This window comes from Holdemania massiliensis (genome assembly GCF_022440805.1).
Classification (GTDB): Bacteria; Bacillota_I; Bacilli_A; order Erysipelotrichales; family Erysipelotrichaceae; genus Holdemania; species Holdemania massiliensis_A.
Window position 1 is genome coordinate 3,340,910 of record NZ_JAKNTK010000001.1, and the last position, 57,671, is coordinate 3,398,580.

50 protein-coding genes (2 of these 50 running past the window's edge) are annotated in these 57,671 nt (G+C 48.0%); 14 read left to right on the plus strand and 36 right to left on the minus strand.

The window, feature by feature from the left end; translation table 11 throughout:
• Positions 1-394: the 5' portion of a helix-turn-helix domain-containing protein gene (locus MCG46_RS15580; protein ID WP_240280784.1), read on the minus strand. 95 nt of this gene lie to the left of the window's left edge; only the first 394 of its 489 coding nucleotides appear in the window; its start codon is at positions 392-394; the stop codon falls past the left edge of the window.
• 137 nt (positions 395-531) lie between these two features.
• On the opposite strand from MCG46_RS15580, the gene MCG46_RS15585 reads away from it, so the two are divergent.
• From MCG46_RS15585 to MCG46_RS15595, 3 genes are all read left to right on the plus strand, one after another.
• A complete protein-coding gene (locus MCG46_RS15585; RefSeq protein WP_240280785.1) occupies positions 532-723 on the plus strand; it encodes a hypothetical protein in 192 nt (63 codons plus the stop codon).
• A gap of 173 nt (positions 724-896) precedes the next feature.
• The gene (gene htpG, locus MCG46_RS15590) at positions 897-2,792 is read left to right on the plus strand and encodes a molecular chaperone HtpG (RefSeq protein WP_240280786.1); all 1,896 of its coding nucleotides are present in this window, start codon (positions 897-899) and stop codon (positions 2,790-2,792) included.
• 145 nt (positions 2,793-2,937) lie between these two features.
• A complete protein-coding gene (locus MCG46_RS15595; RefSeq protein ID WP_240280787.1) occupies positions 2,938-4,281 on the plus strand; it encodes an HD domain-containing phosphohydrolase in 1,344 nt (447 codons plus the stop codon).
• A 234-nt stretch (positions 4,282-4,515) separates the two neighbouring features.
• Here MCG46_RS15595 and MCG46_RS15600 read toward each other — a convergent pair whose 3' ends face one another.
• On the minus strand, positions 4,516-5,688 hold the full coding sequence (locus MCG46_RS15600; protein ID WP_240280788.1) for a cation diffusion facilitator family transporter: 1,173 nt from the start codon (positions 5,686-5,688) through the stop codon (positions 4,516-4,518).
• A 55-nt stretch (positions 5,689-5,743) separates the two neighbouring features.
• Positions 5,744-6,301, minus strand: coding sequence for a hypothetical protein (locus MCG46_RS15605; RefSeq protein ID WP_240280789.1), 558 nt, complete (start codon positions 6,299-6,301; stop codon positions 5,744-5,746).
• 113 nt (positions 6,302-6,414) lie between these two features.
• Here MCG46_RS15605 and MCG46_RS15610 point away from each other — a divergent pair, with 113 nt between their 5' ends.
• Both MCG46_RS15610 and MCG46_RS15615 read left to right on the plus strand, forming a co-directional pair.
• Complete coding sequence (locus MCG46_RS15610) at positions 6,415-7,389, plus strand: helix-turn-helix transcriptional regulator (protein ID WP_240280790.1); 975 nt, start codon at positions 6,415-6,417, stop codon at positions 7,387-7,389.
• A gap of 172 nt (positions 7,390-7,561) precedes the next feature.
• Positions 7,562-8,278, plus strand: coding sequence for a LytR/AlgR family response regulator transcription factor (locus MCG46_RS15615; RefSeq protein WP_240280791.1), 717 nt, complete (start codon positions 7,562-7,564; stop codon positions 8,276-8,278).
• Positions 8,279-8,773: 495 nt separating this feature from the next.
• On the opposite strand, the gene MCG46_RS15620 is transcribed toward MCG46_RS15615, so the two are convergent.
• The 5 genes from MCG46_RS15620 to MCG46_RS15640 form a co-directional block, all read right to left on the minus strand.
• On the minus strand, positions 8,774-9,934 hold the full coding sequence (locus MCG46_RS15620) for a winged helix-turn-helix domain-containing protein (RefSeq protein WP_240280792.1): 1,161 nt from the start codon (positions 9,932-9,934) through the stop codon (positions 8,774-8,776).
• 75 nt (positions 9,935-10,009) lie between these two features.
• Positions 10,010-10,270, minus strand: a complete 261-nt coding sequence (locus MCG46_RS15625; protein ID WP_154238352.1) for a DUF1294 domain-containing protein — start codon at positions 10,268-10,270, stop codon at positions 10,010-10,012.
• Positions 10,267-11,322, minus strand: coding sequence for a M24 family metallopeptidase (locus tag MCG46_RS15630; RefSeq protein WP_240280793.1), 1,056 nt, complete (start codon positions 11,320-11,322; stop codon positions 10,267-10,269). Before MCG46_RS15630 ends, MCG46_RS15625 begins: the two co-directional genes overlap by 4 nt.
• Positions 11,323-11,325: 3 nt before the next feature.
• A complete protein-coding gene (gene mutY, locus MCG46_RS15635; protein ID WP_240280794.1) occupies positions 11,326-12,447 on the minus strand; it encodes an A/G-specific adenine glycosylase in 1,122 nt (373 codons plus the stop codon).
• Between the two features lie 41 nt (positions 12,448-12,488).
• Complete coding sequence (locus MCG46_RS15640; RefSeq protein WP_240280795.1) at positions 12,489-13,262, minus strand: YwaF family protein; 774 nt, start codon at positions 13,260-13,262, stop codon at positions 12,489-12,491.
• Between the two features lie 119 nt (positions 13,263-13,381).
• Here MCG46_RS15640 and MCG46_RS15645 point away from each other — a divergent pair, with 119 nt between their 5' ends.
• The gene (locus MCG46_RS15645) at positions 13,382-14,107 is read left to right on the plus strand and encodes an NAD-dependent protein deacylase (protein WP_240280796.1); all 726 of its coding nucleotides are present in this window, start codon (positions 13,382-13,384) and stop codon (positions 14,105-14,107) included.
• A gap of 269 nt (positions 14,108-14,376) precedes the next feature.
• Here the strand turns inward: MCG46_RS15645 and MCG46_RS15650 are convergent, their stop codons facing one another.
• The gene (locus MCG46_RS15650) at positions 14,377-15,783 is read right to left on the minus strand and encodes a polysaccharide deacetylase family protein (protein ID WP_240280797.1); all 1,407 of its coding nucleotides are present in this window, start codon (positions 15,781-15,783) and stop codon (positions 14,377-14,379) included.
• Between the two features lie 334 nt (positions 15,784-16,117).
• The gene (locus tag MCG46_RS15655; RefSeq protein ID WP_240280798.1) at positions 16,118-16,795 is read right to left on the minus strand and encodes a copper homeostasis protein CutC; all 678 of its coding nucleotides are present in this window, start codon (positions 16,793-16,795) and stop codon (positions 16,118-16,120) included.
• Positions 16,796-17,080: 285 nt separating this feature from the next.
• Between MCG46_RS15655 and MCG46_RS15660 the strand changes: the two genes are divergently transcribed.
• From MCG46_RS15660 to MCG46_RS15670, 3 genes are read left to right on the plus strand one after another with little or no spacing between them, the layout of a single operon-like run.
• Positions 17,081-17,554, plus strand: coding sequence for a MarR family winged helix-turn-helix transcriptional regulator (locus tag MCG46_RS15660; protein ID WP_240280799.1), 474 nt, complete (start codon positions 17,081-17,083; stop codon positions 17,552-17,554).
• Between the two features lie 3 nt (positions 17,555-17,557).
• Positions 17,558-19,318: an ABC transporter ATP-binding protein gene (locus tag MCG46_RS15665; protein ID WP_240280800.1), complete on the plus strand. Its 1,761-nt coding sequence runs from the start codon at positions 17,558-17,560 to the stop codon at positions 19,316-19,318.
• A complete protein-coding gene (locus MCG46_RS15670; protein ID WP_240280801.1) occupies positions 19,305-20,960 on the plus strand; it encodes an ABC transporter ATP-binding protein in 1,656 nt (551 codons plus the stop codon). The genes MCG46_RS15665 and MCG46_RS15670 overlap by 14 nt, the downstream gene beginning before the upstream one ends.
• Positions 20,961-21,254: 294 nt before the next feature.
• On the opposite strand, the gene MCG46_RS15675 is transcribed toward MCG46_RS15670, so the two are convergent.
• From MCG46_RS15675 to MCG46_RS15700, 6 genes are all read right to left on the minus strand, one after another.
• Positions 21,255-21,599: a hypothetical protein gene (locus tag MCG46_RS15675; RefSeq protein WP_240280802.1), complete on the minus strand. Its 345-nt coding sequence runs from the start codon at positions 21,597-21,599 to the stop codon at positions 21,255-21,257.
• A 165-nt stretch (positions 21,600-21,764) separates the two neighbouring features.
• Entirely contained in the window at positions 21,765-22,541 is a 777-nt protein-coding gene (locus tag MCG46_RS15680) for an ABC transporter ATP-binding protein (protein ID WP_240280803.1), read from the minus strand.
• Positions 22,534-23,529 (minus strand): FecCD family ABC transporter permease, encoded by a 996-nt coding sequence (locus MCG46_RS15685; protein ID WP_240280804.1) that lies wholly within the window; start codon positions 23,527-23,529, stop codon positions 22,534-22,536. The genes MCG46_RS15680 and MCG46_RS15685 overlap by 8 nt, the downstream gene beginning before the upstream one ends.
• A complete protein-coding gene (locus MCG46_RS15690) occupies positions 23,526-24,539 on the minus strand; it encodes an ABC transporter substrate-binding protein (RefSeq protein WP_240280805.1) in 1,014 nt (337 codons plus the stop codon). The genes MCG46_RS15685 and MCG46_RS15690 overlap by 4 nt, the downstream gene beginning before the upstream one ends.
• Positions 24,540-24,787: 248 nt before the next feature.
• Positions 24,788-25,576, minus strand: coding sequence for a sirohydrochlorin cobaltochelatase (locus tag MCG46_RS15695; RefSeq protein ID WP_240280806.1), 789 nt, complete (start codon positions 25,574-25,576; stop codon positions 24,788-24,790).
• Positions 25,570-28,134, minus strand: a complete 2,565-nt coding sequence (locus MCG46_RS15700) for an FAD-dependent oxidoreductase (protein WP_240280807.1) — start codon at positions 28,132-28,134, stop codon at positions 25,570-25,572. Before MCG46_RS15700 ends, MCG46_RS15695 begins: the two co-directional genes overlap by 7 nt.
• A 131-nt stretch (positions 28,135-28,265) precedes the next feature.
• Between MCG46_RS15700 and MCG46_RS15705 the strand changes: the two genes are divergently transcribed.
• From MCG46_RS15705 to MCG46_RS15715, 3 genes are all read left to right on the plus strand, one after another.
• Positions 28,266-29,129 carry a LysR family transcriptional regulator gene (locus MCG46_RS15705; protein WP_240280808.1) on the plus strand — a complete coding sequence of 288 codons (864 nt, stop codon included), beginning with the start codon at positions 28,266-28,268 and terminating at the stop codon, positions 29,127-29,129.
• The gene (locus tag MCG46_RS15710) at positions 29,120-29,413 is read left to right on the plus strand and encodes a GNAT family N-acetyltransferase (RefSeq protein WP_240280809.1); all 294 of its coding nucleotides are present in this window, start codon (positions 29,120-29,122) and stop codon (positions 29,411-29,413) included. The genes MCG46_RS15705 and MCG46_RS15710 overlap by 10 nt, the downstream gene beginning before the upstream one ends.
• Before the next feature lie 744 nt (positions 29,414-30,157).
• Complete coding sequence (locus MCG46_RS15715) at positions 30,158-31,291, plus strand: PD-(D/E)XK nuclease family transposase (RefSeq protein WP_240280810.1); 1,134 nt, start codon at positions 30,158-30,160, stop codon at positions 31,289-31,291.
• A 466-nt stretch (positions 31,292-31,757) separates the two neighbouring features.
• On the opposite strand, the gene MCG46_RS15720 is transcribed toward MCG46_RS15715, so the two are convergent.
• From MCG46_RS15720 to MCG46_RS15805, 18 genes are all read right to left on the minus strand, one after another.
• Positions 31,758-33,158: a M24 family metallopeptidase gene (locus MCG46_RS15720; RefSeq protein ID WP_240280811.1), complete on the minus strand. Its 1,401-nt coding sequence runs from the start codon at positions 33,156-33,158 to the stop codon at positions 31,758-31,760.
• A gap of 12 nt (positions 33,159-33,170) precedes the next feature.
• Entirely contained in the window at positions 33,171-34,628 is a 1,458-nt protein-coding gene (locus MCG46_RS15725; RefSeq protein WP_345893087.1) for a M81 family metallopeptidase, read from the minus strand.
• Positions 34,629-34,676: 48 nt separating this feature from the next.
• Positions 34,677-35,132 carry a PTS sugar transporter subunit IIA gene (locus MCG46_RS15730; protein ID WP_240280813.1) on the minus strand — a complete coding sequence of 152 codons (456 nt, stop codon included), beginning with the start codon at positions 35,130-35,132 and terminating at the stop codon, positions 34,677-34,679.
• Between the two features lie 259 nt (positions 35,133-35,391).
• A complete protein-coding gene (locus tag MCG46_RS15735; RefSeq protein ID WP_240280814.1) occupies positions 35,392-35,970 on the minus strand; it encodes a hypothetical protein in 579 nt (192 codons plus the stop codon).
• Positions 35,971-36,014: 44 nt separating this feature from the next.
• Complete coding sequence (locus MCG46_RS15740) at positions 36,015-37,457, minus strand: M81 family metallopeptidase (RefSeq protein WP_240281460.1); 1,443 nt, start codon at positions 37,455-37,457, stop codon at positions 36,015-36,017.
• Positions 37,458-37,499: 42 nt separating this feature from the next.
• On the minus strand, positions 37,500-38,426 hold the full coding sequence (locus MCG46_RS15745) for an AEC family transporter (RefSeq protein WP_240280815.1): 927 nt from the start codon (positions 38,424-38,426) through the stop codon (positions 37,500-37,502).
• A 75-nt stretch (positions 38,427-38,501) separates the two neighbouring features.
• A complete protein-coding gene (locus tag MCG46_RS15750) occupies positions 38,502-39,965 on the minus strand; it encodes a M81 family metallopeptidase (RefSeq protein ID WP_240280816.1) in 1,464 nt (487 codons plus the stop codon).
• A gap of 10 nt (positions 39,966-39,975) precedes the next feature.
• Positions 39,976-41,427 (minus strand): M81 family metallopeptidase, encoded by a 1,452-nt coding sequence (locus MCG46_RS15755; protein WP_240280817.1) that lies wholly within the window; start codon positions 41,425-41,427, stop codon positions 39,976-39,978.
• 118 nt (positions 41,428-41,545) lie between these two features.
• The gene (locus tag MCG46_RS15760) at positions 41,546-42,991 is read right to left on the minus strand and encodes a M81 family metallopeptidase (RefSeq protein ID WP_240280818.1); all 1,446 of its coding nucleotides are present in this window, start codon (positions 42,989-42,991) and stop codon (positions 41,546-41,548) included.
• Between the two features lie 157 nt (positions 42,992-43,148).
• A complete protein-coding gene (locus tag MCG46_RS15765) occupies positions 43,149-44,591 on the minus strand; it encodes a M81 family metallopeptidase (RefSeq protein WP_240280819.1) in 1,443 nt (480 codons plus the stop codon).
• Positions 44,592-44,610: 19 nt separating this feature from the next.
• A complete protein-coding gene (locus MCG46_RS15770; protein WP_240280820.1) occupies positions 44,611-46,002 on the minus strand; it encodes a PTS transporter subunit EIIC in 1,392 nt (463 codons plus the stop codon).
• Between the two features lie 78 nt (positions 46,003-46,080).
• Positions 46,081-46,902: a PRD domain-containing protein gene (locus tag MCG46_RS15775; RefSeq protein ID WP_020225688.1), complete on the minus strand. Its 822-nt coding sequence runs from the start codon at positions 46,900-46,902 to the stop codon at positions 46,081-46,083.
• A gap of 353 nt (positions 46,903-47,255) precedes the next feature.
• Positions 47,256-48,113, minus strand: a complete 858-nt coding sequence (locus tag MCG46_RS15780) for an HAD family hydrolase (RefSeq protein ID WP_240280821.1) — start codon at positions 48,111-48,113, stop codon at positions 47,256-47,258.
• Positions 48,114-48,394: 281 nt separating this feature from the next.
• Complete coding sequence (locus MCG46_RS15785; RefSeq protein WP_240280822.1) at positions 48,395-49,870, minus strand: sulfatase-like hydrolase/transferase; 1,476 nt, start codon at positions 49,868-49,870, stop codon at positions 48,395-48,397.
• A 30-nt stretch (positions 49,871-49,900) separates the two neighbouring features.
• Positions 49,901-51,343: a glycoside hydrolase family 1 protein gene (locus MCG46_RS15790; RefSeq protein ID WP_430622668.1), complete on the minus strand. Its 1,443-nt coding sequence runs from the start codon at positions 51,341-51,343 to the stop codon at positions 49,901-49,903.
• Between the two features lie 14 nt (positions 51,344-51,357).
• On the minus strand, positions 51,358-51,660 hold the full coding sequence (locus MCG46_RS15795; protein ID WP_240280823.1) for a PTS lactose/cellobiose transporter subunit IIA: 303 nt from the start codon (positions 51,658-51,660) through the stop codon (positions 51,358-51,360).
• A complete protein-coding gene (locus MCG46_RS15800; RefSeq protein WP_240280824.1) occupies positions 51,657-51,962 on the minus strand; it encodes a PTS sugar transporter subunit IIB in 306 nt (101 codons plus the stop codon). Before MCG46_RS15800 ends, MCG46_RS15795 begins: the two co-directional genes overlap by 4 nt.
• Positions 51,963-52,043: 81 nt before the next feature.
• Positions 52,044-53,333, minus strand: coding sequence for a PTS sugar transporter subunit IIC (locus MCG46_RS15805; protein WP_240280825.1), 1,290 nt, complete (start codon positions 53,331-53,333; stop codon positions 52,044-52,046).
• Between the two features lie 203 nt (positions 53,334-53,536).
• Between MCG46_RS15805 and MCG46_RS15810 the strand changes: the two genes are divergently transcribed.
• Together MCG46_RS15810 and MCG46_RS15815 are read left to right on the plus strand one after the other, a co-directional pair.
• Positions 53,537-54,331 carry a MurR/RpiR family transcriptional regulator gene (locus tag MCG46_RS15810; protein WP_240280826.1) on the plus strand — a complete coding sequence of 265 codons (795 nt, stop codon included), beginning with the start codon at positions 53,537-53,539 and terminating at the stop codon, positions 54,329-54,331.
• Entirely contained in the window at positions 54,328-55,134 is an 807-nt protein-coding gene (locus tag MCG46_RS15815; RefSeq protein ID WP_240280827.1) for a MurR/RpiR family transcriptional regulator, read from the plus strand. Before MCG46_RS15810 ends, MCG46_RS15815 begins: the two co-directional genes overlap by 4 nt.
• 46 nt (positions 55,135-55,180) lie before the next feature.
• On the opposite strand, the gene MCG46_RS15820 is transcribed toward MCG46_RS15815, so the two are convergent.
• Positions 55,181-56,635, minus strand: coding sequence for a glycoside hydrolase family 1 protein (locus MCG46_RS15820; RefSeq protein ID WP_240280828.1), 1,455 nt, complete (start codon positions 56,633-56,635; stop codon positions 55,181-55,183).
• Positions 56,636-56,824: 189 nt separating this feature from the next.
• On the minus strand, positions 56,825-57,671 hold the 3' portion of the coding sequence (locus MCG46_RS15825; RefSeq protein ID WP_240280829.1) for a hypothetical protein. It continues 341 nt past the right edge of the window; only the last 847 of its 1,188 coding nucleotides appear in the window; its start codon lies beyond the right edge, outside the window; its stop codon occupies positions 56,825-56,827.

A 57,671-nucleotide genomic window follows, 5' to 3' on the forward strand; every position in this document is an offset into this window, starting at 1 on the left:
GAATTAAATTCGCTGCCTCCAGTGAAGAAAAAGGAGTCCGCTGCGGCCACTGCTGATCCTGCCGGGCCAGCTCTTTCGCGATGATCCGGATCAAGCGTTGATGGGCCGGCGAACAGAGATGATAGTGATCAAGCAGCTCCACGTCCTTATTTTCCAATACAATATCCTGAGTTTTCCGAACATATCCATGATAATCGAGCAAATAGTTGAAATCCACGCCGAAGATTTCCGCCATCTTGCACAATGTGCGGATATCCGGCTCCGCGGTATTATTTTCATAACGGGAAATCGCACCGTCGCTTAAGCTTAAACTCTGACCTAACGCTTTCTGGCTGATGCCGCGTTCTTCCCGCAGCAGCCGCAGATTTTCACCCAGCGAACGTTTTGCTTTCATCCTGCGCCTCCCTTCCAGTTATTTTTGTATATGAATCATAACGCAAAACAACGTAAAAATTTGCCGTTTCTCGGTAATGGATAATCTTTATTTTTCTCTTTCATCGAGATATAATAAGGCCAAACAAGGAGGAACTTATGGAAAATCCATTTCAGATGCAGCTAAGTTCGCTGCTGAAAGCCGCAAATACCGATCTGCGCCGTCTGGACGCGCTGCTTTACATCTGCTGCACGCAGGCATCCCAACATTGTCCGTTTACACAAAAGGCCTGTGATCAACATTGCTTAGCCAACATTGAAATGGCTAAAAAGGCTTCCTCAGCGCAGTAAGACACACTTTTCACCCACAAATTCAGCTTCGATGAAAGGATGCCCGGCATCCTTTTCTTTTTTATATCCTTTAAATTTGTGGAAAAGTGCGCAGCGGTCTTGTCAGGATCCGGGAAAAGTGTTATATTATCTTAGCAGTCACTTATCAAGAGTGCTAAAAGGAGGAAATCATTATGGCTAAAAAACAGTTTAAAGCTGAATCCAAGCGTCTTTTGGATCTGATGATTCATTCTATCTATACCAACAAGGAAATCTTTCTGCGGGAGCTGATCTCCAATGCATCCGATGCCCTCGACAAACGGTATTACCTGTCGCTGACGGATGAGAATCAGCGCGTGGATAAGAGTGAATTAAAAATCCGCATCGATTTGGATAAGGATAACCGCACGATTACGTTAACCGATTCAGGTATCGGCATGACTCAGGAGGAACTGGAAAACAACCTCGGTACGATCGCCCACAGCGGATCGCTGGAATTCAAGCAGAAGCTGGAGGAAGGCACCAGTGATGTCGACATTATCGGTCAGTTCGGCGTCGGCTTCTATTCCGCGTTCATGGTCGCGCAGCGCATCATTGTTGAAACCCGCAGCGCCCAGAGCGAACAGGGCTATTCCTGGATCTCCAACGGCGAGGATGGCTACACCGTTTCCCCGATCATAAAGGAAACGGTCGGTACCAAGATCATTCTGGAATTGAAGGAAGAAAGTGAAGATGATAAAGTCGATCAGTATCTGGATGAATACACGATCAAAAATCTGATCCGGAAATATTCCGACTATGTCCGCTGGCCGATTGAGATGGAAGTCGAAACGACAAAAACCATCGAAGGCAAGGACGAACCGGAAACGGTCAAGGAAATCCAGACCTTGAACTCCATGGTTCCGTTATGGAAGCGCAATAAATCCGAAATCAAGGAAGACGAATACAACGATTTCTATAAAAATAAATTCATGGACTGGGAAAACCCAGCCAAGGTCATGCACTATTCCGTAGAAGGCACAACCTCCTATAACGCGCTGTTGTTTATTCCGGCAAAAACGCCGTACAATTTCTACAGCGCCGATTATGAACCAGGTCTGCAGCTGTACTGCAAAGGCGTGTTCATCATGGATAAAGCCAAGGATCTCGTTCCGGATTACTTCCGCTTTGTCCGCGGCTTAGTTGACAGCGACGATCTGAATCTGAACATTTCGCGTGAAATCCTCCAGCAGGACCGTCAGATGAAAACCTTGGCCAAGAGCATTGAAAAGAAGATCAAAAACACGCTGGAAGACATGTTGAAAAATGATCGGGAAAAATATGAAGAATTCTTCAAAAACTTCGGTCTGTCACTGAAATTCGGCGTCTATCAGGATTACGGCATGCATAAGGATCAGCTGCAGGATCTGCTTTTGTTCAAGTCTACGCACAATGATGAATACACGACTTTGGACGAATATGTCTCACGGATGAAGGAAGGTCAGGATCAGATCTACTTCGCCAGCGGAGAAAGCCTGGAGATGATTAAAAAGCTGCCGCAGATGGAAAAGCTTCAGGACAAAGGCTACGAAGTACTGTATTTCACAGATGATGTCGATGAATTCGCAGCCAACATCATGATGGAATACAAGGAAAAGAAATTCAAATCCATCAACCAGGGTGATCTGGATCTGGATGATGAAGAAGAAAAGAAGGCCAAGGAAGAAAAGACCCAGGAAAACAAGTCCATGCTGGATAAGATGAAAGAGGCTCTGGGCGAAAAGGTCAAGGAAGTCCGCCTGTCCTCCCGTCTGAAATCGCATCCGGTCTGCCTGGTTTCGGATGAAGGTCTGTCGATGGAAATGGAAAAGGTTCTGAATCAGATGCCGAATCAGAATGAAGTCAAGGCCGGCAAGATTCTGGAAATCAATCCGGATCATGAAATCTTCACCACCCTGCAGAAGATCTATGACAAGCATCCGGAGCTGATGGACGAATACACAGATCTGCTTTATACCCAGGCGATGCTGATTGAGGGCTACAAGATTGAAGATCCGATCGCGTATGCCAATCAGGTCTGCGATCTGATGATCCGCGCTAATCAGGAATAATTGAAATTCTGTCCAAGGAAGAATGGGAAACCGCTAAAAAAGGGGAATTACCGTTCTTTCTTTTCTTTTGGCCGCGCTTAATGTTATAATGAAATTCGATTTGGTTAGATCACAAAACATTCTACAACTTCAAGGAGGAAGACGCATGATCCCGATGACTGAAATCAGCGCGCAACAGATTTTAGGTTTGCTTGGCAATTGCTTTGATATGATCGATCCGCGTTTAGTCGGGCATGAACTGCGGACCGCTGGTTATGCCGATCAGCTGTTAGCGGCCGCAGGCGTCAGTGATGAACAGCGGCGGGATCTGGATTGTCTGGCCTTTCTTCATGATATCGGAGCTTATAAAACCGAAGAAATTGCCCGCATGATTCAATTTGAAACCGAAACCTGCTGGGATCATTCCATTTACGGCCTGCTTTTTCTGCATCATTATTCCCCGTTTTCCACCTGGGCTGAAGCTGTGCTGTATCATCACAGCCGTTGGGATCAGATGATGGCCGCTGGAATCAATAAACAAATCGCAGAGGCTGCCAATCTCATCAGCTTCTGCGATCGTCTGGATATCTTTACTACCTACGGTGCCGGATCCATCGAAGACTTTCTGAACCGTGCGCAGGCTCCCGAAAATCAGGGACGCTATGCGCCGGCAATCATCGAACTCGCCGTTAAAACCAGGCTGCAGCCGCTTTCCATGATGCCGAAGGATTTTCTGTTTCAGGCAGAACGGCGGTTTCCCTTTACACAAAAGCAGGTTGAAACCTTGTTGATGATGTTGATTGTCATCATTGATTTCCGTTCCCGGCATACAGTGACCCACACGATGATTACGGCGTCTACCGCTGTCCAACTCGGCCAGCGCTGCGGACTGCCGGACGCGGAGCTGATGACGCTCAAAATTGCCGGATTGTTTCATGATTTAGGCAAAATCGGCATTCCTCTTGAAATTCTGGAAAATCCCGGACGCTTAAGTGCTGAGGAGATGGCGATCATGAAAACGCATGTTGAAAAAACCGCGGTGATCCTGAACGGCTGGGTCAGTCAGAAGATTTGCGACATTGCCCTGCGGCATCATGAGAAATTAAATGGTACCGGATATCCGGCCCAGCTGAGCGCCGAGCAATTGACTTTGCCGCAGCGAATTCTGGCCGTCGCCGATATCTTCAGCGCCCTGACTGGAGAAAGAAGTTATAAACAGGCCTATACCTTAGAACGTTCCTGCCGAATTCTGGCCGAGATGCGCGATGCCGGTCAGCTGGACGCGCAGGTCGTCAGCGCCTTAACCAATGATCCGCAGGGAATCGCTGAGATCAATGAACAAAACTGCCGTGAAATAACCGACAGCTACCAGCGAATTCAAGTGGAAAATCAGATCCTGCATACCTGCCTGAAAGAAGAAGCCTCGGCAGAAAAATGTCTGAATCAACAATGGCACAGAATCAATACCTGGATTTCCGATAAGGCCGATCAATGTGAAACGAATTCATAATGCTTCCTTTAAAGCGTTATTCCTTTTTTGAGGGTCAGCTGCGGCTGACCTTTTTCTATTCGGGTAAGTTCCTGACCACGGTCCTTTCATTCTGTTTTCAAACAAAAAAACGGCTGGAAACAAACTGCCTCCAACCGATATCTTTCAATTTTTTTGAGGATTTCCCCTAAAGCCTCAATGGGACTGCCTTCTCTTCCGTTAAAAGATCAGTCTAAACTCCTCGAATCGCTTTTTCTACTCCGCGATATAATCACGGTCAAAGGTGATCACGGTGTACCACTTTTGCTTCTGCTGGCTCAGTCGGGTATTGATCTGTTCACGGATGTCGCTGAAACTCAATGGACATTCAAATGGAACGACAACATCAAAGATCAAATTGGTATGGGTCGGCCCGCTGACCATGCGGAAATCATGAAAGCTCAGCCGGCTGTCGATCTGTTCCAAAATGGCTTTGACCACTTTCCGGGCTTCCTCGATTTCCTGATTATCGGTTTGGATCGGATCCATGTGAATCGTAAACATGACATGCAGCTGCTCATAAATTTCTTTTTCCACTTCATCAATCGTATCATGAATCTGAAGCAGATCACCGTGAGCACTGACCTCGGCATGGGCACTGCCGATTAAATTTCCCGGTCCATAGCTGTGGATCATCATATCGTGCAGACCGAGAATTTCCTGCCGGCTCAGCATAATCTCAGAAATCTTTGCGACAAGTTCCTTATCCGCCGGCTGTCCCAGCAGCTCACTGATCGTATCCTTAATGATCCCATAACCGGAAAACAGCACAAAGATGGAAACCACGACGCCCATTATTCCATCGATCGGTCCGCTGACAAACGCGGAAAGCACCAGAGAAACGACGGTGGCCGACGTCGCGATCACATCGTTCAGACTATCCTGAGCGGTTGCCAGCATCACGGAAGAATCAATCCGCCGCCCCAGCTTACGATTAAAACCGCACATCCATAGTTTTACGCCGATCGATGCCGCCAGCGAAATCAAAACAATCCAGCTGAACTGAACGGCTTCCGGATGAATCACCTTCATCACCGATCCCCGCAGCAGCTCAAAACCGACGATCAAAATGACGGACGCCAAAATCAGCGACGTCAAATATTCAATGCGGCCATGCCCAAACGGATGATCTTTATCCGCCGGCTTCGCCGCCAGCTTATAGCCGAATAAGGTTACCAGACAGCTGGCACTGTCCGACAGGTTATTGAAAGCATCTGAAGTAATTGAGATGGAATGCGCGATGGTTCCCATCACTAACTTTACCGCAAACAACAATACGTTGCAGGCAATTCCCGTCAGGCTGCTCAGACGGCCATAATGCTCGCGAACTTTCGCGTCTTCGGTCAACGTATAGTTTTTAACAAATTTTTTAATCAGAAACTCAGTCATCAAATCCACTCCCTCAGATGATTAGTTTACCACAGAAAATAGCGGTTAGCCCAGTCTATTTTGTATTCAGCACCCCGATCGGAAGGCGGCGCGGCATCCGATGGCAGAATAAGCGCAGACGGATTGGAAAATACGGCAGAAAGATCAGCAGCGGGAACAAACCCAACGGCCAGGCTGAGGAGCTGGCAGCATAGTGCGGCTGCATCACATAGCCGCGCAAAGAGGCCGGCATCGCAAACAACAGCCCGCAGAACAACAAGGCCAATGCCATCAGCCAATCCAGCAGCCATCGGACTTCCTGCCGTTCATCTTTTGTCATGGAAGTCAGCCAGCGGCAGCCCAGCATCGCAATGACACTGTTGAGCACAACGCTGAGCTGCCATTGGGGATCCGCAGCCATCGGCTGCATCCGCAGAATCAATCCGCCGCCAATCATCGCCATGACCGCTGCCTTCCAGGGCCAGTGGCGATGCAGATCACTCTGGAATAAAACCAGCGCTACAACCGTCGTTCCCAGCAGAAACACTCCGGCATTACCATAACCGGAAATCAGATAGGCCATTCCAGCAAGCTGTCCGCCGGCTGCCAACATTCCTTTATATTTTACTTCCATCCTATGTTCCCTCCTCAATCTGTGCCTAATCATACCACAGCTGTGATTTTAGATTGTCCGATTAATCGGACAGTGATACAATATTTTTAAGAAAATGAAAAGAGGCGGCATTCATGGCCAATCAGCGGCAGCAAAAACAGAAGCTTTTGGAAATTCTGCGCCTGCTTCAGCGCGAAACCGACGCCGAGCATCCGATCAAATGCAGTGAGATCATCGCCCGGCTCAGTCAAAACAAAATCAGTGCTGAACGCAAATCCGTTTATTCCGATCTCGAGATTCTGCGCCAGGCCGGCTGGGATATCCGCTATCGTAAAAATGAAGGCTACTGGTTAAATCCGCGCTACTCCCTAGCGCAGCTCAAACTGCTCAGCGATGCTGTCAGTTCCCTGACCATGCTTTCCGCTGTCCAAGCTGAACAGCTGAATGGTGCGCTGATGGCGGAATGTCCGCGTTTTCAGCAGCCGCAGCTGACGCCGGTCCTGCCCGTAGACCACACATCCAGCGCGGATATCCTGGCGAATATCGATCAGATCTTAAGAGCGCTGCGGGAAAGTGTGGAGATTGAATTCCGCTACTTTGATATCACCGTGCATAAACAGAAACGCTACCGCCGCCAGTCACAGACCTATCAGCTGTTTCCGTATGCCTTGATTCGGGAAAATCAACGTTACTACTGTGTCGGCTATTCCTTTCATCATCAGGGCTTTTCGCATTATCGGCTGGATAAGATGGAACAGATCCGGCTGAAGAAGGAACCGCTGGCCCGCCTGCCCTTTGACTTAAAAGAATATACCGCCCGCAGCTTTGGCATGTACGCCAGCGAACCGGTCAACATGACGCTGCGCTTTGATTTATCCTTGGCCAATACCGTCTTTGACCGTTTTGGCCAGGACATTCTGATCACACGCATTACGGATCAGGATTTTGATGTCAATCTGACGTTAAGCGTCGCTCCGCCCTTTTTAGGCTGGCTGTTTCAGTTTGGCCGGCGTGTTCGCATCCTGCAGCCGCAGTCGCTGAAAGATCAGCTGCGCGAAGCGGCCGAAGCCACGCTCAGCACTTTAAACGACGAAGCGTCCGATTCCTAATGCGTTTTTCGCTTTCATCAACAGGATTCCCAGAATGGTTTTATTAAAACCGAAACCTGCCCTTTCCTTTCAAGCCAAGGAACAAATCAATCACACGGGAAAGGAATGCATATTCAATTCCATTTGAACGTCAGGAAATGCTATAATAAAAAAAGTTAAAGGGGAGAAGTGTATGAAGCTCTGTATCGGTTTATGCGACGAGAACCCGCTGCATTTGCGGATGATAGCGCAGGAAATCAGGCGCCTGGGCAGGATTCGGGAAATCGAAACTGAAATTTACACCTGGACCTGCGGCTCACAGCTGCTGCAAGAGGCTGAATCCTGCAGCATCCAGCTTTATCTTCTGGAGATCAAAATGCCGGACATGAGCGGCATTGAAGTCGCGAAGCAGCTGAATCAGCTCCAGCCTTCAGCGCAGATTATCTTCATTTCCGATTCTTTAGAGCCGGTCTGCGATATTTATGAAACCGAGCATCTTTATTTTATCCTGAAGTCTCAGCTGGCAAGGCGGCTGCCGGATGCCTTGGACCGTGCTTTAATGAAGCTGGGAAAAGCCCAGAAGGGTGTCAGCTTTATGCTTCACAGCCGCCGTCAGGTAACCCCGATTCCGCTTCATTCGATTGTGTGCATCGAAAAAGAACTGCGTAAGATCATCATCACGACCACACATGAGCGTTATGAAATGTATGCCAAGCTTCAGGATGCGTTAGCATCGCTGCCGCCGAATGACTTCGTTCAATGTCATCGTTCCTACATCGTCGCTTTCCGCCATATTGAACAAATTTGCGGCAATGAAATCCTGCTTTCCAACGGTCAGCGGCTGCCCATCGGCAGAACTTTTATGCAGCCGCTTAAAGAAGCCCTGACGCAACGGCAGTTTTCTTCCTGATTTTGTTTCTTTTGTTTGATTTATTCTTCAAATCGGCAATCATCCCATCGTAACGCAAGTCCTCTGGGTTTGTGTTTTTTTTTGCGGTTATGCTCAAATCCAGACAAGGACAAAGATCCGGACAAGTTCAGTCTTGATTTCCGGTTTTCCGCTCTGTCTGATAAACAATTTCTGACCTGGAATTTCTCTTGAACGATCCATCACAAATTCAAACTGTTCCCCCAGGCTGTCGTTGTTCCAAAACGATTCGATCTTTACGTTTCATTTTCGCTTGCCTGAAGCCGCCCTTTTGTGAATTTAATAATAAAAACGAATTTCAAGCTTGTCCACAAACCAAAAAGCAGTCTGTTTTTCTCCATCCGAATGGGAAAACAAACTGCTTTCTGTTCAATTGGTTAAAAATCGAAATTAAGCTTTCTGCATCAAGAGGTTTATGTTGTCCGTTTCCGGGTTACCCTCAGGCGGCAGCTTCTGACTGTGGAACAAATTTTTGCTTTAGTCTTTATCCGCTAGCGGCATGGGCTGAATTTCACAGACATTGTAATTCAGTTTTGTCTGATCTGCCGGATAGCGTTTATAAAACCGCGTACAGATCCGCTTCGCTGCGATATCACTGTCTTCACGCTGCCGCAGCGTCATCATGACCGCATACTGACTTTTTGAAATTCGGCAGAAAATATCACTGCTGCGCAGTTCGCTTTCCAGCACCCGGCTCAAATATTCCACCATATCTCCTTCTGGCATTGTCCCCTCGGCTGTCCGCAGGTCCAGCATGATCACATAGAAGCTCTCACGGGAACGCTGAATTTCCCGAATCCGTGCCTGATAAAGCTTCTGAAACACCGAACGGTCACAGAAGAAAGCCAGAGGTTCGCTGACATCCTCATTTAACGAAGAAATCAGTTCATCCAGACTTACGGCTTCTCCATTTTCCGCACTGATAAAATAAATCAGAGCCTGCGACTTTCCCTGGAACTCAATGCCGTATTCCTTCTGGAAGGCCGCCGCAATCTGTTCATATTTACGGATGGCTTCGCTGAACTTCCGCTGACGGATCATAATGCGCAGCATCAGATAATTGACTTGATCGTTGAACGGCTCAATCGCCAACAAGGCCTGATAAAGATTCAGCGCTTCCCCATAGCACTCTTCCTGTTCCAGATCCTCTGCCATTTTATTCGTAACGGTCAGAATTCGCTTCCATTGTCGCTCCCGTTCTTCTAAAATCCACGGATCATCCAGATCAGCGATAAACTCCCCGCGAATCAATCCGGTCAGCGCTTTCGCGTCTTCATAATCCGCACGCAGAACAATTTTATCCAGCTGCGCGATATCCAGTTCAAATTCTGCCCGTGGATTCAGGCGATATCCGCCGCGTACGGTCTGGATCCAATCCCGCCCGCTGCCACCCGGCAGCTGTTCCAGCGAATTCCGCAGACGAAATATCGCGAACTTCAGCGCATTCAGCGGGTTCCGGCTCTGCGGCCAGAAAATTTCAATTAACTGTTCCTTTGTGACTGTCCTGTCGCGATGAAGAATCAAATATGCAAAAATAGACGCGATTTGCTTCCCCATGGAAGACTCTAAATTCATTTCCTTACCTCGGACCTTAAGGCAAAAATTGCCCATCATCATAATTTTCCATTTCATGTTCATTGACAGCACCTCACATCATCAACAGTTTATCAAATTTTTAATTAATAAGAAATAATATTTCAAAATTATTTCAGGTTAGTTGAATAATAATGCCATACCGATCAGATTGACCACCCCCGCCGCGGCCGCGACTTTGACAAACGACGGCTTGGACACCTTATGATGGGCAAGTATCATGCCCGCAATCAGTCCCAATGCACCGCCCAGAAAAGCCAGCGTAAAGAATACCTTCTCCGGAACCCGCCAGCGATGCGTACAGGCACAGAATTTATCCCACAGGCACAAAAGAATTTCTGCCAGATTGACAAAGACGAAGACAAACATCCAAAACGTCATAGTACCGGCTGATCCTTCGGATCATGATTCAGCACTTCACAGCCATCCGCCGTCACCAGCACCAGATCTTCAATCCGGACGCCGCCGACGTTGGGCAGATAAATTCCCGGTTCGATCGAAAAGCACATGCCTTCCTCCACAACGATCTCATCCACAGCGCTGACATCAAACGGTTCATGGACGCTTAAACCGATGCCATGTCCGGTCCGATGAATGAAATACGGACCGTACCCAGCCTGTTCGATCACCTGACGGCACGCCCGATCGATATCACAAAATCTTACACCCGGCTTCACCGCCGCAATCCCTGCAAGGTTTGCCTGCCGAACGGTTTCATAGACTGCTTCCATCGAATTATGCCCGACGAAGAAGGTTCTTGTCATATCTGAACAATAGCCTTCAAACCGGCATCCCATATCGACGATGACCGACATGCCTTCGGTCAGGACTTTCTCCCCTGGCACAGCATGGGGATCCGCGCAGTTTTCCGCAAATGCGACAATCGTATCAAACGACGGATCACTGTCAGCCAGTTCTCTGAACGCCGCATTGATTTCCTGTTCCAACTGTTTCTCCGTCTTGCCAATCTGGATCAGTTCGCGCACCCGCGCCATCACCCGATCATTATTCAGTGAAGCCTGGCGCATTTTCGCCTGTTCTTCCTTGTCCTTGACACTGCGGATCCGATCGACAAGATTGCCGTCGACAAGGTTCAGATCTGGACGCTGCGCCATTAACCGAATCAGAAAGCCGGATGGCCAAAACTTATCTACGCCCACCTTTCCGGTTAAAAACTGGGAAACGACCTGAACGCCATCCTCCGTATCATTGTAGCGGACCAATTCAAAATCGGAGGTAAGCTCAAGCGGAAACAGCTCGTTGAGCACCAGCTTCGGCAGCCCCTGAGCCGTGATGATCAGCGCGATTAACCGCTCACCGCAGGAAAACTGGCGATGAATAAAATATTCCATAGCGCTGTGATCTGAAATCAGACACGCCTGCAGGCCTTCCTCCTGCATTCTTTTTTGAAGCCGTTCAATTCTTTCCTTCATAATTTATCCTTTCTTTTTCACGGGAGAACCCGCGTTTGATAACCTTCTCGTTGACGGCTGCACCTCGCTGCTTTCAGCACGATCCGCTGCCGTCTGTATGGTTTGACCCGCCGTCGATGTTTCTTCCGCCAGGTCATCGTTAAGCCATTTGCGGTGCGCACCCACAATCGGAATGGCATCCAGCTCGCTTTTCGCCAGCCAGAAGCAGTCCTCCGGCAGCGTTTCCTGCACCCCTTCAGCTAACCGGCCGCGGTAGCATTCCATATTCCACACCCGGTGGGAAAAGACATGTTTTCGTCTGCCGATATAATCGAGCTGTTCGGTCTGGTTTAACGGTACGGCGCTCTGCGGCAGCCGGTACAGGCCTTTCATCAAGCCATCCGACCAATCCCGGCTTATCAGAATCTCATCCTGATCATTCTCTATCCAATAAGTATACAGCTCAAGCTCAACCGGCGGCTTGGCTTTCTTTTTCACCGGATATTGATTCCACGTTCCCGTCTGACCTGCACCGCAAAACGGCGCTAACGGACAAAGCAGACATTGGGGATTTTTAGGTGTACAAACTAACGCGCCGATTTCCATCATCGCCTGGGTGAACACGGCGGGATCGCTGCCTTCCATCCAATCGTACACCTGATGCCAGACCAAGTCGACGGTCGTTTTCTTCGTGATGTCTTCCGAATACTGAAGCACCCGTGTGCTTACCCGCAGCACATTGCCGTCCACCGCCGGAGCCCGCAGGCCGTAAGCAATGCTGCCAATCGCCCCGGCCGTATAAAAACCAATGCCGGGAATTGAGCGCAGCTGTTCAATATCCGCGGGCAAAACGCCTTGATACCGCTCCACGACAACCTTTGCGCCTTCATGCAGCTTCCGCGCGCGATTGTAATAACCCAACCCCTGCCATACCTGCAGCACTTCCTCAATCGGCGCTTCAGCCAGCGCCTGAACCGTAGGCCAACGCTCCATCCAGCGCTGATAATATGGAAGCATGGAATCGATCCGCGTCTGCTGCGCCATAATCTCACTGACCCAGATCGCATACGGGTCACGGGTCTGACGAAACGGCAGATCACGATGGTGGATCTTATACCATGCACATAGTTCTTCTTCAAAATTCATTGTCTTCACCGCGCTTATTGTACCGTGTTTTCCTATAAAACTCAAACGTCACGCGCAGATTCTTCGTGTCGCTTCCGCCGAATTTTCCGCCACAGCCTGTGCATCAGCAGGCCGCCGCCGATCATCGCCAGGAAATAACTGAAATTGCCGGCCGCGGTTCCCCAAATCTGAGCGATATCGCGAAACACCAGCTGCGTGTTGGCCATCTTGGGCGAAAGATAAAACATCGACAGTTCCCCATAGTGGGAAAGAACAAGATTCAAGATTTCCGCTATTCCGCACAACACCCCGAACAATCCCAGCATTTTCACAGCGCCGGCCGCGTTGTCCTGCATGCTTTCACTGGTTCCGCACACGATCGCAATCACGATTAAAAGATCATGCCACAGAAACGAAAACAAGGTTAAAAACACATAGGGACTCAGCATATCCGAAGGATCCAGATACACTGCCACCCCACCCAAGAGGGCAAAATCCGCCAGAAATGTGATGATTGTCCGCCGGCCTTTTTTGACCATCGGCAGAAGCAGGCAGAGATACATGGGTACACTGCACAGCTGAAATGGGAAATACCACCAATTATACACACCCTGATCCACGATCAGAAAGCGGAACAGCTGCTTTGCCAGCTCGGCCAAAAGCAAAACCCACCCCATTCTCCAAAGCAGCTTCTGCTTTTGTGCTTCACTCAAATTTCTTAACCGCCAGCCGATCAACGCCGCGCACACCGCACCCGCTGCCATCGCCGCATGAAAAACACCATATGGCTGCGGCGGGTTCATCGTAAAAACAAAGATCAGAAATTGACTTCTCATTCTCATTCCTTCTTTGTCTTTATTATAACGCGCCGGTCAAACCGTGGTAAAATAGAAGCAGGTTAACAAAACAGGATGACCTGGCTTTACGTCAGGATCAGATAAAGGAGTAAATAACCATGGAAAAAGATTTACAGCAGCTGCAGACCATCATGGATCACGGAAAACGCATCGTCTTTTTTACCGGCGCCGGCACATCCACGGAAAGTGGAATTCCGGATTTCCGCAGCGTCGATGGCTTGTATCATCAACAATACGATTACCCGCCGGAAGAAATCATCAGCCACCATTTTTTTGAGGAAAACCCAAAGGAATTCTATCGCTTTTACCGCAGCCGCATGATTTATCCCGATGCTCAGCCCAACGCCGCTCACCGCTTTATCGCAGAACTGGAGAGAACCGGAAGGGGTCTGGGCGTCGTCACCCAGAACATCGACAATCTGCATACGCTGGCAGGCAGCCGGAAGGTTGCGGAGCTGCATGGCTCGATCATGCGCAACTACTGCGTTCATTGCCATCATGAGGAAGGTCTGGATTGGATGATCCAATCTGAAGATCTGCCCCGCTGTCCCATCTGCGGCGGTCTGATGAAACCGGATGTCGTTTTGTATGAGGAATCACTCAATGAATCCGTCATGGAGCAGGCGTTAACCTGGATCCATCAGGCAGACGTGCTGATCATCTGCGGTACTTCGCTGGCGGTTTATCCAGCAGCCGGCATGGTGCGTTACTTCACCGGCGATCAGTTGGTCGTCATCAATAAGACAGCGACACCGATGGACAACAACGCTGACCTGTGCATTCAGGCGCCGTTAGCCCAGACCTTGGCGCAGCTGCATGTTTAGCTTTCAAAGGCACCCGCACATCAGCCATGATGGGCCAGACCGTCTGACGCAGAAAGGCGTCCCCAATCCTGAATCCCGCTCAGCGGAGTTTTGCATCTTCCGATCGCAAAACTTCTTTTTTTATACTTGATTCGCTTAAGCCTTGAGTTTCAGCGTCCTCCTCTATTTTCTAATCGTGCCTGTTTCTTATTCTGAACAAATCAAAAAAAAGAAACAGCGGATTTTTATACCCGCTGTCTGATTAAGCTCAGCTTCCATTGTAAACGGCCTCAATCCTTGATATCATACGCGCTGTATACACGCTGGCCGTTGTAAACCTCCACGCCCTTGGCATTCAGCATTTCATCGACACTGACCAGCTGATACCCTGCTTCAATCAGCTTGGGGAGCAGTGCTTCCACGGCTGTTACCGTTTCAGCATGAATGTCATGCATCAGAACAATCGCTCCATCCTTGACTGAAGCCATCGTATTGTCCACCGTCTGAACAGGATCCAAGGTCTTCCAGTCCATCGTATCAATGCCCCACATGATGAGCGGATAAGCAGAGTTTTCCTTAACCAAGGCATTGGACGCACCATACGGCGGACGGAAATGCTTGATCGTAACCTGCCAGCCGGTCAGCTCCTGCACCAGTTCAGTTGTCCGGTTCAGCTGGAACAGCAGATTATCACCCTTCAGCTTGGTCAGCTTCGGGTGGTTATAGGAATGAGAAGCGGCCTCACTGGCGGAATTGATGACCATTAATGTCGTTTCCGGATATTTCTCCACCCGCATTCCCTGCATGAAGAACGTCGCAGCCCCATCGTAATGCTGCAGAAGATTCAGCAGCTGAGGCGTGTTGGTCGGATGCGGCCCATCGTCAAAAGTCAGCGCAACCATCGGCTTATCCGGATCAATCAAGCGCGGTGGGATCCGCACGTTGTTTTCCGGAAGCCTGCCCTGTCCCACATCCAGCAGGAAATGTTCGCCTAGATTGGAAATCGGGAATTCCCAACGATAAGCCTTCTCGCTCACCATCCCGGCCGGAAAGTTAAAGATCAGCATGCCGTCTTTCAGCGTGAAATTAGAATAATTGCCAGAATCCCACGCGGTTGCTTCAATCACCGGCAGCGTATAGGCCGCCGCTTGGGTATTCTCATCATTTTTCAGCTGAACACGCAGATTGGCCGCCAGCCATTTCAGCGCCGCTTCATCCAGCAAAGACGAAGCTTCAATCCATTGATGCTCAGCTAAATCATAGAAGTAAGCCTGCTGCCGTTCTTCTACCGTTTCATTTTCATTGCGGGCAATTGTATATTCCAGCGAAACATATCGATCCTGAGTCACATTCATCTGATAATCTGCCTTGATCATCAGCGGTTTCTTTTCTTTTTGATATCCATCTGTCTGCGTTTTCAGATCATTAAAAATATTTTCCGCATTCTGTGACAAGGCCGCAAGAAATGTACTGTCTTCACTTTGCGGATAATAGACCGCTAACAGAACATCTTTGCTTTTATCCTTCAGCACTTCTGAGGAAGCGGTTTTCGACTTCATAAACGCCGGCTCTCGATTGGATAACAGCCAGGCCCCGCCAGCGGCGATCAAGGCCAAAGCAGCAACCGCGATCACCATCAGGATCGCCAGATTGCCTTTATTGATCCGACGGCTTCTTTTTCTTCTCTGTGTTTTCATTGGCTTGTGTTGTCCTTTCAGTACGGTAGAAAATGCCTACCCTTATATAAGATCATTGAAGCTCTTCAAAAGTTTAAATTTTTATCTTTCTTTTTTATTGTAGTCCGCATTGCGGCCGATCAGACATTTTTCATATCCCGAACTGTCTGTATGTTCATTTTAGCTAAAATAACAAAAGAACTCAATGACAACGACTTTACGAAGTCTTACAAATTCATGACGGCTTCCGTCATGAATCAAAAGCTGCTTACTTCAACACTTCAACAATTAAGTCGGCAGCGATAAAAAAACAGGAGAATCTTGTAGAATTCTCCCACTTATGATGAGGCGTTGTTTAGTCGCAGAGCCTGCGGAAATTTTGGATACGCTCAGCATCCAGCTGATTCTTAGCCAGTCCGTCAATCCGCGCAGCGCTGGAAATATGTACGTCTTCGGCGCCGATCGTCTTTAAAATCTGAATGCTTTCCTGATTGATGCCGCCCGCAAACGTCGTCTTGATGCCTAAGGAAGCGGCATAGTTCATCATTTCCTGAACACGGTCAATTTCCTGCACTAAATCCACAGCCTGATAATTGCTTAAAACACGTTGGATCTGCGGATAACGGGCTAATGTCTGCAGTGCTGCTTTCTGATCTTTGGTCTGATCAAAGGCCTTGTGGAAAACAATCGGCGTATCACCGCAGGCCTCAACAAGCTGTTTCAGAACGGCTTCGTCAATCGTTTTCTCCGGTGTCAGACAGCCCAGCACGAAGTGATCAGCCAATCCCCGCTGATTTTGGATATCCGCAATCATCTCCGCTACGTCATTTTCGGAATAAACAAAGCCATGGGCATGCGGGCGGATCATGCAGTAGGCTGGGATTGGAGCATGATCATGAACCCCTTTGACCGAACCCCAGGTTGGCGTCAGCGCTCCTTCCGTAATGCCGCTGACCAGTTCCACGCGGTCGGCGCCGGCCTGCGCTGCCAGCAGCGTTTCGTCAAGGGTGGTGGTCACAATTTCTAGTCGCATTGTTGTACCTCTCTTTCTGCTTCTATTCTATCACTTTTTATTCGTTGTTAAATATATTTTTATGAATTTTTTATCCAATGTCATTCCCTTCTCGGCTTCTGATCATTCGCTAAACTCCTGCAGCCAGTTTGGATGCAGACGGCATAGACAGTCCCGGATTCATCGATTCTTGACAGTGCCATTATTTTCATCGATTTCAAGCTTGATCTCAGAATATAGATGTACTATCATATAAATAGATGTACCATCATCCATAATCATCAAACCGTGAAGGAGGAATTACTCATGAAGGATAAAACAGCGCGTCAGATCACCAAAATTGCCCGCGAGGTCAGCAAGTTTACGACCCGCACATTAAAGGCTGAAGGAATCGGGGCAGCCGAACTGGATTTCATCCATGTTGTGCGGAAGAATCCGGGAATTACTCAAGCCGGCGTCCGCAGTGTGCTGGGCATTGACAAAGGAGCCTGTGCACGCCGGGCTGCCAATCTGGAACAGAAAGGCTATCTCATCCGAACCCCCAGTCCTCAAGACAAACGGGCTCAGTGCTTAACGGCAACGCCAAAAGCCGATCAGCTGAAGCAATCCAAGGCGGCCATTGAAGCTGAGGTTTATGCGTGGCTGCTGGAAGAATTCAATGAGCATGAAGCTGACTTGTTCGCCGCCCTGCTCAACCGGCTTTATCTTCACAGCAAGGCTGAAAGTCAAGCTAATTTTGCGCATCTGTCCGAGCGGCTAAGGCAGAAGCAGGGGCAATAACGGATGTTCCGCGCTTCCAAGGTGAACCGCCGGCCGGATCGGCTGAGCACTTATTTCTTATCCAACTCCGCCGTGTTGGCAGGGATCGCCCTGTCCGGTATTCTTTACAACGTCGGCTTAACGGCCGGACCGTTTTTTGAGGGTCAGCTGGCTCAATGTCTGATCGCCGTTATGGCCAAGGAGAAGACCGTCGGGGATATGGTCAATCTGGCAGGCTTGTATTTAGCCGTAATCCTGCTTGTCCAAGGCTCCCGCTGCCTCAAGCGCTTTTGGGTTCGCCGGCTCGCCAACAACACCGCCCGTTCGATGCGCCGGGTGCTGTACCGCAATCTAGTTTATCAAAATCCGGCCGTTCTTGGCCTTGATGAAGCCGGAAGTCTAATGACCAAAGCGATCGGCGATGTCGACGCCTGTGCGGAGGGCATCCGCAAATTCACAACGGAAATCTTTGACACCGGGGTTGTCATGATCGCCTACTTAGGCATGTTATGGTATTACGATGCCCGGCTGACGCTGTTGGCCTGTCTTTTCACACCGCTGGCTTATCTTCTGGCTCAGCGGCTGAAAAGACCGATCACCCGCAGCAGCGCCGCTTACAAAAACAGTGTCAGCCGGCTCAACGGCATGGCCCTTGACCGAGTGACCAACGCTCTGACCTACCGCGTATTCGGCTGCGAAGCCCAGCGTGATGAAGCCTACACCAGTCAGTTGGCGCAAGTGGAGAAAAATGCCGTGGTTTCCAGCGCTTGGGAAAACGCGATGCAGCCGCTGTACAACGTCATCGCCATGACCGGCGTGCTGTTTGTGCTGATCCGCGGCGCGCAGAATGTTCTGGGTCAGGGTTGGGCTGTCTGGGATATCGCAGCGTTCACAACGTATCTGGCCTGTTTTTCACGGCTGGCGTTAAAAAGCTCGCATGCGGCCAAGCTGTTCAATGCCGTTCAGAAAGCCCGCGTTTCCTGGCAGCGGATTCAGCTGCAGCTGCAGCCGGTTTCTGTCCCGGAAGCGCAGCTCGACGCGTTTACCGCTCCAGCTTCACTGAGCGTGGAAAAGCTCAGCTTTGCCTATCCTCACCAACCACCGCTTTTTTCCAATGTTTCTTTCAAAGCCCAAGCAGGAGAAATCATCGGCATTACCGGGCCGCTGGCCTGCGGAAAGTCCACTTTCGGCCGGTTATTTTTAGGCGAGCAGGACTATACCGGTCGCATCTTCATCAACGGACTGGATCTCGCAGAACAAAACAACGCTCAGCTCAGTCAGCTTGTCGCTTATGCCGGGCATGATCCGCAGCTGCTCAGCGATACGATTGCGGAAAATATTACCCTGGGTGAAGCGTTTGACTGCCAGCCCTGGTTAACCGCCGTCGCTTTATCCGAAGAAGTCAACGCTCTGCCGCAGGGAGTCCAGACATTCATCGGCGCACAAGGCTCACGTCTTTCCGGGGGTCAGCAGGCGCGCTTAGCTTTGGCCCGCACGCTGGCCCGATCCCGGCCGCTGATCATTCTTGATGATCCGTTTTCAGCCGTGGATCCTGCCACAGAAGCAGAAATTCTGCAGCAGCTGCGGATGCTAGCCCAGGATCGTATTGTCTTTCTGATCTCCCACCGGCTGACGCATTTTCCAGACTTCGATCAAATTCTCTGGCTAAGTCAGGAGAAGGTACAGGTATCCAGCCATGAAGCGATGCTGAAGACCAATTCAGCCTACGCCCAGCTATTTGAAAAACAACAGCGAAAGGAGGAGAAGACTAATGAATCCCACTGAACTGAAACTTCATCTGCGCCGCAGTGTTGTCACGGTCCTGCGCCGAAACTGGCTGCTTGTTTTGATGTTGGCGGGCGTGATCTTGGCGGGAACCGCAGTTGCTTTGGTTCCGCCGCTGGTGCTGGAGCGCGTCATCAACCAATTGACTACCGGTCAGGCAGTTCTATTCTCTCTGGCTTTCGCGTACTTCATCTTTCTCGCTTTGGCAGGCATATTGGAATCGCTGCAGACCGTGCTGATCACCCTGATCGGTCAGAAGATCACCCGACAGGTTCGCCAGGATCTCTGCGCCAAAATCCAGCTTCTGCCAGCTTCCTACTTTACCCAACAGCAAGCCGGCAAGACGGTTTCCCTGTTTGTCAACGACGTTGAGGCCCTCAGTGCGCTGTTTGACAACGGCGTTCTCAGCATGGCTGCCGACGCTTTAAAAATGATCGGCATCGGTGCGATGATCTTTACCCGCAGCCTTGGCCTGGGATTTCTGCTTTTGGCGATCACGCCGCTGTTATTTGCCTTAACCCGGCATTTTCAAAAACGCATGCTTAAAGCACAACAGACGCACCGCTCCGCAATCGCCCAGGTCAACAACGCAGTTCCGGAGACCCTGCGCTGTCTGCGGATGATCCGGACGTTCAACAAACAGAATTATATGGAAGAGCGCTATGACAAGCACTTGCAGACAAGCTATCAGAGTCTGGAAAAGGCCAACTTTTATGATTCCGTGTATTCGCCGATCATCGTTTTCAGCAGCAGTGCTGTGATCGCTGTGATGATGGTGCTGGCCTCGCTTTCCGGAAATATGCAGCAGCTGTTCGGGATGTCGGTCGGCTCCGCCGTGGCCGTCATTGCTTATGTCGGCAAGATCTTTACCCCGCTGGAAAACATCGGCATGGAAATCGAGAATATTCAGTCCGCCGTCGCGGGCATAGAACGAATCGAAAGCTTCTTCCAGCAGCCTGAGCGGATCCTGCCAACACAACAGCTGGATCTATCTGCCGCTAATCTGACTCAGCCGGTCTTGTCGCTCAGTCACGTCACCTTTGGCTATCAGCCCGAAGAACCAGTTCTGAAAGATCTTTCGTTCTGCATCAACAGCGGTGAAACCGTCACACTGATCGGCCGCACCGGAGCTGGAAAAAGTACGATCTTCAGACTTATTCTGGGCCTGTATGCACCCCAGCAAGGCACGATTGAGATTGCTGGGCAGCCAGCCGATCAGCTCAGCGACAGTCAGAAGCGTCGTTTATTCGGCTATGTAGAACAAACGCTGCATCCTGCCGACGGTACGGTCGGCGATCAGATTTCCCTGTTTGATGCAGCCATAACGGATCAGCAGATCATCGAAGCTGCGGAGCTTGTCGGTCTGGCAAGCGTCATTGAAAAGCTGCCGCAGAGATATGCTACCCCTTGGAATCCAGCCCTCTTTTCGCAAGGGCAGATTCAGCTTCTGGCGATTGCCCGCGCGATTGCGGCCAACCCGCGGATTCTGCTTCTGGATGAAATCACAGCCAACTTAGACAGCGGCACAGAAGCCCTGGTGATGGAAGCCCTGCAAAAAGCTTCGGCGAACCGCACCGTTCTTTCCATCTCCCATCGGCTTTATCAGCAAAGCAAAACCGGCCGTTTGATCACGATTGGATGATAAGAAAAGGATCAGGGGCAAGCCTGATCCGATCCACTTCTATACCTGATATAAAAATCTGAGCAGCAATATTTCCACAGTTCTGTTTTCAAATACCGAATAACACGTTTTCGAGGTTTTCTACCCTGCTGATATTACACATTTTCGAGGTTTTCGGGATTCTCTGATCTCTCGTCAAGCCTTTCTGCCCCTCAAAAGTTCCTTAACTTACAGATTCAACTATAACCCAAAAGCCAGGTTGAAGAAATTTTCTCATTCAATCTGGCTTTGATTTTTCCTCTTTTGATCTTAGACTTATTCCTTCGTCTCTTGATCCTGTCCGTCGATCGGGATTAAGTAATTGAGCAGATTTTCCGGAAAAATATGTTTTATATAGAAATCAAGCAGCGGGCCAACCAGCAGGATTAAAAGAAAACTGATCAGGATGACAAGAATCCGATTGTGATTTAAGGGAGAATGGATCACATTGGCGATTACGAAGGAAATCACGAAAATGATTATAAGACCGACATAAGTCCTTTTCCTTAACAGCTTTTTTAGCTCGTCATTCGCCTTATACACTTTGCCCTGATAGAGAATCGTGCTGTTCACTCCCATCTTTTTCACTCGATTATCAAGTTCTTTCTGATCCGCATTCATGTTGATTCCTCTTGCTTTACTCAATTCAATTATAGCGTTCATTGCAGCGAATGGAAATAATTGAAAAGAAATGATAGAAAAGAAAAATGAATCCGACGTGAGTTTGCGCAGCGAATGGCCGCGGTCTTCCTGTCCGATTCATCAACAGATTTCTTTATCCTTTTCTTATTTTGTCTGATCAAGCGGTACAAAGAGGATGTATTCGGCACCCTTTTCGTCACGCACCGTTTTGGGACATACCCCGAAGATCGACTGCGGGATGCGGCTGGACAAAAAAGCTGAAGCTGATCCAGTGAAAACCATTTCGCCCTGATCCATAACACACACCTGATCGGCCAGCTCTAGGGCATCGGCCAGCTCATGCAGGATCAGAACTACCGTTTTCCCCGCGGCTTTCATCTGTCTGAGCAGCGCATAAACCACTTGCCGGTATTCCATGTCCAAACTCGCTGTCGGCTCGTCCAGCAGCACAACCGGCGTATCCTGCGCCAACAAAAGGGAGAAATAAGCCAGCTGACGTTCACCACCTGAACAATGGCACACCAGATCTTCCGCATGCCCAGCAATGGCCGCCTGTTTCAGCGCGGAATCAACCCGCTGCGCATCTGCTTCACTCAGTCGTCCACTCATGCCTAAATACGGTTGGCGGCCAAAAGCCGTCAGCGTACGCACCGTAATCGGCGGACGCGGCAGAACCTGCGGCATCAGCGCAATTCTCTGGGCACGGGTTTTGGCGTCCAGTTTACGCAGGGACTGACCTTCGATCAGAATCTCACCGCTCCAGCGTGTCTGCGTTTGTGCCAGACAGCGCATCAGAGAAGTCTTGCCGCTGCCGTTGCGGCCGAGAAGCACGGTGATCTGACCTGGCTCAGCCTTAAAATCAACATTCCTTAAAATGGACTTTGCGCCTAAGCGCAGACTGACTTTGCGCGCCTCAAGCATATCGGCCTCGCCGCTGATACAGAATCAGCAGGAAAAACGGAGCTCCCAGCATCGCCAGGAAAATTCCCGCCGGCAGCTCAGCCGGGGAAAACAGGGTGCGTCCAGCCAGGTCGGACAGCACGACTAAATTGGCGCCGGTCAAAGCAGAGACCGGAACTAAAATCCGAAGATCATGACCGACCAGCCGGCGCGCCAGATGCGGAACGATCAGACCAACAAACCCTAACAGCCCCGCATAGGTCACCACGGCCGCACACAGCGCGCTGGCTAAGATTAAAGAAATCAGCCGCAGGGTCTTGACCCGAACTCCCAGAGAAGCGGCAATTTCGTCACCCAGGCAAAGCAAATTCAGCTGGGGCGCTAAGATCCAGGCCGCTGCCACACCGCCCAGAATGATCAGCGACGGCAGCGTCAGATCCGCCGGCTTTACCCCGGAGAAGCCGCCAACCGAAAACGCCGAATAGGAAGCCAGCGCGTCCGGAAACAGCTGCGACAAAAAGGAGATGCCGGCACTGAACAGCGAACTGACAGCCACCCCCGCCAACAGCACCGTAGAACGGGACTGATGTCCGCCCGCACTGACCGAAATTCCCAGCACCAGCAAAGTTGTCGCCAGCGCCCCGGCAAACGCCGCCAGCGGCAGTCCCGCAAAGGCCATCGGAAACAGGCAGAGCATGACCATGACCGCCAGCCCCGCTCCCGAATTGACGCCGATGATGTTGGGCGAACACAGATCATTGCCAGTCGCACTTTGTAAAAGCAGACCCGATACCGCCAACCCGCATCCTGCCAGCATCGCCCCAACGACCCGCGGCAAGCGCAGCTGCAGCACGATCAGCCGGATCATCGGATCGCCGCCAGATCCCAACGCTGCTCGAACTTCTTCAAAAGAAAACCGGGCGCTGCCCAAGATCAGACCGCAAAAGCCCAGACCGATCAAAAGCAGAAAGAGAAACGGCAGTAAAAACCGTTTCTGCATCAACTTCATGAAAAGCTTTCCGGATACAACAATCCGGCTAAAATGCGGTAAGCTTCCGCCCAGCGCTCATTTGGCTTGTAATGGAACAGATCCTTTTCCAGATAAGCACAGCGGCCGTTTTTCACCGCTTCCAGATCCCGCCAGCCGCTTTCCTGAAGCAGGCCGTCCATGTAAGCCCGCGCGGCTTCCTCATTGCCCTGCGGTACGATCAAAATCACATCCGGCTGATTCATCAGAACGCTTTCCAAGGAAAGGCCTTCGGATAAAGCTCCGGCTTCATCCGCGATGTTCACAGCACCCAGCTCCTCCAGCATCAGACCGACAAAATGATCCTTCGCCGTCTTGGCTTTGGTTGCGGAATAGCCTGAACCCGCGCGGACAAACAATACGGAGATCGGCTCCTGTCCAGTCCGGACCTCAGCCACCTGCGCCAGCACTTCATCCACCTGCTTTGCCACATCCTCACCATAGGTCTGGTAAGCCTGGAGATTACCGGTAATCTCAGTGAACAGCTTCAGCAAGGTCAGATAATCGGCAAAGCTTTCTTCTTTCAGAGCGGCACTGGGGATACCGTAGCCGTTGAGTTGTTCGCAGATTTCAGCCTGCGCCCCCATATCCGCCGAAGCGATCACGAAGTCCGGCTGCTGAGCGATCAGCTGTTCCGCATCAATCTTTAACCCCGCGCCATCATCCACAAGCGGCGTATCTGCCTCGGCAAAACCACGTTTGACACTGTCCCCGACGGTTACCGCAATCTCCCCTCCCGCTAACTTCCACAGCTGGGCATAGGAAGAAAACAGAACGGCGGTTTGCTGCGGCGTCTGCGGCAGCGTGATTTCTCTGCCCATCGCATCGGTGAAGGTCAGCGGCTGTACCTCCTCGGTCTTGGGTGTCGATGAGGACTGCGGTTTGGGGGATGCACTGCAGCCGGCGGCACCGATCAATAAGATCAGGACAAGTCCCATTCTTGTCCAGGTTTTATGGTTCTTCCACATAAAAATGTCAGGTCTTTTGCGCATTCTTTTCTCCTCCTGTGTTTTCACTTCCGGATCCGATTGGGGTTCCGGGAAATATCTGCGATCTTGGCGTAAAACAGGACGTCTGTACACTACGGTTTGGGCCGCAGCGAGTTCTGTCCTGATTACGATTCCAAAATGCTTTTAACTCACGAAGATTATTTTAAGGCCCTTGACCTGACATGCAGGATGGCAAATCTGTTTTCGTAAGTACAACAGTCTGAAATGACTGTTTCCTGATTGATGATTAATTAAAGAATAAAATCTGAAATGACCGGCGGTGAAGACAGTACCTGATCCAGCTGGGTTAAAAACAATTGCTGAAAGTCAGGACAGGCGCCCAGCTCCATCGACGAAATATCCAAGCTCAGGGAAGCCCCTTCCGATGTTAAATCCTGAACCGATGCGCTGATTTCTGCGGCATGATGTCCGGCGCACAGCATTAGAAAGTTCAGCGAAGCCGATCGGCAGCCTTCCATGCGCAAAGCGTTCATACTCTGCATCAGACTCGGCTCGCCATGCAGCAACGCAATCCGCAAATCAGATCGGTGCAGATCATCTAAGACCTGCTGCAAAGCGGAATAATCATCATTGCAGCCCTGACTTTGACCATGCCCCAACAAGATTCTAGGCGTTTCTGATACGGGGAACAGCTTGCTTAAGGTCTGTGCACAGGCTGTCAAAGAATGCATCAGAAGCGGTGGGGTCAGAATCAGTTCATCAAAGCAGGATCGCCATGACGCGATCTGAGCGCCCAGCTTTTCCCATTCTTTCCCGTTGGCAAAGAACAGACTCCACACCACAACACGGCGACACCCGCTTGCCTGAAGGCTCGCCAGGGCTTCCTCAACCAATGGCAGCGCCATTCCCTGCCGTGCTAATTTCGCCTGAATCCGCGGACTGGTCAGCGCCATTTCGGAGGTCAAGCCAACAAACCGCTGAACCGCCGTCTGATGCAGCGCCGCAAAACAGCGGTCAAAGCGCTGAACCTCAGCGGTTCCAAACGCTACGGTCAACAGAGCATCCGGTCTTTTTAACACTTCGCTCCGCCGACAACCGTCTTCTTCAAAATACTTTCCTTGTCAATCGAACCGTTCAGCAGTTTTTCTTCCACATAGTCAAAGCCTAACCGCGCGATCGTATCGGCAAACCGCTCACCGGTGATGCCTTCGTCACGATAGAACAGAATCGCTCGTTCCACTAAGGCCAGCACTTCTTCCTCACTGGTGAAAATCCGGGACAGCGGCTTGCCTTCGGCCACCTTCTTGCCCCAACGGCCGCCGATGTAAACCTTATAGCCATAAGTGCTTTCTTCAATTGCTTTAAACGGACACTTCGATACGCAGCGGCCGCAATGATTGCATTGTTCAGCGTCGATCTGCAGCTTGCCGTCAACCAGCTTCGCTACGCCGATCGGGCAGGTTTTCTCAATCTGGCACACCTTACAGCCGCGGCACTTCGACAGATCGACTTCCGGAATCCTCTGGCCGACGATGCCCAAGTCATTCAGATCCGGCTTGACGCAGTTGTTTGGACAGCCGCCGACTGCCAGCTTGAATTTATGCGGCAAAACGACATTATGATAACCAATATAGAACAGATCATGAAGTTTCTGGCTCAGTTCAAAGGTATCCGCCAGACCGTATTGGCAGGTTGTGCCTTTGCAGGAAACAATCGGACGAACCTTGGATCCGGTGCCGCCGGTTTCTAAACCGGCTTCATTCAGATACGTCATCAGGGCATCCAGATTGGCATACGGAACACCCTGAATTTCCAGCGTCAGACGGGTAGTCATCGTGACTTCTCCGCTGCCGTACAGCTCCGCCGCTTCCGCAATTTTACGCTGTTCCTCACTGGTAATCTTACCGTTGCGGGTGATGACACGGACATTGAAACGATCCGGATAGCGCTTATCCTGCAGACAGCCCAAACCCTTGACCCGTTTGATTTCATCCGGCGGCAAGGCTGAGCCGGCAAACTGAACCTTCACTTCATTCACAGTCACTCCGCCCTCCAGTACCTTCGTCTGTGTATAGCCGTAATGCTGCAGACGGTTCTGCAGGACATAAGCCCGACGTCCGCGGTTGCAGACCAACAACAATTTCGCGTCGCGCTCAATGCCTTCAATCGGACCGTCCAGCTTGGCCAGATCGATCCACTTCGCGCCTGGAATTGTCGGCTGCGGCAGCACATCGAGAACCTGATAGCCTGCGGCTGCGCCGGCGGCATATTCAGCCGGGGTCATCGACGTCATCACGCCGGACAGCTTGTTTTCCAAAACCAGACAAGCTTGAGCAAACGGATGAATCGCTGTGGAGAACGGCGGCGCATAGGCATAGTCCAGATCATTAAAGGCTTCTAACGTCATGCCGGCAGCCAGGCCGGTCACCGCGACATCGACCATTTTATCAACCGCGCTGCCCAACACCTGAATTCCCAGAAGTTTATGACTAACCCGATCCGCGATCAGTTTGGTGATGAAGAACGAAGAACCTGGGTAATAGTGAGCTTTGTCATCCCCGGCACAAACGACAGTTTCCGGATCATAACCCGCTTTCCGTGCCTGTGCTTCGGTTAAACCGGTACGCCCGGCATTCAATCCTTCCAATAACCGCACAACGCCGGTGCCGAAGCAGCCTTCGTACGTTGTCGGTGTTCCGGTCAGGGTACAAGCCAATGCCCGGCCGGTGATGTTGGCCGTCGAACCCATCGCTGAAACCTGCGGCTGATGCGTCTGGCGGTTGGCAACGATCACACAGTCCCCAGCGGCATAGACATCCGGAATATTCGTGCGCATTCTTTCATCGACCACGATCGCACCCTTGACCATCGTTAATCCGCTGTCAGCTAAGAAAGCGGTTGCCGGACGAACACCAATAGCCAAGACAACCAGATCCGCACTGATGCGGCTGCCTCCGGCCATAACACCATCCGCCCGTTCTGTTCCGGTAACGGCACTCAGCGGCGTATTCGTCAATACACGGATCCCTGCCTGACGCAGACGGCGGCGAGCCAGCTCTGCCATCTCTGGGTCAAAGAGGTTCGGCAGAATTTGATCAGCCGCATCGATCACCGTCACGGATAAACCCTGAGCTTTTAAATTCTCGGCGACTTCCAGGCCGATAAAGCCGGCGCCAACCACCACGGCACTATGGCAATGCGGCTGTTCAATCGCTGTTCTTAAATCAATCGCATCCTGCGGCGTCCGCATCGTAAAGACGCCCGGCAGATCTGCCCCCGGTACAGATGGCACAATCGGAGCTGCCCCGACCGCAATCACCAGTTTGTCATAAGTTTCCGTTGTCGTCTGACCTGCCTGCTGAGCGGTCAGCGTCTTCGCCGAAAAATCGACGCCGGTGACTTCACAGCCGGTGACGACTTCCACTCCCGTCAGCCCGGTATACTTTTCTGGGGTGTTGACAATCAGTTGTTCCCGGCTTTCAATCAGACCTCCGACATAATACGGAAGGCCGCAGCCAGCATAGGAGATATCGCTGCCCTTGGTCAGAATTTTGACCTCAGCACTGCGATCCTGCCGTTTGATCTTCGCCGCAGCTTTGGTCCCTGCCGCAACGCCGCCGATCACGATTACTTTCATTCCTATTTCCTCCTTGCGGGACTTACGATATTGTTAAGCCCCTCACATTGTAAAATTATAGCATAGGCGCTATAATAAAAGAAAATTGTTAATACTTATCTGCTGATTCGTTTTTCTTATGAGGTGAAACCATGATTGATTATCGCATTCCCACATTTTTAACGCTCTATGAGCTGATGAATTACCGTCGCACCGCCGAACAGCTGAAGCTGAGTCAGCCAGCCGTCACCCAACAGATTCATGCTTTGGAGCGTGAATATGGCTGCCGTCTGTTTACCTATGACGGCAGCCGTTTATCCCGCACGCCGGAAGCGGAAAAGCTGGCGGAATATGCACGCGTCGCGATGTATAACGATCAGCGGATGCGGCAGGAATTATCGGCCCCCAAGATCTTAAGCATCCGCATCGGAGCGACCAAAACAATCGGCGAATTCATCATCGGTGAAGACCTGTGCCGGTTTTTAAAACGACCTGACCGAACTTTAGAGGTTGTCGTGGAAAATACGCAGCAGCTGCTTCACCGGCTGGATCAGGAAGAACTGGATTTCGCTCTCGTCGAGGGCAGCTTTGACAAAAGCCGGTATGCCTACCGCTGCTTTGAAGCCGCTCCGTTTGTCGGGATGTGCCACCGCACTCATCCGTTTGCCGGACGTCAGGTTCAATGTGAGGAGCTGGCAGATCAAAGCGTGATCCTGCGGGAAATCGGATCGGGAACCCGGGCTATTTTTGAGAAGTCGTTTCAGGAATGCGGCTTCGCCCTGAATCAGATCGGCCGGGTGATCTGCGTCAACAACTTCGCCTTAATCGTCCGCATGGTCAGTGAAAACCTGGGGATTTCCTTTGCCTATTCCGCTGTGGCAGACGGTCATCCCGACATTACCACCTTTAAGCTGGATGGTCTCAGCGAACAGCGGGAATTCAATTTCGTCTACTTAAAACAGACGCATGCCGACCGCTTAATCGACGAAATTTTCCCACCGGCCTCATGCGGTTGATCGGCTTCGTTAATTTATTGGAGGAGTCCGATGCCATTTTCTTTGGGAGCGGTGTTCATCCGCAGGCTTGTTCTCAAGGTCTGGGAACGGCAATAACCCGTGAAGCCATCGTCATCGCAAAACAACGCTGGCCTAAGAAATCTTTGTATCTGGAAGTCCGGACGTGGAACCAGCGGGCGATTCGGTGCTATGAAAAAGCGGGGTTTATGATGACAAAAACATTCCAGATGACGACGCATTTGGGACCCGGCAGTTTTTACCGCATGGAACTGAAGCAGAAGTAGCAAGGCCTTTCTGAACTCGGCCTGATAAGTTCAGTCTTTCTCCCTCACAAATCCTGCTTTCCATTTAATTTCTGCAACGAAAAGAAGCCGCTGTCTGGATTCCGTACTGCCAGACAAAGGCTTCTTTTTTATCAGCTTGTTAATAAAGTCATGCTTATTCAGCTAAAGCGTAAGCCGCCGCTTCCGCTCCAGCCAGGATTCCGGAATCCGTGCACAGCAGCTGAGCATCACCGGAAACATAGACCTGATTGAAATACTTGCCATTGATCAGTTCCCCGGCTGCATACAGCCCAATGATCGATGCTCCGCCATGTTCTCTCAGTGAAAACGTAGACCTTCTAATTCAAATAGTTAGATAGTCTAATTATCTTATTTTATAGAATAGGAATCAGATTTTTCTTTTCTGCCTAAATATAAAGAAAATGAAAGTTCAGATCTAATTTGGCTCTTTCTAAGCTTCAGGGAGTGGATAATTATTTAGTGCCATAATAATTCACTACCTAGAGTTCAGAAAGAAGCTTGTGAACTGCGTCCTCTTGTTATTCCTTTTATATGACCTCTATTTAGACACGAAATGAGTAAGAAGTCATCAAGAAAAGGGCTTTTGCTTATTGAAAAACAGATTCAATTGAGCTACTATAATATTGAAAAGCAAACTCAGAAAAGTTTTTTTAACATTTTTCTGTTTTTTGCGGGGCTTTTTCTGATTTTCCGCAATATTAGATATGAAGGAGGTCTTTCTCAATGGAAATCAGTAAAATTCCTTACCCTGATTTATCGCTTCAATCCCTGCCGTATTCCCTCCATCCAGATCAGCTTCGTGAACGTTTAATCACCCTTGACTTTCGGGAAAACGATGTATTCCGTTTTGCCCTGGGTGGTGAGGATGAAAAGTCCAGAAAGATTCGATTTGCTTATTTATCAGCGCTGTTTCATATCCAGGTTGTCCGAGCAGATATCAAAAATACGGAACCGATGAAAACCTATGAAAGGGAAAAAGGCGTGCGCTTCGATTTGCTTATCGAAGTTGAGGATGACAAAGGTCAAATTCTGCTTGTGAACATAGAAATGCAGAATTATCAGATGGGTCGGCGCTTATCGCTGCGCTCTCAGGGATACTTGGCACGAATCGTTGCCGACCAGCTCAATGCGGACAATCTTTATGAATTTAATCCCGTAGTTCAGCTGATGATTCTCAACCGGAGTCCGCAAGTGAAGGAATGGGATGGATATCTGCATCATTATCGATACTTCAGTGAAGAAAAGGGCAAACGTCTGCCGGATGAGCGATGTCAGATCCTCTGGATAGAAATGGATAAATTAGAGGAATTGGAAAGCAAACCCGTTAAAGAATGGAAAATGGAAGAAAAAATTCACTACATGCTTCGGTTCAGCCATGTCGCAGAGAAACAGAACATCATTCATGAATTAGTCGAGAAGGAGGAAATTATCAAGATGATGGAAGAAAAGAAAGTGGATTTTTTAAGGGATACAAGTTTGGCGCTTGCTCGATTAAGAGCCAAGTTTGATGAATTGGATTATGAACTGGAAATCGCAGAAAGTCGGCTTGAAGGCAAACGCGAGGGTAAACTCGAAGGTAAACTCGAAGGAAAACTTGAAGGAAAACTTGAAGGAAAACTTGAAGGAAAACTTGAAGGAAAACTTGAAGGTCAACGAACCATGATTAAACTGGTTTTAGGAAAACGGATGGAACTCAGCACAGAGAATGAGAAGCAGATTGACAGTTTAGATGAACAAGCACTCTTAGAACTGACTCAGGTCATAGATACAATCTACACAGCACAGGATCTTCACCATCAAATCCAAACGATTACAAAACAGAATAGTAGAGCTGCAGAAACAGTACTTTCCCGATAAAGTATCAAATTGGTATAATTAAATCCAAGAAATTGGGTTTAGATACGAAAGACAGATCCAACATGCTTTTCATCCTTTGAAAGTAAGTTCAGATTTGATGGATCGACCTTTGAAAGATTCTGACATCAGGATGAATAAGTTTAAGTTGCTGGAGCCGGCTAGATTAACAAAAAAGAAGGTCTGCTTTGTAAAAAGTATTTGCCTGAATGAACGTGAAATCGTAAGCAGATAAAAGAGAGATGACTAAGTGATAAGCAGCTCTTTCTAACTTTATGTAAAGTAGAGTTTTTGAAGTAACAATAGGTGCTTTAAATCTGTGATAAATACAGATTTAAAGCACCTATGTTATTGAGTACCACTAATTATCCACTCTCCAAAGCTTAGAAAGAACCCTAAATTTACCTTTGATCAAACTTACTTCTTAATTTAAATTTACTTAACATTTTGAAGTTGTCTATCTGTAATTTTAGATTGATTGAGCTTCAACAGCCAGAGCTTGATCTTTATTCAACAGATAAGGGCGCAGATAAGCCACTGTGGAACACATCGGAAGCACATCCTCAGACAAGGCAATCCCCAATTCTTCGATCAGATAAGTCCGCCGCTGCTGCATCCGCTGCCACATCTCAGGATATTGTTCACGCAGCTGCTGTTTCAGATGGGCATCAGCCAAAACGACAGTACTTTCCGCACTGACACCGCCATAACCGGAAACTGAAGGAATAATATCAATCTGAAAGATCATGCCGCTGGTCAGGATTTCCTGCGAGTTTTCATAAACCGGCGAGGACATCCATTCTTCTTCCGCAGTTAAATGTCCTGGGCACAGACTCCATCCATATTCTTTTCGCGGCAGAACTTCTTCTATCCGATCGAACAAGGCTTTGCCGCTCAGTCCTACCCGAATGGTTTCCAGCCATTGAACATAGGCTGCAAAATAAGGTTTTGCTACACGCGTCAGATAATCCCGACAAGTCTGCGGCAATTCCTGTTGGTGATGTACGGCATAACCTGCCCGGCTGGATGATCCGCCGCGGTAGCCGACGGTCAGAGAAATCGGATCTCCTACTTTTACACGATTCGCTGTCGGGAACATATTTCCCTGAATAAACCGAGGTCCACTGGCGGCAATCGTGACAACACTGGTATGCTGTCCCCACCGTACCAAGGCATCTCCCAATTCCATTTCCGTGGTTCCCACTTCCAGTTTATCCATCGCCTTCAAAATACAGTCAGAAGCCAAGGCTGCACCAAATTCATAGTGCGCAATCTCATTGGCATTGTTGGTTGTCCGCACGCCTTGTTCACCGATAAACAGATCGGTTTCATTGCTGCAAAAGCGCAAATTTCCAACAACCTGTTCAATGGCGGATAAGACGTAAGCGGGAAGATCATACAGCTGCTTGTTGTGTTCAATCGGACTGGTAAACATTTTCCAGCCGACGATTCCGGTACGTACCCCTGGCTGCACCCCGGCTTCCGCCAACAAGGCGGGCAGTGTTTTATCTGTGCGATGGGGCTGATTGGGCAAAGAAAACAGTGAAACATGCACAGCCTCGGCTGGGAAACGAGCCTTGGATGCTTTATTCAGATTCTCATTGCCAAGAACCAGAGTCATCGCTCCATCCTGTTTAAGAATCAACAGACTTTCCTCAAAACGCGTGAAATAGCCTACCAAATATTCAAAGTTTCCGCCATGCTCTACATCTCCATAAACAATCAGCTGCTCAATTCCACGTTCTTTCATTTTCCGCAAAACTTTTGCTTTGCGTTCTTCCATCGTAGCCTGGGTTAACGCCGTTGGGGCAGCGGGAGCATCCAGCTGCGGTGCTTTCACGGTTTTATATTCAATTTTCAAATTTCTCATATTCGGCTCCTTTTAAATCTGATCAATCGGGAACATTGGCCGCTGAATCCGATGAAATGGAATGTGCGCAGTATCCTGCAGCGTCGCCCCTTCCGTCAGCGACATGACGTAAAATTCTGCTTTGTCTTTCAGCTCTGGGAAAATATATCCCTGTTTGACCACTGTGATGTCATAATTTTTCCAATCCACGCCAGCCTTCTCAAACTGAATAGCATTGGCATACGACTGCCTGTGATTCGCCACAATCACATCAATCGGGGTACCGACGATATTCACGACAACACAGGCGCCGAATACTTTGTAATGGCTCTCGGTCCCTAAGCTGACCAGACGTATGATCTCACCTTTGGATTTCACACGGACTTCCAGATCAACTCCCGTTGACAATGCGTCGTAGCCCACGCCCAGCGTGATCTTTGCCGTAGATCCCTCAGCCAGCGGATTCAGCTGCTTCCATGAGGTCGGATCACAGATTGAGGCAAAAAGGACACTTTTCTTTAAGTGCTCCACAGCCAGCATCTGCCGCAGAATCCCCGTATTCCAGCCCATTGCCCCGGAAGTTGTATTATCCCCGGAATCCGTGATGACTACCGGTTTCCCCGGATATTCCAGCGCCAGTTTTAAGGCTTCCTCCGGCTGGGCTGTCCGGCCGGTATAATGGAACTCATGCCGCTTCTTCCAGACATACTCCGCCAGCTGATCAGCGATGGTTTCAGCATATTGCTGATCAGCTTCGGTTGCCGGAACCACGACAATGCCGCAGCCAGCCACATCGGTATCATGCCGAATATAGCCGACATGCCAGGAACAACTCAGGATGCGCGGGTCTTGTTCGAGCTGATCCATATACTCATTGATCGAGCGCACCGGTTCATCGGCCGACACCGACTGTTCCCCGCCCAGGATCAAAGGCAGCTTGCGGTAAACCGCATGAATATGCTGAGGATTGCGGATCAGATCGCAGACCCGATGAGCCATCTTCCGCTTTGTATCGCGGGCGTCGGTGTGCGGGCTCTCACGGTAACTGCGGATCACAGTTGCAGCTTCCACATATTCACGGCACAAATTGCCATGCGGATCACAGGCAATCGTAATCGGTACATAAGCACCGACCTGCTGACGTATCCGCTTCAAAATATGATGATCCCCCGAACCTAAACCTTCAACCTCACTCGCGCCGTGAAGCATCAGATAAATACCGTCGATTTCATCCCGATGGGCCTTTACCGCATTGATAAAACACGCTTCAATATAATCAAAAGTATGCCGTTTGATCACACCAGACGATCCCGATACTGCATAAACCGCGGGAATGACTTCAATCCCAGCCGCCTCAAAGATGTCGCCGACCTGCATCTTTTCAACAGCTTCCTCACCGAACGCGATATCATAAGCTGTGATTTCATTTTTAAACGGAACATTGGCATTGGATTCTGTGATAAACTCGCCGATCAATACTTTTTTCTTCATCCGTATCATCCTTCCTTTGCTTGTTTTGACTTAAGTTGAGGTGCTGCTTTACATGATTTCAAACATCGGATCCAGAGCATTCAGTTTGCCTGAGGATGCCAGATTCCCGATTTCACTGTTCAGAGCGATCACGATCACATCGGTATCACAGCCGTGCCGGCGCATCATCTTCCAATCTGCAAGACATAACAGATCGCCTTGTTTAACATGATCTCCGACCTTCACCTTGGTTTCAAACGGTACTCCTTTTAAGGTTACCGTATCAATTCCAATATGAATCAGCAGTTCATGACCGCCGGTCGTCAGTAAGCCCAAGGCATGTCCTGTTTCGTAAACCATCGTGACTTCGCCCTCCGCCGGACTGACCACTTCCTTTTTCGCAAACAATTCCGGAGGCTTGACGGCAAACCCGTCGCCCAATGCCCGGCTGGCAAACATTTCATCATTCAGTTCTTCTAATCGCTTTCCCTTGCCCGCGACAGGGCTTCCAATCCATTCTGTCATAAAACCTCCCAAATAATAAAAACCAATCTGCAAGACAGCCTAAAAACTGAATGCAAATTGGTTATGCTTGTTGAATCAACAATAACAGTCCAACCTTGAACTCATTGTAAGCGATCCCACCTTGAAAGTCAACTCTTTGAATTTGACCCTTCCTTTTTTCACATTGTCTGAATACCGCTGCCTTCAACGCATCAGAAAAACCTTGTTTTTTATTTCTTCCAGCATGCCTTTGTTAGGCTCAGCCCAGTTTCATTCCTCGTCAGACCCGCGCCATCCGCAGCTGCAGAAACAGACCAATTCCATGCACCGCGGCGAAAAGACCAACGCCGCCCATCAGAATCAAATTGGTATAAAACTCAGTGCTGCTCAGCGAACTGGTCCAGGTATAAATTCCGATAAGCAGGACAAAGATCAGACTCAGTCCAATCAAACCCACAAAGGTCGGCACTGAATATTTGCGTGACAGCGTAATAAAATAATTTTCTTTTTTCGGACGGACAAAAGGTTCAACCGTCGCCAGCTGATTTAAAAATTTAACTGAAAAATAACCGGTCCAGACGAGGTAGACGAGAAAACCGAGAAAGAAACCATCGAAGGCGTTCATTCCCAGCAACACAGTCGCTGCCAGTCCAATAAAGACAGAAATCATCGTCCGCTGCGTATAGCGGTAAAACTCATCAATCTGACTTTTCGGAATCAAATAGCCGCGCTTGGAAAATAACGGCGCATAGACAATCCGATGCAGTGAGTCATGATAAATGAACATTCCGTTGATATCTGGATAGGCCGTCTTGGTTTTCGGCTTTGAAGTTTTTAACTTTGCTTTCCTTTTAATCATGGTTTCTTCCTCGCTTTCGCTTCTAGGGTTGAATCCGGCCCGAATTATATTTCATCAATCGGATACATCGGGCGCTGAATTAATTTAAACGGAATATGCCGGGTATCCTGCGGCGTCGCTCCGTCGGTCAGCGACATCACATAGCCTTGTGCTCCCTGTTTAAAATCCGGGAAAATGTAGCCTTGTTTCAATACTGTGATATCATAGTCTTTCCAATCGATACCAAAAGCCGCAAACAGACTTTCATTGGTAACGCGGGCCGTTTGATCAGCGACAAGAATATCAATCGTAGTGTTCTCAACATGCGCCAGGATTCCTTCCCCGCGTGTTCCGATTGTCACCTCGCCATGCGAAATCGGAATCGGCGCCCGGGCCAGCGGCTTACATGTCAGGGAGACCGGCGCTGACAATTCATCATAACCTGTGCCTAACGCAAGCGTCACCGTTTCTTCCAAATCCACCGCTGCCAGCTGCTTAAACGCCTGCGGATCACAGAGAGAAGCAAACAGGACCGTTTTTTTCAGATCATTGACAGCTAAGAACTGTCTGAGGACAAAGGTATTCCAGCCGGTAGCACCGGAGGTTGTATTATCACCGGAATCGGTGATCACAAACGGCTTGCCTTCAAAATTTAAAGCCATCGTCAGTGCTTCTTCCGGTTCGGCCGTCAAGCCGGTATAATGAAACTCATGCCGTTTATTCCAAACATATTCGGCCAGCTGGTCAGCCAGTGTTTCCGCATAGGCCTGATCTTCCTGTTTCTGCGGTACGACTACGATGCCGCAGCCGGCTTCCGGGCAGTCATGACGCAGATAGCCGACATGCCAGGATACGCTGCGGATGCGCGGATCCTGTTCCAGCTCATCCATATAACGGTTAATGGAACGAACCGGTTCATCCGCCGAAACTGACTGTTCTCCGCCCAGAATTAACGGCAGTTTGCGATAAACGGCATGAATCGTTTGCCGCTGCTGGATCAAATCGCACAACATTTCCGCTACTTGACGGCGGGTTTCCATGGCATCGGTATGCGGACTTTCACGATAGCTGCGCAGAATCTGCAGGGATTCGACATATGTTTTTGTCAGATTTCCATGCGGGTCGCAGGAAACGGCGATCGGCAGATATGGGCCGACTAAACGGCGGATTTCCTGAATGATGTGATGGTCGCCGCTGCCGATTTCCTCAACCCAGCTGGCGCCATGCAGATGCAGATAAATCCCGTCGATTTCATGCAGATGTTCCCGCACACTGTTTAAAAGCATGGATTCAATCAGCAAAAACGTTTTCTTATCGACGACGCTGGCCGCGTTGGCATTGGCATAGACACCCGGGATAATCGCTACCTTTTTTCCGGCAAAGGCTTCCCGAATTTCCATCACATCGATCAGCGCCTCACCGGTTGCCAGATCATAATTTTGAATTAAGGTTTTGTATGGGGCTTTGGCATTGGACTCAGTGGTAAAACTGCCAACCAGAACTTTCATCATGGACTTTCCTTCTTTCTTTTGTTTGATTCTTACATTCCATCAAAATGCGAGCTCAATCAATTTCATCAATAAAACTAGGGTCATGGTGGAAAGCAGCGTCGAGATCAGTACAACCGCTGACGCGAAGGCTTCATTGCCGCGATATTTCTTTGCGAAGCTGGCACAGGAACTGCCGACTGGCATCCCCATCAGCAGTGTGATCACCGCCGTCGTCTGAAAATCCAGGTGCAAAAGCAGACAGATGCCCAGGGCCGCCAGCGGAATAGCCAGCAGCCGTATCAGGGTAATCCAGGCGACATTTTTAATCATCGCCGCGTTCAGCTTCACTTTCTGCGCCAGCATGCTTCCCACCAATATCAGTGAAAACGGCGCAAGGCAGCCGCCGATCTTCTGCAAAGCCGTCAGAACCGGTGAGGGCAGGGACAGATGGAAACCGATCATCACCAACCCCAGGGCCATCACAACAAGAATCTTATTGGTAAGTATGGATAGCAGAATCGCTTTCGGAGATCGTTTCAGTGAAGGATTGAAAATACTCTCTCCCGCACTGAAAGCCATAATCCGTGTCGGAATCATAAAGACGTTGCAGCACATGACGCCGACCGGTCCAAACAGGGATTCAATGACCGGCGTGCCGATTAAGCCGCCGTTGCTGACAAGATAACCATAATGAGCTACACAGGCCTCACTCGGTGTAAAACGCGAGCTGGGTATTTTACTAGCCAGACTCAAAAAGACTTCAAGCAGAATCGCCAGGATCAAAATGGTTCCCAGCGAAATCAACAGGTCCATCGACATCCCGGTCAGAAAGGAAGTAAAAACACTGGCGGGAAGCAGGACGTTGATCGTCAGATTAGAGATAAACAGCTGTGCCTGTCCGTCGATCAGACCGGTTTTGGATAAGAGAAAACCGACGATCAGATAGGTGACAATGGTAAGCTGCGTATTGATTAAAATCGTTGTCATAATCCTCCCTGATTTCCTGACCCTGCCCCATCGCACTCTCTCTGTTGGGTTTGAGTCTTGGGCAGTGAAAGGTTTTTAATCCATATCATCGAGCGGAAACATCGGCCGCCGTACCAACTTAAACGGAATGTGCTTAGTATCCTGCGGCGTTGCCCCATCGGTCAGCGACATCACGTACCCTTGGGCCGCAGCCTTGAGTTCTGGGAAAATATAGCCCTGCTTCACGACGACGATATCGTACTGTGTCCAATCTTCAACCCCGGCGTGTTCATACTGAACCGTTTTAAAATAACTGAGTTTATGATTGGCAATGATGATATCAATCGGATGCTCCGTCAGCCGCACCAGCACGCAGTCGCCGGCTTTGGAAGCCAGGCCATCCTCCCCCGGGGCAAAGGACAGTGTCCGCACCACTTCCCCTTTCGCGATCAGTTCGACGTTTAATTCAACCGCTTGAGAAAGAGCGTCCGCATTCATGCCCAATCGGATTGGAATCTGTGCTCCTGGCTTCTGCTGAAGCAGCGACTGGACGCAAACCGGATCCACAATCGCAGCAAACAATACTCGTTTGTCTAACTTGTCCACGGCCAGAAACTGCCGCAGAACGAACGTATTCCAGCCGGTTGCCCCGGAGGTTGTGTTATCCCCGGAATCCGTAAGCACAAACGGCTTGCCGGCAAAATCCAGCGCCATCTTCAAGGCAGCTTCAGGCTCAGCGGTGATGCCGGTATAATGAAATTCCCGGCGCCGCTGCCAGACAAAATCGGCCAGCTGGGCGCACATCTGATCAGCATACGCCTGATCCACTTCGGTCTGCGGAACAACTACCACCCCACAGCCAGCTTCCGGACAATCATGGCGCAGATAGCCGACGTGCCAGGACGCGCTCATAATCCGCGGATCTTGTTCCAATTGATCCATATAAGCATTGATCGAGCGCACCGGTTCATCTGCCGATACCGACTGTTCACCGCCTAAAATCAACGGCAGCTTGCGGTAAGCTGGGCGGATTCCTTGCCGCTGACGCACCAGTTCACAAAGCATCCGCAGTGTTTTCTGCCAGGTAGCAATCATGTCGGTATGCGGTGATTCACGATAACTGCGCAGAATCTGCATCGATTGAACATAATCCTCGTTCAGATTCCCATGCGGATCGCACGAAACCGCGATCGGAAGATAGGGTCCAACCAGCTTGCGGACTTCCTTCAGAATGTGGAAATCACCACTGCCAATGCCTTCCACATAACTGGCGCCATGCAGATGCAGATAGATGCCGTCAATCTCATGGCGGTGGCTGCGCACAGCCCTCAACAGACTGTTTTCAATCGTTTCAAAAGCCGCCGTTTCAATGATTCCGTTGGGCGATGATTTCGCATAGACCGAAGGGATCATCTCCGCTCCTTCCTGTTTTAAAACGTCTCCCAACTGCATGCGTTCGGCAATGCTTTCGCCAAAAACCAGATCATAACTTGACAAGTCTGTCATGCAGGGAATATGCTCATTGACTTCTGTTGCAAAAAAACCAATTAATATTTTCATAACTACCCCCTTAAATCTCGTCAATCGGATACATCGGACGCTGGATCTGTTTAAATGGAATATTCTTCGTATCCTGCGGCGTTGCTCCCTCGGTCAGCGACATGACATAACCCTGAGCGGCGGCCTTCAGTTCCGGAAAAATATAGCCCTGCTTCACAACCGTAATCGCAAACTGTGTCCAGTCTGTGATTCCAGCATGCTCAAACTGCAGCGTATGACAATAGGCCTGCCGATGATCAGTAATGATCACCGTCATCGGCCGATCGGTTAACGTGAGGCTTACACAGTGTCCCATGACCGTATACTCATCCCGTCCCAATGCCGCAACGCGAATCACATCCCCCTTGGCCTGAATCACGCCTTCAAGCCTCACCGGTTTGGACAGCTCATCCTCACCCACACCCAATGTCGCCTCAACCGTGTCGCCGATCTGTTTCATCCGCAGCTCAGCACAGGTCTTAGGATCACAGATCCCTGCGAACAGCACGCTTTTATTCAATTCTGGGAGAGCTAAAAATTGTCTGAGGACAAAGGTATTCCAACCGGTTGCCCCGGAAGTGGTGTTGTCACCGGAATCCGTCATGACAAATGGTTTGCCTTCAAAGTTCAGTGCCATCTGCAGCGCGGCTTCCGGATCAGCCGTCGTACCGGTATAATGAAATTCATGACGGCGCTGCCAGACGTAATCCGCCAGTTTGCCACAAATAGATTCCGCGTAGGCCTGATCGGCCTCAGTCTGCGGAACTACGACTACTCCGCAGCCCGCTTCCGGGCAGTCATGGCGCAGATAGCCGACATGCCAGGACACACTGCGAATGCGCGGATCTTGTTCCAGCTGATCCATATAGGCATTGATCGAGCGCACCGGTTCATCCACCGAGACCGACTGTTCCCCACCCAGAATTAACGGCAGTTTGCGATAAGCGGGATGGATGTGCTGCCGATTCTTCAGAAGATCGCATAACATGGCTGCGACTTTGCGGTATGTTTCGACCATATCGGTGTGCGGCGACTGGCGGAAGCTGCGCAGAATCTGCAGCGAATGAACATAGTCTTCCGTCAGGTTTCCATGCGGATCGCAGGACACCGCAATTGGCAGATAAGGCCCAACCAATGCCCGGATTTTCGCAATGATATGAAAATCACCGCTGCCGATGTCCTCCACCCAGCTCGCACCATGCAGCCATAAGTAAATTCCGTCAATTTCGTGTTTATGTTTTTTAATTGTTGAAAGCAGCGAATTCTCAATGGTCAGAAAAGTTTCTTTTTCGATGACCCCGGAAGGTCCGCCCCCGGCATAAATCGACGGGATGATTTCAATCCCAGCTTGCTCAAAGACTTCCCGTACCTTCATGCGTTCGATCAATTCTTCGCCGAAGGCCAGTTCGTAATGGGACAGATTGTTTTTCATCGGAATATGAGCGTTGGCTTCTGTCGTAAAATGTCCGATCAAGACTTTCATACTACACCTCACCTATTCTTTCTATCTGAATAAAACAACAGCCGGGTCTTATGAACGATGTCCGTCAGACCAGGCTGTTTTCTTCATAAGCTTCAATGATGGGAGTTGTGGAAAACCGTCAGATCTCGTCGATCGGATACATCGGCCGCATGATCTGCTTATAGGTCAATCGACGTGTATCCTGCAGCGTCGCTCCGTCGGTCAGCGACATCACATAAAATTTCGCCGCGGCCTTCAGTTCTGGGAAAATATAGCCCTGTTTGACAATGATAACGTCATAGTCATCAAAGTTCAGACCGGCATCGGCAAACTGATGAATTTCACAGATTGCATAGCTGGTCGTGGCGATCATGATCGTGATCGGGCTGTTTTTGACCGTCACGCTGATCGTTTCGCCATACACCGTTCCCGGAATGTTGTGCATCATAAACCCGGTGATCGGGCCTTTCGCTTTAACGACTACTTCCAGGTCAACCGCTTTCGATAATTCGTCATAATCCATTCCTAAACGAATTGCGGCAGAATCCCCGACTGACAACTTCTGAAGCTGATTAAATGTTTTCGGATCACAAATTGTTGCGAACAGCACCTGCTTTTTCAAGTTCTTTTCAGCTAGTACCTGACGCAGCACAAACGTATTCCAGCCCGTAGCCCCCGATGTAGTATTATCGCCAGAATCCGTAATGACAACCGGTTTACCGTCATAGTTCAGCGCCATTTCCAGCGCTTCTTCCGGTTCTGCCGTCAAGCCTGTATAGTGGAACTCATGACGCCGCTGCCAGACATAATCCGCCAGCTGATCAGCTATCGTTTCTGCATAGTCCTGATCCGCTTCAGAAGCCGGTACAACGACAATCCCGCATCCGGCTTCCGGACAATCATGCCGCAGATAACCAACATGCCAAGAAGCGCTTAAGATCCGCGGATCCTGTTCCAATTCGTCCATATATCGATTGATGGAAAGCACCGGTTCATCTGTGGACACGGATTGTTCCCCACCTAAGATTAATGGCAGCTTGCGGTAGACAGCATGTATATTCTGACGTGAGCGAACCAGATCGATCAACATTTTTGAAACGATGCGCAGTGTTTCATTGGCATCGGTATGCGGTGACTGGCGATAACTGCGGATAATCTGCAGTGACTCAACATATTCCTGAGTCAGATTGCCATGCGGGTCACAGGCGACAGCGATCGGCAGATACGGGCCAACCAGCTTGCGCACCTCCTGAATAATATGATGGTCCCCGCTGCCCAGGCCCTCAACCTTACTGGCGCCATGAAGCATCAGGAAGATCCCATCGATTTCATTCAGATGTTTTTTTACTTCATTCAGCAGCGAAGTTTCAATATAGGCAAACGTTTCCGGCGTAATCAATCCACCGCTGGCACCGTTGGCATAAATGGTCGGAATCATTTCCGCATTTTCTGATGCATACACTTCACTGATGTTCAGATTTTGAATGCACTGATCGTCAAAGGCGATCACATAGTTATTGATACGGCAGCGCTGCGGTATATTTTCGTTTGTTTCAGAAACAAATTCACCGACTAAAATCTTCATACAAAGCCCTCCTTCATTCGCTCAAAATTGTGATCCGGTTCTCATTGGTTCGCATGGAAGCCAACAGAACCTTTTTTAAAGATCCGAAGCAGTGACGGATCCGAATGATGGAAAGGAAGGGCAGCGGAAAAGGGAGGACCGCCGCCTTTTCTTTCAGTTAAATTTCATCAATCGGATACATCGGACGCTGAATCAGTTTAAACGGAATATTCTTTGTATCCTGCGGCGTTGCCCCGCCGGTCAGCGACATGACATAGAACTGCGCGTCGGCTTTGAAATCCGGGAAGATATAGCCTTGCTTCAAGACGGTCATGTCATATTGACGCCAATCCAGGCCCAGATATTCCAGCTGGTAACGGTTGATAACGGCGTAGGAAAGATTGGCAATCAGCACATCGATGGTTGTGCCTTCCAGATGCACCAGGACGCATTCAGTCATTTCCCGCTCATAAATCCCATTGGTAAACTTACAGATCTGACTGAACTGACGAATTGTGACTTTCAAGCTGACGCTTTCAGACAGTTCATCATGCCGCATTCCCAAATCGATTGTTGCGGTCTGTCCGACTTTGTGATCTTTCAAATGGGCGTAAGCCTTCGGGTCGACAATCGGTGCAAACAGAATGCTTTTCTTTAAATTCGGAATTGCCAGGCATTGTCTTAAAATAAAGGTATTCCAACCGGCTGCGCCGGAAGTCATGTTATCTCCGGAGTCCGTGATAACCACCGGACGGCCTGCGAAATCCAATGCCATCTGCAGCGCTTCCTCTGGCTGAGCCGTGAGTCCCGTATAATGAAACTCCCGCCGGCGCTGCCAAACGTAATCGGCCAGCTCATCCGCCTTCGTTTCCGCATACGCCTGATCCGCCTCGGTTTTCGGGACAACAACGATGCCGCAGCCCGCTTCCGGACAATCATGACGCAGATAGCCGACATGCCAGGAAGCACTCAAAATCCGCGGATCTTCTTCCATCTGATCCATAAACTGATTGATCGACCGCACCGGCTCATCTGCCGATACCGACTGTTCGCCGCCTAAAATCAACGGCAGTTTGCGGTAAACGGAATGAATCGTCTGACGTTGACGGATAAAATCACACAGCATCTGCGAAACTTTTCGATAAGTATCAACGTTGTCCGTATGCGGTGATTCCCGAAAACTGCGCAGAATCTGAATCGCCTCGGCATACTCTTGGGTCAGATTGCCATGCGGATCACAAGAAACCGCAATCGGCAGATACGGGCCGACAAGACGGCGAATCATGCTTAACAGATGATGATCGCCGCTGCCGATCTCTTCCACATAGCTGGCGCCATGCAGATGCAGATAAATCCCGTCCAATTCATGCAGATGTTTTTGAATGACAGCCAGAAAACTGTTTTCAATTGATTCAAATGCTGATTTTTCCACAATCCCGGTTGCCCCGGCATTGGCATAGACCGCCGGAATGATCTCCACCCCAGCCTGATCGTAGATCTCGCGGACATACATCTTCTCGATGACCTGATCTTTAAACGCCAGATCAAAGGCACTTAAATCACTGGTGAGGGGAATATTCGCATTGCATTCCGCGTTGAACAGTCCGACTAATACTTTCATCGTTTTCCTTCTTTCTGGTTTATCCGGCAATCACTTTCTTGCTTTCGGAACGCTTGATTAAAATCGAAGTTGCCATGAAGCAGGCTACAACCGTAACCGCTGCCGTAATCGCTGCATACCAGACCATCTGCAGACTTCCGGTTTCCGGATTGATAAATGACAGGAAAGTTAAGAAGCCTGGGCAGGAAGCGGAAATGTAGGTTCTTAAGCCAAACAGGGCACCGACAAAGCCGCCGATCACCGTCCCGATCGCATGTCCGATTAAAGCTTCTTTCAGTGAGATCAGTGACCCGTAGAATGCAGGTTCAGTAACGCCGCACAGCGCTGTGATGGCTGTGGACACGATCATGCCGCGCTTAACTTTGTCTTTGCGGACAACGGCGGAATAGGCGATGGCCAAAGCTACCGCACCGACGCCAATGTTGGAAATGAAGTTCTGCGGAGCTGTGATGTTGTTGTAACCCAAAGTAGCAAGCAGTTCAATTCCCAGTGGGGAAAGTGCTTTATCCACACCAAACATGACGAAGTATGGACACAGTGCACACAGGATCGGCAGGGCAAAGACACCCAGCGTGTCCATTAAGAAGGTGACAAAATAACCGATGTAAGTACTCAGCCATGTGCCTAACGGGCCAAGCCATAAGAATGTAACCGGTACAACAATCAGCATCGTTACTACTGGTTTTACGAAGTAAATAACGGCGTTAGGAATGATTTTCTTCAGGTATTTATCCAGGAAGTAAATCAATGTCGTACCTAAGATGACCGGAATAATCGTTGAGGAATAGCTGACTTGTTCAATCGGCAACCCCAAGAAATCAGTGACCACTCCGCTTTGATAACGTGAGCAGACCAGAACTCCGCCCAAGAACATGCCGAGAATTGGCTGCAGCTTCAGTTTCTGCGCATACGAGTAACCAATGTAGATCGGCAGGAATTCAAATCCGGCATTGAAGAAACAGGTTAACAATTGGGCTGTTCCGCTGGAAACATCCAGACCGAAATAGTTGACGCACAGTGTACGAATGGCTAAAACCATACCGCCAACGACCAGTGCCGGCATAATCGGCATGAAGATCGGCGGGAAGAAATCGGCAATCAAATCCAGAATTGACTTTTTCTCTTTTGGAACATTGACGGCATTTTCATTCATGCCTTCTTTCCAACCGGAAACTTCCAGAAAATCGTAGTAAGCATCCGGTACCTGTGGACCAATAATAATTTGAAGCTGATTGGCTTTTTTTACAATTCCCGCACATTCCGGGAGCGCCTTAATCGCTGCTTCGTTGATTTTACTGCCGTCGGCATAGCTAATCCGTAGTCTTGTGGCACAATGGGCAACAAAGGTAATATTGTCCAATCCCCCGACGTTTTCTAAAACTTTTTGAGAAAATTCAGCATATTTTCCCATCTCAAAATCCTCCTTTAGCAATATTTCATAACAGGAATAAGGCGCGCTCTTACTCTGTTGATGACCTGGGATCCATGGCTAAGAACAAAGGCGGTTGACGTGCAGGATCAGGTACAGCATTTCATTTTCATCGAGTTTGGACTGGATGTTCTGTTCAAGGAAACGGGCGATTTCATCGACACAACGATAGGTGTCAGGATATTCTTCCAACAGTTTTTCATAAATCCGGCGGTTGTCATCCGAGGTCTTTTTGCCATCCTTCAAACGTCTCAGCAAATAGATCATGTGTGTTGCAAACCGGGAATAATTAAACGAATCGCGGTTGATTTCAAGGTTGAAATATTTTTCAATAATGACTGTAATCTGACTGATCAGCGGTGAGAAGTTAACATCTTCATCGTTGCCTGATGGCTTCAGTTCGGAATTGACAATATTCATAACAAAGCCGCCCAATTCTGATTCAGGAAGCTTGATTTTTAATTCTTCTTCAATCATTTTCATCGCGTATTTGGAAATTTCGACTTCCCGCGGATATAAATATTTAAAGTCATAATAACCTTTGAAATCAAAGATCATGTTCTGTGCAATGCGTTCAATCGTAAATTCAATGTGATCTGCCAGTGTAAATACAAAATTTTTAGAAAACTTTTTCGTCAGATTTTTCTTCGCATAGGCTACGATTTTTTCTGAGAGTTTAAGAATATTCTCCGGCATTTCTCCCATTTGTTCGATATAGTTTCGGTCTACACCGCTGTATATTTTTTCAATCTGCGATTCATCGGTCACATAGCGAGGAATGGTTCCGAAGCCGATTCCGCGGCCAGCTACGACAACCACTTCACCGTCGCGTTTTCGTGCTAAAGCGTAATTGTTATTGATTTTTCTAATAATTTTCATCATCATTTACCCTTTTCTGAAATAATCGTACGTTGTCATTACCTTACTGTTGTTTTCGCTTTCTGTTTCAGATTTTTTACTCACTTCTGAACTTAGAATTTTCCGGCACAACAAACAAAAAAACTCTTCCTCGGCACACACAAAATAATCGCTTATTTAGGTTATGCCTCGAAAGAGTGACAGTCCCAATATTTACTTGTTGATTTCATTCTAGCAGAGGATGTAAGCGTTGTCAACACAGAATAGAAATTTTGTTAAATTCCACTTTCTTCCTTTTATATAGGTGAATGTAATCATTTTTACCGTTATTAATAAAAGTTTTATTTTCTCAGAATCAGGAAATTCCAACTGATGACTCAGCCATGAAGATCGTATTTTAATTGACTTTCCTCGATCCCGCTGTTAAAAAAGTGCTGCTTCATGTACCAAGCAAAACCATCTTCATTGTTGCTTTTCTCCGTAATGGCATTGGCTGCGGCTTTTGTATCTTCACTGCCGTTGCATAGGCAGACACCCCATCCGCTGGCCTTGAGCATTTCATTGTCGTTGGAAGTATCACCAAAAGCCAATACTTCCTCCATCTGGAAATGATGCTTCTCGCAGAATTTCTTCAGCGCGTAGGCTTTCGAGATCCGCCGATCGGCAAACTCAAGAATAAACGGTCCAGTTCGGAAAGCTTTATAAAAAGATGAAGGATGTTCTTTGGCATATTTTTCAGCCGCATCCAGCCGGTCCGGTGTCGTTCTGAACATGATTTTAGCGTTGGCCTGCGTATAAAATTCTTCATTGCTCTGCGCTATCTGGATTTTCTTCCCGCTGCGCCGAACGGACTGAAGCGTCATCTCATCTTCTCTTTGACAAAGCATTCCTCCATCCTTGTAAATACAGGCATTCAGATCAAAGGGCGCCATCAGTTCCATAATTTCTTTGATCCACTCCGGTTTCAATTTAAAGTAATCGGAAAAATCCCCATGAATGCCGTCCCATAACTCCGCGCCATTCATCCCGATAACGACGTCGAAAGGCTCCTGAATCTGCCACCGTTCTAAAAGCGTTTCAACTTCGCTGACCGGCCGGCCTGAAGCTATTCCAAAATATATGCCTTGTTGGCGAAGCTGGTCAATTACCTGCCGCGCGGCTGGGCTCAGCATTCGGTTGTTGCCGACTAAAGTCCCGTCTACATCACAAATCACCAATCGTGTCGATCGTTCCACACCTATCTCCCCCTACCATTTTGATTTAGATTATAGCACACTCTTTTTGACAGTGAACCCCAACTTTAAGTAATTTGAAAAGGTTGGATAGCGGGCGACTTGAAAAAAACAGGGCTGCATAATCAATCAAAACGATAACCGGAAATAAAAGATGACCTATTCATCAATAAGCCATCTTATTTTGCCTGCTTATCAAATACCATGCCGCATAATAGAAACCCTTCCGCTCTGATCCTTTCACCGATCACAGGGAAAAGATCAAATCATCCGAGGTTTAGCCTCTATTCCTCTCCATAGGTTCTTCCTGGAAGCATGGTTTTCATTGGCACGTTATCCGTGGTTTCGATTAATTTTTTCAGCAGCCAGTCTTTCATTTTCGCAATTTCCAAGCGATATCGCTGATCATCAACGACATTCTTTTCTTCCCAAGGATCCGCTGTCAGATCGTAAAATTCATCCTTTTCAAACAAACGGTAAACGTACTTATACTGATCAGAGCGAACCATAAACGCCTTAGAATGCTCAGGCATGCGCGTCTGAGCCTCCAAACGTGGCCAATAGATCGACGCTTTTCCGGTATAGCCTTCCATCGCCTGCTTCTCCCCCTGAATACGGCCGCCTTCACTCAAAACATACTCGTGCAGTTCCATCTCATTTTCAAACAAAGCGGTTAGCGACTTTCCAAACTGAGTGTAATCCAATTCATAGTGAAGCAGATCTGCAACGGTCTGCGGCAAATCGTTCAATTCGATCAGCGATGAACTCGTTCGCGGCTGAAACGGTGTGCCCTGAGCAGGACGAATAATGCATGGAATATGAATAAGACAATCTTCAAACGTATTTTGTGTTTTTTCCACCAAGCCATAATCGCCGGTAAAATCACCATGATCCGCAAAGGCAAGAATGTGCGTATCCTCATAGTAGCCCTGCTCTTTTAAAGCCCCGAGAACACGGCCAAGCTGATTATCCAATTTCGCAATCATCCCATAATACGTCGCCTTGATTTCCTGAAAATCTTTCTCCGTTAACTTTGTTAGATTCTGATTTTCACGAATCCGATAAAGAATGCTCGGCTTATCCTTCAGTTGTTCAATCGGCTTTGTCTGAACCTTAATTTGCGTCCGATCAAACATCGAGAACCAGGGTTCTTCCACCTCATAAGGCGGATGCGGAAGGTTCAATGAAACATAAAGACAGAACGGTTCTTTTAATTCATGATTTTGAATCATCGCCAAAGTTCGCTCGATGACCAGATCATCCTGGGTTTTGGCTGCTGCTTCCTTTGTCATTTCTCCAAAATAGAAAGAATAGTAGTAGGGATTGGCTTTGATTTCTTCTTCTGAAACCGACTGTCCGATTCGATGGATCGCGTTGGTGCTCATCTCACAGCCAATGTATTCCAGATCACAGGTAGCCGCCATTTCCGCCTCATCCTGGCGATCAAAATAATGCGACTTTCCCATTAAATAAACATGATATCCATTCTTTTTTAACGACTTCATCATACTCGGATCTTCTTTTTCCAAGAAATAATGAATCGTCCGATGTCCGTTTGTGTGCGGATACCAGCCGGTATTGAAGCTGCACCGGCTTGGAACGCAGATCGGCGACTGACAGAAAGCATTCTCAAACAGAATTCCTTCTTCCGACAAGGCATCATAATTAGGCGTCGCCGCTTCTGTATTTCCCATGCATCCCAAGCTGTCCGCCCGCAGCTGATCCGCAATAAAAAACAATATATTTTTTCGTTTTTCCATATATTCCTTTCCCGTTCAATAAAATAAGAATTATTCTAAATCTTCACCCTGGGAAACGATGACTTTTTTAGCCCAGTAATAGGAGTCCTTCAGGATCCGCTTTCCGCTTCCGTTGCCTTCATCGTCCATATCAGTATAAATAAAACCATACCGCTTGCTCATTTCGCTTGAAGAACAGCTGACGATATCCAGCGGTGCCCAGAAATAATATCCGCGCAGATCCACACCATCGGCAATGGCTTCCTTCATCTGTAAAATATGCTGGCGATAAAACTCAGGACGGTAAGGGTCATGAATCTGACTGTCTTCAGTCAGCTCATCAGCATACCCAATGCCATTTTCAGTGATATAAATTGGACATTGGTACCGATCATAAAACAGATTCAGAAACGTCCGCAGCCCCAGAGGATCGATGGACCAGCCCCATGGATTCGCCGGCAGCTCCGGATTTCGGAAACCCTCGTTTCCATTTTCATAATGCTGCTGATCACACAATCGCGTATAATAGTACGAAAAGCTGAAAAAATCACAGTGATTCTTTAATTTTTCAATTTCTTCCGTGGAAACCTCAATCTTGAATCCATGATCATCGAAAAAGCGATAAGCATATCCCGGAATTTTTCCGCGCAGCAGAACATCGCCGTAAAAATATTCCATCTGATTATGCTTCACCGTTGCAAGCACATCTTCCGGCTTGCAGGTTGCCGGATAGGCTGGGCCGCCGCACAGCATCATTCCGATTTGATTATCAGGATAGTGCTGATGAGCATAAGCCGTGATCCCTGCACAGGCGATCATTTCATTCATGACCCCCTGATATTTGGCTTCCATCAGATTCTCAACCTTATCCTGAGCTATGCCCAAATGATTAAACGATTCATGTGTGATCAAGTTAATCTGGTTCACAATAATCCATTTTTTAACGCGATCATGATAACGGTCCAATAATACTCTTCCGTATTTCTCGAAAAAACCAATCGTTTCTTTCGAATACCAGCCGCTGTAATTGACTGCCAGATTCAGCGGCATCTCATAATGCGACATCGTGATCATCGGTTCCATCCCATTGGCAAGGATTTCATCAATCAGCCGATCATAGAACCTCAAGCCTTCTTCATTCGGCTTTTCATCATCACCGTTGGGAAAAATCCGCGCCCAGTTGATCGAAGTCCGGAAAGCATTCAATCCTAATCCCTCTTTTCCCAGAAGTTTCAGATCTTCAGCATAGCGGTGATAAAAGTCAATTCCCCGGCGTTTGGGAAAATTCCTGGAATTCTCTTTAATCGCATTCGCAATATATGCAGTCGTTATTTCTTCATTATTTTTCTTGTCCACGGGTATATCGTTTCGAAACTCATTGATATCTGCCAGACACAGGCCTTTTCCGCCTTCAAGATAAGCTCCTTCCATTTGATTGGCGGCAAAACCGCCGCCCCATTGAAAGTGTTCGCCAAACTTTTTCTCAATCATCATTCATCATCCTTCTTTCAAAGCAAAATGATCAATTCTTCAACTAGGATATGAATGGTGTCTGCCGACATCATGAGATCTTCCGCGTGCATCAAGATCATTTTGATTTCGACCGGTTCATCATTGGCCTCCTGCTGGATTAATTTCGCATGAACCTTCTCCGCCTCAATCAGATTGGCATTGCCTTCTTCAAGCAAAGCTTTTGCGTTTGTTTTATCCGCCTGTTTGGCCTGCCGCAAAGCTTCAATAAAACAGGAACGAGCTTCTCCGGCATACGTAATGATCTGAAAACAGATCTCTTCGAATTGTTCTGCCGTCATTGTACGCCCATCACTTTCTTCGCCTCTTCCAGCACTTTTTTACCATCAACCTTCCCATAGGAAAGCATATCGATCAAGACGACAGGAATATCCGGAAATTCCTTAACCAAAGCATCATAGCTGAACCGCAGCTGCGGCCCCACCATCAAAATATCAATCATTCCTCGTTTTTCTTTAACATAAGCATTCCCAACCGCTTCAATGGTGCATTCAAAGCCTTGTTCCTGAGCCGCAGCTTTCATGCGTTTGACCAAAAGACTTGTAGACATTCCGCTTGCGCAGACTAACAGAATATTTTTCATCTTAACCTTCCTTTTCTTTTCAAAGAAAACGCCTTTGTACGCTGAAGAAGTGTCTGTAAACAGCTTCTCCTGCAAAATTAACTATTCAATAGCCGGTTGTTCTCCTTGTTCCTTTAACAGCTGTTTATCATACATTTTGACAAAAGGCAAATACAGAATAACATCTAGGACAATCAACAGGATCCAGACCACAGCCGCTTTCCAATCCAGTGTCGCTAAGGCAAGCTGAATCGGTGAAGGCAAAACCCAAGGGACATTGATGAACATTTTGCCAATCACATTGGTACTCATCAGGAAATAAAATATCGTTGTATTGATCATTGGAACAAAAATGAAGGGAATAAAGAGATAACTGTTTAAAACAATCGGATAACCATAGACAATCGGTTCGCTGATATTGAAAATGGTTCCAGCTCCGCCCAAGCGTGTAATCGCCTTCAAATGATCCGATTTGGCGACGATCAATGCGGCGATGACCAGAGCCAAGGCAGCTCCGCTTCCGCCGGTATTCATGATTGCGTTATTCGGTGAATAACAGAAAATATGGGCCATTTCTTCTCCCGCCGCATGGGCTGCCGCATTTTCTGCCAGATTCATCAGCAGAACAGAACTCATTACAGAGTTGACGATATTGCCGCCGTTGACACCGATAACCCAAAGGGCATTGAGTAAAAAGACGTAAATCAGCATCGCCGGCAAGGTATCCGCTGCACTCAGCAAAGGTTTAAAGACATTGAGAATAAAATCAGGAATGATCACACCCGTTGCCTTTAAGCAGAGAACATTCAGGAAGTAAAACACAAGAATGTTAATTACAAGCGGGATTAACTGTTCAAACGGTGCAGAAACATTCGGAGGCACCGAATCCGGCAATGTAATCTTGATATTTTTCTCAAACAGAACATGTGTGATAAAAACGGACAGGCAGGCAACAAACATTGCGAAGAATAAACCTCGGCCGCCTAAAAATCCCATTGAAATTCCGCCGTCAAAGCTGCAGCCAATCATGAAGAACAAAACCGCAGAGGTCATACAGGATGTCATCTTGTCCAACTTGTAGGAATCGGCAAGATTATAGGTAATCGCCAGTAAACAGTAGACGGAAAGCATATTCATCGTGACGTTGTTGACAACTGCCGCAAAGGTTCCCAAGCTTCCCTGTGCCAGATTTTGCCACAGGACAAGCAGTCCATAGAAGAAATTCCCTTCCCCTAGAATACTGGGATCCGGTGCCGCTGTAATTAAGGTAGCTAAGCCACCCACGATCGTAACTGGAATTGAAATCGTAATGCCTCGTACAATTGCCGATGTAAAATTATTGTTTTGAATGAAAGCCGAGAATTTACCCAGTGGTTTTTCTAATATCCCCATTATCTTTTGCATACTTAAATTTGTAGATGAAATCTACATCCTCCTTTCGTAACGGGACAAAAACTCATGTGTAATCTATTTGCAAATATTTCCCACACTCTCATTCTTACACGTTTTGAGAAATTTATCAACATATATTTGAAATATTTCTTATTTTTGAGAATTTTCCCATTATTCTTGATCTTTATGCTATAATATGAACTATGAATATCATCGATCGAATTAACGCGGCCAAGCCGACCTTCACGAAAAGTGATGAACTGATTTACAATTGTATCAAGGACGACTACTGGATTATCATTCGCGACGCGTCCACCATTGTGGATTTAGCTGAAAAATGTCATGTTTCCAAATCCGCAATTCTGCGCTTTGCGAAAAAATTAGGCTATTCCGGCTATTCTGAGTTTAAATATGATTTCTCAATCGTCGGACACAGCAGCGTACCGGAGGAACTGCACGAAAACAAATTTGATTACATCCTGGATTCGTATACCTTGGCAATTAAAAGCATCCGACAGTATCTGAGTGAAAATGATTTTATCATGCTCGCAAAGGAAGTCATGAGCGCCAAAAAAATCCGACTGTGCGGCTACAATCGGTCAGGATTCACCGCAATGCAATTCAAATACCGTCTGATCAATATCGATATTGAATCGGAAGCGGTGACGGATACTTTAATGCTCAATGTTCTGTCCTCCTCTTCCGCTGAGAATGAGATTTTCTTTTTCTTTACCGTTCGAGGCAACCAATCCACTCCGCTGAATGCTTACATCAAAACTTGTCATGATACAAAAAAGACGGTGGTTGTTTTAACCATGAACCCCAATACTCCGTATAAAAAGTATGCTTCGCATTTCATCTTGCTGCCCAACATCAAAGTAAAAGGTGTATTCTTGGACGAACAAGCAATCTTTCATATTTTTATTGAGATTCTGGTTTCCTATATCAGTGAACGAATTCTGATTGAAGAAAATCAAAGTCCTTCACTTGCAAAATGAACACGCAGGCAAGACCCTTTTCTTTCGGCTTGAGTTTGATCAGCCGTTTATGCGCCATTGTCAATGATTCTTCCCCCTCCTCTGTCGATTATGTGTTGGCGGATTATCTTCTGCAGCATTACAATAACCTGGATTCATTGAACATCTATGAATTTTCTGAAACCTGTTCAGTTCCCCGAAGCAGTATTCATCGTTTCTGTAAAAAGCTTAGCTATGAAAATTTCCGCGATTTAAAGTGTTCTTCCCATCGTGATCAAAAAGCTTACACCTATTTTACTTCACTCTCTGAAAAGCAAGATTTTCGGACATATCTCTCCTTACAGATCACAGCGATGATGGATGACATGAACGCCATCCTCAGTGATTCGCTGCTGCTTGAGCTTGCAATGAAAATTCATGATGCTTCTTCCGTCTATCTTTTATCATCCTACTCTTCAATTTCAGCGCTCAAAGATTTTCAAAGGCCGATGATTCTCTGTCAGAAGCAAATCCACGTTGTTTCCTCACCGCAAGACAGTATTCAGTTAAAACAGGCATCCCCAAAAGACTTGATTCTTGTTGTCTCAGCCATGGGTCGATATGCGGAAAATATTAATCCAGTTTTGACTGCAATCAAGGGAGAAAAAATTTTAGTCACAGCCTCTCATCAAAATAAAATTCATGCGACATATGATCAAATTATTCTAATCAGTTCCATGGATTGTCATGACCGTAAAACCGCCTATGCTAAATATGGAATCAGTTACTTTTTCGATATGCTTTACAGTTTTTATTACCGCCGGTTTGGAATTCCACATCCATAATCGCTGAAAACAGCCGTTTGATCTCAGACGGCTGTTTTTTTAATCTTTATTCTAAATTCTGCCCATTGGAAGCAATCACTTTTTTGTACCAATCGAAAGATTCCTTTTTCATGCGCCGATATGTCCCTCTGCCGCAATCATCAGCATCAACGTAAATCAATCCATACCGCTTCGTCATCTGAATATCGCTCATACTGACAAGATCGAGGCAGCCCCATGTCGTGTATCCCATTAACTCAACCCCATCGCCGATGGCATCCCGCATCGCTTTGATGTGTTCTCTCAGATATGCGATCCGATAATCATCATGAATTTTTCCATCTTCCGCGATGACATCGACTGCACCTAACCCATTTTCCGCAACGAAACACGGAAGATGATAACGATCATACAAGACATTCAGGGCTGTTCGTAATCCCATCGGATCAATAGTCCATCCCCAATCCGAATGCTGAAGATAGGGATTTTTTTGTTGTTTTACGAAATTTTCAACCGGTTCTCTTTTCTCAGGGTCACTGTTGACAACACTGGTAAAATAGTAACTGAAGGAAATGAAATCCACGGTTCCAGCCTTTAGAATCGCTTCATAATTGTCAACGTAGTCGATGGTAATGCCCTGTTCTTCATAATATTGAAGTATAGAATATGGATACTCACCCAACACCATCACATCGTTAAAAAATAAATTGAACTGATCATTTTTCAACGTCAAGAAAACATCTTCCGGCCTGCAGGTCAGGGGATAATATTGAGATCGCTGGGTCATATTGCCTATTTTTATATTCGGTGCTGTATCATGCGCATATTTAACTGTGAGCGCACTCGCGATAAATTGATGATGCAGTGCTTGATGAATGCAGGATAAGCGATTTCTATGACTCTTCTCAACGAACAGACCGCCGCCTAAATAGGGGCACCAACAGATCATATTAATCTCATTGAATGTCAGCCAGTATTTCACCTCATCTTTATATTCATCGATTAAGAATTTGGTATAATTGAGGAAATAATCAATCACTTTCGGATTTTCCCAGCCGTTCAGCGTTTCCGTTAAATAAGCCGGTATATCATAATGAATCATCGTTACTAAAGGTTCAATACCATAGCGATGACATTCTTTAAAAATCCGATGGTATAATTCAACACCTTCTTTTAACGGTGTTTTTTCTGTTCCTGTGGGAAACAATCGTGACCAGGCAATCGACATGCGGTAAGTCTTAAACCCCATTTCGCCAAACATTCGAATATCCTCTTGATAATGATGATAAAAGTCACTGCCCCGTCGGAAAGCAAGATTGGCTTGTTCTTCCTGCTTTTTGTTCTCCCAATATTCTGCCTCGGTGATCTGCATGAGATTTTTTCCTTCTCTTTTTGCAAAAGGGATATGTTTCAGGTAATCCAAATGAGAAGGTCCGCGTCCTCCCTCATGAAATCCGCCTTCAACTTGTGCTGCTGATGTCGCCCCACCCCACAGAAAATCTTTGGGAAATTCATTATTCATTCTTTCAGCCTCCTTTGTTTTCTTCATCTTATCACTACCCTATTTTCAAAAGGGTACCATATTCTGCAACCTCCAACATAAAACATCCGCAGCACTACAAGCTGCGGATACTTTATCAGATATTGACTTGTTATTTTTGTAACCTATTATTGCTATTTTAATTCAATCTAATAGCTCATTTTCTGATAATCAATATTTCGAGATAATTTCTTCCACCATCGCATCAGCACTTCCCCTTGGAAAATAAGTCACATAGGATTCAAAGACTTTACCATATTCATCTTGGTTCACCGCATAATACAAAAATCCATTAGAATAAGCTTGTAAGATCGTGGGCGTTAAATCTTGATTCCGTAATTTCTTGCCTAATACGCTGTCTATCTCACAAGGCACGGTAACAATGCGAAATCCGCCAAAATCATAAATAAAACAGTCGCCTTCATATCGGAGTTCATCATGCGATAATTTTTCTTCAATATCATACAGAAAACAACCTGAAATCAGTTCATATTCCTTGGTCTGTTTACCCAATGTTTTTAATTTCTCGGTTAATTCTTTCTTTTTATCCCAAAGGTAATCGCTTTTTTGTGGATTATAATGAATGGAATGAGTGATCTTTTTAATTTTAACTTCCTCCGTTTTTAATTCAATCGGATGATTGTGATAAATTAACTGTGCCCCGATGCCTTCTCCATATCTTATGCATTCATTCCAGTCTACCCCTTTTTTTAGGAGCCGAGGGCTGACATCTCCGGCTTCCCCATTCATAATCATGACCGGAGTTCCATTTATTCCCTGAATGTAACGACGCATCACCCCGAAGAAATCACTCGTGAAATATCGGTTCTGGACGCCGATCAAAGAAGGATGACAGGCCAAGTTTAATAAACGAACAAGGGGAATTCCAGATACTGTTTTAAAAGTCAAGTCCAGACACTGATCAAAATATTCTTCTCCTGGACGATTTCGATTGTTATAATAACCTTTTATTTTGTATTCATCCAGAAAGACACGTGCTGGCTGTAAATGATCTTTT

Coding starts and splice junctions, on each gene's coding strand:
- MCG46_RS15730 (WP_240280813.1), bottom strand. CDS start 35,132: ATGACAGAATGGATTGGAAGCCCTGTCGCGGGCAAGGGAAAGCGATTA.
- MCG46_RS15750 (WP_240280816.1), bottom strand. CDS start 39,965: ATGAAAATATTAATTGGTTTTTTTGCAACAGAAGTCAATGAGCATATT.
- MCG46_RS15630 (WP_240280793.1), bottom strand. CDS start 11,322: ATGAAGGAAAGAATTGAACGGCTTCAAAAAAGAATGCAGGAGGAAGGC.
- MCG46_RS15710 (WP_240280809.1), top strand. CDS start 29,120: ATGCGGTTGATCGGCTTCGTTAATTTATTGGAGGAGTCCGATGCCATT.
- htpG (WP_240280786.1), top strand. CDS start 897: ATGGCTAAAAAACAGTTTAAAGCTGAATCCAAGCGTCTTTTGGATCTG.
- MCG46_RS15640 (WP_240280795.1), bottom strand. CDS start 13,262: ATGAGAAGTCAATTTCTGATCTTTGTTTTTACGATGAACCCGCCGCAG.
- MCG46_RS15765 (WP_240280819.1), bottom strand. CDS start 44,591: ATGAAAGTATTAGTCGGACTGTTCAACGCGGAATGCAATGCGAATATT.
- MCG46_RS15615 (WP_240280791.1), top strand. CDS start 7,562: ATGAAGCTCTGTATCGGTTTATGCGACGAGAACCCGCTGCATTTGCGG.
- MCG46_RS15790 (WP_430622668.1), bottom strand. CDS start 51,343: ATGATGATTGAGAAAAAGTTTGGCGAACACTTTCAATGGGGCGGCGGT.
- MCG46_RS15670 (WP_240280801.1), top strand. CDS start 19,305: ATGAATCCCACTGAACTGAAACTTCATCTGCGCCGCAGTGTTGTCACG.
- MCG46_RS15805 (WP_240280825.1), bottom strand. CDS start 53,333: ATGGGGATATTAGAAAAACCACTGGGTAAATTCTCGGCTTTCATTCAA.
- MCG46_RS15720 (WP_240280811.1), bottom strand. CDS start 33,158: ATGAGAAATTTGAAAATTGAATATAAAACCGTGAAAGCACCGCAGCTG.
- MCG46_RS15745 (WP_240280815.1), bottom strand. CDS start 38,426: ATGACAACGATTTTAATCAATACGCAGCTTACCATTGTCACCTATCTG.
- MCG46_RS15785 (WP_240280822.1), bottom strand. CDS start 49,870: ATGGAAAAACGAAAAAATATATTGTTTTTTATTGCGGATCAGCTGCGG.
- MCG46_RS15605 (WP_240280789.1), bottom strand. CDS start 6,301: ATGGAAGTAAAATATAAAGGAATGTTGGCAGCCGGCGGACAGCTTGCT.
- MCG46_RS15740 (WP_240281460.1), bottom strand. CDS start 37,457: ATGAAAGTTCTGGTTGGCAGTTTTACCACTGAGTCCAATGCCAAAGCC.
- MCG46_RS15760 (WP_240280818.1), bottom strand. CDS start 42,991: ATGAAGATTTTAGTCGGTGAATTTGTTTCTGAAACAAACGAAAATATA.
- MCG46_RS15645 (WP_240280796.1), top strand. CDS start 13,382: ATGGAAAAAGATTTACAGCAGCTGCAGACCATCATGGATCACGGAAAA.
- MCG46_RS15815 (WP_240280827.1), top strand. CDS start 54,328: ATGAACACGCAGGCAAGACCCTTTTCTTTCGGCTTGAGTTTGATCAGC.
- MCG46_RS15800 (WP_240280824.1), bottom strand. CDS start 51,962: ATGAAAAATATTCTGTTAGTCTGCGCAAGCGGAATGTCTACAAGTCTT.
- mutY (WP_240280794.1), bottom strand. CDS start 12,447: ATGAATTTTGAAGAAGAACTATGTGCATGGTATAAGATCCACCATCGT.
- MCG46_RS15600 (WP_240280788.1), bottom strand. CDS start 5,688: ATGACTGAGTTTCTGATTAAAAAATTTGTTAAAAACTATACGTTGACC.
- MCG46_RS15655 (WP_240280798.1), bottom strand. CDS start 16,795: ATGCGACTAGAAATTGTGACCACCACCCTTGACGAAACGCTGCTGGCA.
- MCG46_RS15650 (WP_240280797.1), bottom strand. CDS start 15,783: ATGAAAACACAGAGAAGAAAAAGAAGCCGTCGGATCAATAAAGGCAAT.
- MCG46_RS15725 (WP_345893087.1), bottom strand. CDS start 34,628: ATGAAGAAAAAAGTATTGATCGGCGAGTTTATCACAGAATCCAATGCC.
- MCG46_RS15585 (WP_240280785.1), top strand. CDS start 532: ATGGAAAATCCATTTCAGATGCAGCTAAGTTCGCTGCTGAAAGCCGCA.
- MCG46_RS15625 (WP_154238352.1), bottom strand. CDS start 10,270: ATGACGTTTTGGATGTTTGTCTTCGTCTTTGTCAATCTGGCAGAAATT.
- MCG46_RS15675 (WP_240280802.1), bottom strand. CDS start 21,599: ATGAATGCGGATCAGAAAGAACTTGATAATCGAGTGAAAAAGATGGGA.
- MCG46_RS15665 (WP_240280800.1), top strand. CDS start 17,558: ATGTTCCGCGCTTCCAAGGTGAACCGCCGGCCGGATCGGCTGAGCACT.
- MCG46_RS15680 (WP_240280803.1), bottom strand. CDS start 22,541: ATGCTTGAGGCGCGCAAAGTCAGTCTGCGCTTAGGCGCAAAGTCCATT.
- MCG46_RS15755 (WP_240280817.1), bottom strand. CDS start 41,427: ATGAAAGTCTTGATCGGACATTTTACGACAGAAGCCAACGCTCATATT.
- MCG46_RS15700 (WP_240280807.1), bottom strand. CDS start 28,134: ATGAAAGTAATCGTGATCGGCGGCGTTGCGGCAGGGACCAAAGCTGCG.
- MCG46_RS15610 (WP_240280790.1), top strand. CDS start 6,415: ATGGCCAATCAGCGGCAGCAAAAACAGAAGCTTTTGGAAATTCTGCGC.
- MCG46_RS15690 (WP_240280805.1), bottom strand. CDS start 24,539: ATGCGCAAAAGACCTGACATTTTTATGTGGAAGAACCATAAAACCTGG.
- MCG46_RS15620 (WP_240280792.1), bottom strand. CDS start 9,934: ATGAACATGAAATGGAAAATTATGATGATGGGCAATTTTTGCCTTAAG.
- MCG46_RS15820 (WP_240280828.1), bottom strand. CDS start 56,635: ATGAATAATGAATTTCCCAAAGATTTTCTGTGGGGTGGGGCGACATCA.
- MCG46_RS15770 (WP_240280820.1), bottom strand. CDS start 46,002: ATGGGAAAATATGCTGAATTTTCTCAAAAAGTTTTAGAAAACGTCGGG.
- MCG46_RS15595 (WP_240280787.1), top strand. CDS start 2,938: ATGATCCCGATGACTGAAATCAGCGCGCAACAGATTTTAGGTTTGCTT.
- MCG46_RS15685 (WP_240280804.1), bottom strand. CDS start 23,529: ATGAAGTTGATGCAGAAACGGTTTTTACTGCCGTTTCTCTTTCTGCTT.
- MCG46_RS15660 (WP_240280799.1), top strand. CDS start 17,081: ATGAAGGATAAAACAGCGCGTCAGATCACCAAAATTGCCCGCGAGGTC.
- MCG46_RS15715 (WP_240280810.1), top strand. CDS start 30,158: ATGGAAATCAGTAAAATTCCTTACCCTGATTTATCGCTTCAATCCCTG.
- MCG46_RS15705 (WP_240280808.1), top strand. CDS start 28,266: ATGATTGATTATCGCATTCCCACATTTTTAACGCTCTATGAGCTGATG.
- MCG46_RS15795 (WP_240280823.1), bottom strand. CDS start 51,660: ATGACGGCAGAACAATTCGAAGAGATCTGTTTTCAGATCATTACGTAT.
- MCG46_RS15735 (WP_240280814.1), bottom strand. CDS start 35,970: ATGATTAAAAGGAAAGCAAAGTTAAAAACTTCAAAGCCGAAAACCAAG.
- MCG46_RS15810 (WP_240280826.1), top strand. CDS start 53,537: ATGAATATCATCGATCGAATTAACGCGGCCAAGCCGACCTTCACGAAA.
- MCG46_RS15775 (WP_020225688.1), bottom strand. CDS start 46,902: ATGATGAAAATTATTAGAAAAATCAATAACAATTACGCTTTAGCACGA.